Annotated in this window: 51 protein-coding genes and 3 pseudogenes (1 of these 54 only partly in view); 23 read left to right on the top strand and 31 right to left on the bottom strand. The window is 62.4% G+C overall.

Features of this window, described 5'->3' with window-relative positions; all coding sequences use genetic code 11:
* Positions 1-147 precede the first annotated feature (147 nt).
* Positions 148-258 (top strand): annotated as a pseudogene (locus tag AC1DGP_RS11345) (integrase core domain-containing protein); the annotation flags it as partial.
* A gap of 255 nt (positions 259-513) precedes the next feature.
* Here AC1DGP_RS11345 and AC1DGP_RS11340 read toward each other — a convergent pair.
* Positions 514-795 (bottom strand): hypothetical protein, encoded by a 282-nt coding sequence (locus tag AC1DGP_RS11340; RefSeq protein WP_476832143.1) that lies wholly within the window; start codon positions 793-795, stop codon positions 514-516.
* Positions 796-860: 65 nt separating this feature from the next.
* Between AC1DGP_RS11340 and AC1DGP_RS11335 the strand changes: the two are divergent.
* A pseudogene (locus AC1DGP_RS11335) lies at positions 861-1,133 on the top strand (integrase core domain-containing protein); the annotation flags it as partial.
* Positions 1,134-1,425: 292 nt separating this feature from the next.
* Here AC1DGP_RS11335 and AC1DGP_RS11330 read toward each other — a convergent pair.
* The 8 genes from AC1DGP_RS11330 to AC1DGP_RS11295 all read right to left on the bottom strand — a co-directional run bounded on the left by AC1DGP_RS11330 (position 1,426) and on the right by AC1DGP_RS11295 (position 11,475).
* Positions 1,426-2,763 (bottom strand): glycosyltransferase family 4 protein, encoded by a 1,338-nt coding sequence (locus tag AC1DGP_RS11330; protein ID WP_476832142.1) that lies wholly within the window; start codon positions 2,761-2,763, stop codon positions 1,426-1,428.
* Positions 2,756-3,388 carry a hypothetical protein gene (locus AC1DGP_RS11325; protein WP_476832141.1) on the bottom strand — a complete coding sequence of 211 codons (633 nt, stop codon included), beginning with the start codon at positions 3,386-3,388 and terminating at the stop codon, positions 2,756-2,758. The genes AC1DGP_RS11330 and AC1DGP_RS11325 overlap by 8 nt, the downstream gene beginning before the upstream one ends.
* 3 nt (positions 3,389-3,391) lie before the next feature.
* Positions 3,392-4,402: a class I SAM-dependent methyltransferase gene (locus tag AC1DGP_RS11320; RefSeq protein ID WP_476832140.1), complete on the bottom strand. Its 1,011-nt coding sequence runs from the start codon at positions 4,400-4,402 to the stop codon at positions 3,392-3,394.
* Positions 4,399-5,445: a class I SAM-dependent methyltransferase gene (locus tag AC1DGP_RS11315; protein WP_476832139.1), complete on the bottom strand. Its 1,047-nt coding sequence runs from the start codon at positions 5,443-5,445 to the stop codon at positions 4,399-4,401. Before AC1DGP_RS11315 ends, AC1DGP_RS11320 begins: the two co-directional genes overlap by 4 nt.
* Before the next feature lie 102 nt (positions 5,446-5,547).
* Positions 5,548-6,753: a glycosyltransferase gene (locus tag AC1DGP_RS11310; RefSeq protein WP_476832138.1), complete on the bottom strand. Its 1,206-nt coding sequence runs from the start codon at positions 6,751-6,753 to the stop codon at positions 5,548-5,550.
* Positions 6,713-7,675 (bottom strand): glycosyltransferase, encoded by a 963-nt coding sequence (locus AC1DGP_RS11305; RefSeq protein ID WP_476832137.1) that lies wholly within the window; start codon positions 7,673-7,675, stop codon positions 6,713-6,715. Before AC1DGP_RS11305 ends, AC1DGP_RS11310 begins: the two co-directional genes overlap by 41 nt.
* A complete protein-coding gene (locus tag AC1DGP_RS11300; protein WP_476832136.1) occupies positions 7,672-10,704 on the bottom strand; it encodes a glycosyltransferase in 3,033 nt (1,010 codons plus the stop codon). Before AC1DGP_RS11300 ends, AC1DGP_RS11305 begins: the two co-directional genes overlap by 4 nt.
* 18 nt (positions 10,705-10,722) lie before the next feature.
* Positions 10,723-11,475 (bottom strand): TylF/MycF/NovP-related O-methyltransferase, encoded by a 753-nt coding sequence (locus AC1DGP_RS11295; protein WP_476832135.1) that lies wholly within the window; start codon positions 11,473-11,475, stop codon positions 10,723-10,725.
* A gap of 391 nt (positions 11,476-11,866) precedes the next feature.
* On the opposite strand from AC1DGP_RS11295, the pseudogene AC1DGP_RS11290 reads away from it, so the two are divergent.
* Positions 11,867-12,184: pseudogene (locus AC1DGP_RS11290) on the top strand (transposase); the annotation flags it as partial.
* Between the two features lie 84 nt (positions 12,185-12,268).
* Here AC1DGP_RS11290 and AC1DGP_RS11285 read toward each other — a convergent pair.
* Both AC1DGP_RS11285 and AC1DGP_RS11280 read right to left on the bottom strand, forming a co-directional pair.
* On the bottom strand, positions 12,269-12,703 hold the full coding sequence (locus AC1DGP_RS11285; RefSeq protein ID WP_476832134.1) for a hypothetical protein: 435 nt from the start codon (positions 12,701-12,703) through the stop codon (positions 12,269-12,271).
* Positions 12,704-13,070: 367 nt separating this feature from the next.
* Positions 13,071-13,661 (bottom strand): HAD family hydrolase, encoded by a 591-nt coding sequence (locus AC1DGP_RS11280; RefSeq protein WP_476832133.1) that lies wholly within the window; start codon positions 13,659-13,661, stop codon positions 13,071-13,073.
* A 116-nt stretch (positions 13,662-13,777) separates the two neighbouring features.
* On the opposite strand from AC1DGP_RS11280, the gene AC1DGP_RS11275 reads away from it, so the two are divergent.
* Together AC1DGP_RS11275 and AC1DGP_RS11270 are read left to right on the top strand one after the other, a co-directional pair.
* Positions 13,778-15,022 carry an NAD-dependent epimerase gene (locus tag AC1DGP_RS11275; RefSeq protein WP_476832132.1) on the top strand — a complete coding sequence of 415 codons (1,245 nt, stop codon included), beginning with the start codon at positions 13,778-13,780 and terminating at the stop codon, positions 15,020-15,022.
* A gap of 364 nt (positions 15,023-15,386) precedes the next feature.
* Positions 15,387-15,551 (top strand): hypothetical protein, encoded by a 165-nt coding sequence (locus tag AC1DGP_RS11270; RefSeq protein WP_476832131.1) that lies wholly within the window; start codon positions 15,387-15,389, stop codon positions 15,549-15,551.
* 76 nt (positions 15,552-15,627) lie between these two features.
* Here the strand turns inward: AC1DGP_RS11270 and AC1DGP_RS11265 are convergent, their stop codons facing one another.
* The gene (locus AC1DGP_RS11265; RefSeq protein ID WP_476832130.1) at positions 15,628-15,867 is read right to left on the bottom strand and encodes a helix-turn-helix domain-containing protein; all 240 of its coding nucleotides are present in this window, start codon (positions 15,865-15,867) and stop codon (positions 15,628-15,630) included.
* Between the two features lie 118 nt (positions 15,868-15,985).
* Here AC1DGP_RS11265 and AC1DGP_RS11260 point away from each other — a divergent pair, with 118 nt between their 5' ends.
* The 5 genes from AC1DGP_RS11260 (at position 15,986) to AC1DGP_RS11240 (ending at position 18,971) form a co-directional block, all read left to right on the top strand.
* The gene (locus AC1DGP_RS11260) at positions 15,986-16,381 is read left to right on the top strand and encodes a hypothetical protein (protein WP_476832129.1); all 396 of its coding nucleotides are present in this window, start codon (positions 15,986-15,988) and stop codon (positions 16,379-16,381) included.
* Between the two features lie 228 nt (positions 16,382-16,609).
* Positions 16,610-17,410, top strand: a complete 801-nt coding sequence (locus AC1DGP_RS11255) for an ERF family protein (protein ID WP_476832128.1) — start codon at positions 16,610-16,612, stop codon at positions 17,408-17,410.
* On the top strand, positions 17,407-18,036 hold the full coding sequence (locus AC1DGP_RS11250; protein WP_476832127.1) for a lambda exonuclease family protein: 630 nt from the start codon (positions 17,407-17,409) through the stop codon (positions 18,034-18,036). Before AC1DGP_RS11255 ends, AC1DGP_RS11250 begins: the two co-directional genes overlap by 4 nt.
* A gap of 98 nt (positions 18,037-18,134) precedes the next feature.
* Complete coding sequence (locus AC1DGP_RS11245) at positions 18,135-18,497, top strand: hypothetical protein (RefSeq protein ID WP_476832126.1); 363 nt, start codon at positions 18,135-18,137, stop codon at positions 18,495-18,497.
* Between the two features lie 24 nt (positions 18,498-18,521).
* Positions 18,522-18,971, top strand: a complete 450-nt coding sequence (locus tag AC1DGP_RS11240; RefSeq protein WP_476832125.1) for a hypothetical protein — start codon at positions 18,522-18,524, stop codon at positions 18,969-18,971.
* 66 nt (positions 18,972-19,037) lie between these two features.
* Here the strand turns inward: AC1DGP_RS11240 and terL are convergent, their stop codons facing one another.
* From terL to AC1DGP_RS11215, 5 genes are all read right to left on the bottom strand, one after another.
* Positions 19,038-20,477 (bottom strand): phage terminase large subunit, encoded by a 1,440-nt coding sequence (gene terL / locus AC1DGP_RS11235; protein WP_476832124.1) that lies wholly within the window; start codon positions 20,475-20,477, stop codon positions 19,038-19,040.
* Positions 20,470-20,868: a DUF5681 domain-containing protein gene (locus AC1DGP_RS11230; RefSeq protein WP_476832123.1), complete on the bottom strand. Its 399-nt coding sequence runs from the start codon at positions 20,866-20,868 to the stop codon at positions 20,470-20,472. The genes terL and AC1DGP_RS11230 overlap by 8 nt, the downstream gene beginning before the upstream one ends.
* A complete protein-coding gene (locus AC1DGP_RS11225; RefSeq protein WP_476832122.1) occupies positions 20,858-22,303 on the bottom strand; it encodes a site-specific DNA-methyltransferase in 1,446 nt (481 codons plus the stop codon). Before AC1DGP_RS11225 ends, AC1DGP_RS11230 begins: the two co-directional genes overlap by 11 nt.
* Positions 22,304-22,902: 599 nt before the next feature.
* Positions 22,903-23,619 carry a ribonuclease activity regulator RraA gene (locus AC1DGP_RS11220; RefSeq protein ID WP_476770690.1) on the bottom strand — a complete coding sequence of 239 codons (717 nt, stop codon included), beginning with the start codon at positions 23,617-23,619 and terminating at the stop codon, positions 22,903-22,905.
* A gap of 121 nt (positions 23,620-23,740) precedes the next feature.
* Entirely contained in the window at positions 23,741-24,709 is a 969-nt protein-coding gene (locus AC1DGP_RS11215; RefSeq protein ID WP_476832121.1) for a Bug family tripartite tricarboxylate transporter substrate binding protein, read from the bottom strand.
* Between the two features lie 219 nt (positions 24,710-24,928).
* Here AC1DGP_RS11215 and AC1DGP_RS11210 point away from each other — a divergent pair, with 219 nt between their 5' ends.
* The 5 genes from AC1DGP_RS11210 to AC1DGP_RS11190 all read left to right on the top strand — a co-directional run bounded on the left by AC1DGP_RS11210 (position 24,929) and on the right by AC1DGP_RS11190 (position 30,736).
* Complete coding sequence (locus AC1DGP_RS11210; protein WP_441477023.1) at positions 24,929-25,633, top strand: GntR family transcriptional regulator; 705 nt, start codon at positions 24,929-24,931, stop codon at positions 25,631-25,633.
* Positions 25,623-26,540, top strand: coding sequence for a dihydrodipicolinate synthase family protein (locus AC1DGP_RS11205; protein ID WP_441488314.1), 918 nt, complete (start codon positions 25,623-25,625; stop codon positions 26,538-26,540). The genes AC1DGP_RS11210 and AC1DGP_RS11205 overlap by 11 nt, the downstream gene beginning before the upstream one ends.
* Before the next feature lie 112 nt (positions 26,541-26,652).
* A complete protein-coding gene (gene araD / locus AC1DGP_RS11200; protein WP_441488313.1) occupies positions 26,653-28,383 on the top strand; it encodes an L-arabinonate dehydratase in 1,731 nt (576 codons plus the stop codon).
* Positions 28,384-28,493: 110 nt separating this feature from the next.
* Positions 28,494-29,267: an FkbM family methyltransferase gene (locus AC1DGP_RS11195; RefSeq protein WP_476832120.1), complete on the top strand. Its 774-nt coding sequence runs from the start codon at positions 28,494-28,496 to the stop codon at positions 29,265-29,267.
* A 125-nt stretch (positions 29,268-29,392) separates the two neighbouring features.
* Positions 29,393-30,736 (top strand): nucleotide sugar dehydrogenase, encoded by a 1,344-nt coding sequence (locus AC1DGP_RS11190; RefSeq protein ID WP_476832119.1) that lies wholly within the window; start codon positions 29,393-29,395, stop codon positions 30,734-30,736.
* A gap of 209 nt (positions 30,737-30,945) precedes the next feature.
* Here AC1DGP_RS11190 and AC1DGP_RS11185 read toward each other — a convergent pair whose 3' ends face one another.
* The 4 genes from AC1DGP_RS11185 to AC1DGP_RS11170 all read right to left on the bottom strand — a co-directional run bounded on the left by AC1DGP_RS11185 (position 30,946) and on the right by AC1DGP_RS11170 (position 36,641).
* A complete protein-coding gene (locus AC1DGP_RS11185) occupies positions 30,946-32,796 on the bottom strand; it encodes an ABC transporter ATP-binding protein (protein ID WP_441488310.1) in 1,851 nt (616 codons plus the stop codon).
* A gap of 21 nt (positions 32,797-32,817) precedes the next feature.
* Positions 32,818-33,759, bottom strand: coding sequence for an ABC transporter permease (locus AC1DGP_RS11180; RefSeq protein WP_113510930.1), 942 nt, complete (start codon positions 33,757-33,759; stop codon positions 32,818-32,820).
* Entirely contained in the window at positions 33,725-34,684 is a 960-nt protein-coding gene (locus tag AC1DGP_RS11175) for an ABC transporter permease (RefSeq protein ID WP_113510931.1), read from the bottom strand. Before AC1DGP_RS11175 ends, AC1DGP_RS11180 begins: the two co-directional genes overlap by 35 nt.
* 169 nt (positions 34,685-34,853) lie before the next feature.
* Complete coding sequence (locus AC1DGP_RS11170; RefSeq protein ID WP_441488309.1) at positions 34,854-36,641, bottom strand: peptide ABC transporter substrate-binding protein; 1,788 nt, start codon at positions 36,639-36,641, stop codon at positions 34,854-34,856.
* Between the two features lie 201 nt (positions 36,642-36,842).
* On the opposite strand from AC1DGP_RS11170, the gene AC1DGP_RS11165 reads away from it, so the two are divergent.
* Entirely contained in the window at positions 36,843-38,261 is a 1,419-nt protein-coding gene (locus AC1DGP_RS11165; protein WP_476832118.1) for a M20 family metallopeptidase, read from the top strand.
* 90 nt (positions 38,262-38,351) lie between these two features.
* Here the strand turns inward: AC1DGP_RS11165 and AC1DGP_RS11160 are convergent, their stop codons facing one another.
* The 6 genes from AC1DGP_RS11160 to AC1DGP_RS11135 are packed head-to-tail and all read right to left on the bottom strand — an operon-like array spanning position 38,352 to position 44,742.
* On the bottom strand, positions 38,352-39,227 hold the full coding sequence (locus AC1DGP_RS11160) for an alpha/beta hydrolase family protein (protein WP_476832117.1): 876 nt from the start codon (positions 39,225-39,227) through the stop codon (positions 38,352-38,354).
* Complete coding sequence (locus tag AC1DGP_RS11155) at positions 39,224-40,231, bottom strand: ABC transporter ATP-binding protein (protein ID WP_441488306.1); 1,008 nt, start codon at positions 40,229-40,231, stop codon at positions 39,224-39,226. The genes AC1DGP_RS11160 and AC1DGP_RS11155 overlap by 4 nt, the downstream gene beginning before the upstream one ends.
* The gene (locus tag AC1DGP_RS11150) at positions 40,228-41,208 is read right to left on the bottom strand and encodes an ABC transporter ATP-binding protein (protein ID WP_476832116.1); all 981 of its coding nucleotides are present in this window, start codon (positions 41,206-41,208) and stop codon (positions 40,228-40,230) included. Before AC1DGP_RS11150 ends, AC1DGP_RS11155 begins: the two co-directional genes overlap by 4 nt.
* A complete protein-coding gene (locus tag AC1DGP_RS11145; RefSeq protein ID WP_069879499.1) occupies positions 41,205-42,113 on the bottom strand; it encodes an ABC transporter permease in 909 nt (302 codons plus the stop codon). The genes AC1DGP_RS11150 and AC1DGP_RS11145 overlap by 4 nt, the downstream gene beginning before the upstream one ends.
* Complete coding sequence (locus AC1DGP_RS11140) at positions 42,110-43,087, bottom strand: ABC transporter permease (protein ID WP_476768507.1); 978 nt, start codon at positions 43,085-43,087, stop codon at positions 42,110-42,112. The genes AC1DGP_RS11145 and AC1DGP_RS11140 overlap by 4 nt, the downstream gene beginning before the upstream one ends.
* Before the next feature lie 41 nt (positions 43,088-43,128).
* The gene (locus AC1DGP_RS11135; protein WP_476776037.1) at positions 43,129-44,742 is read right to left on the bottom strand and encodes an ABC transporter substrate-binding protein; all 1,614 of its coding nucleotides are present in this window, start codon (positions 44,740-44,742) and stop codon (positions 43,129-43,131) included.
* A gap of 95 nt (positions 44,743-44,837) precedes the next feature.
* Here AC1DGP_RS11135 and AC1DGP_RS11130 point away from each other — a divergent pair, with 95 nt between their 5' ends.
* From AC1DGP_RS11130 to AC1DGP_RS11120, 3 genes are all read left to right on the top strand, one after another.
* The gene (locus AC1DGP_RS11130) at positions 44,838-45,710 is read left to right on the top strand and encodes a MurR/RpiR family transcriptional regulator (RefSeq protein ID WP_441507704.1); all 873 of its coding nucleotides are present in this window, start codon (positions 44,838-44,840) and stop codon (positions 45,708-45,710) included.
* Positions 45,711-45,759: 49 nt separating this feature from the next.
* Positions 45,760-46,083, top strand: coding sequence for a hypothetical protein (locus tag AC1DGP_RS11125; protein WP_476776038.1), 324 nt, complete (start codon positions 45,760-45,762; stop codon positions 46,081-46,083).
* Positions 46,084-46,156: 73 nt separating this feature from the next.
* Positions 46,157-47,656, top strand: a complete 1,500-nt coding sequence (locus AC1DGP_RS11120) for a sensor histidine kinase (protein WP_441507702.1) — start codon at positions 46,157-46,159, stop codon at positions 47,654-47,656.
* A gap of 16 nt (positions 47,657-47,672) precedes the next feature.
* Here AC1DGP_RS11120 and AC1DGP_RS11115 read toward each other — a convergent pair whose 3' ends face one another.
* The gene (locus AC1DGP_RS11115; RefSeq protein ID WP_441488301.1) at positions 47,673-48,347 is read right to left on the bottom strand and encodes a response regulator; all 675 of its coding nucleotides are present in this window, start codon (positions 48,345-48,347) and stop codon (positions 47,673-47,675) included.
* A 321-nt stretch (positions 48,348-48,668) separates the two neighbouring features.
* Between AC1DGP_RS11115 and AC1DGP_RS11110 the strand changes: the two genes are divergently transcribed.
* Entirely contained in the window at positions 48,669-50,051 is a 1,383-nt protein-coding gene (locus AC1DGP_RS11110) for an aminotransferase-like domain-containing protein (RefSeq protein WP_476832115.1), read from the top strand.
* A gap of 53 nt (positions 50,052-50,104) precedes the next feature.
* Here AC1DGP_RS11110 and AC1DGP_RS11105 read toward each other — a convergent pair whose 3' ends face one another.
* The 3 genes from AC1DGP_RS11105 to AC1DGP_RS11095 all read right to left on the bottom strand — a co-directional run bounded on the left by AC1DGP_RS11105 (position 50,105) and on the right by AC1DGP_RS11095 (position 54,443).
* Positions 50,105-50,503 carry a DUF983 domain-containing protein gene (locus AC1DGP_RS11105; protein WP_043238048.1) on the bottom strand — a complete coding sequence of 133 codons (399 nt, stop codon included), beginning with the start codon at positions 50,501-50,503 and terminating at the stop codon, positions 50,105-50,107.
* Between the two features lie 317 nt (positions 50,504-50,820).
* A complete protein-coding gene (locus tag AC1DGP_RS11100) occupies positions 50,821-53,511 on the bottom strand; it encodes a bifunctional acetate--CoA ligase family protein/GNAT family N-acetyltransferase (RefSeq protein WP_476832114.1) in 2,691 nt (896 codons plus the stop codon).
* A gap of 89 nt (positions 53,512-53,600) precedes the next feature.
* Positions 53,601-54,443, bottom strand: coding sequence for a universal stress protein (locus AC1DGP_RS11095; protein ID WP_441507699.1), 843 nt, complete (start codon positions 54,441-54,443; stop codon positions 53,601-53,603).
* A 138-nt stretch (positions 54,444-54,581) separates the two neighbouring features.
* On the opposite strand from AC1DGP_RS11095, the gene AC1DGP_RS11090 reads away from it, so the two are divergent.
* From AC1DGP_RS11090 to AC1DGP_RS11080, 3 genes are all read left to right on the top strand, one after another.
* Positions 54,582-54,983, top strand: a complete 402-nt coding sequence (locus AC1DGP_RS11090; RefSeq protein ID WP_441488297.1) for a hypothetical protein — start codon at positions 54,582-54,584, stop codon at positions 54,981-54,983.
* A gap of 124 nt (positions 54,984-55,107) precedes the next feature.
* Complete coding sequence (locus tag AC1DGP_RS11085) at positions 55,108-55,950, top strand: universal stress protein (protein WP_441507697.1); 843 nt, start codon at positions 55,108-55,110, stop codon at positions 55,948-55,950.
* 77 nt (positions 55,951-56,027) lie between these two features.
* A protein-coding gene (locus tag AC1DGP_RS11080) for a heavy metal translocating P-type ATPase (protein WP_441488295.1) crosses the window boundary here: on the top strand, positions 56,028-56,294 show its 5' end (the start). It continues 1,626 nt past the right edge of the window; 267 of the gene's 1,893 nt are visible here — the first part of the coding sequence; the start codon lies at positions 56,028-56,030; its stop codon lies beyond the right edge, outside the window.

Here is a 56,294-nt window from a genome sequence, read left to right as displayed (position 1 = left end):
TCATGGTTGGCCTCGCTCCAAAGTGTTGTCTCGACAACCTCACTTTAGAGACCTGCTGGCCGGCCATGACCGCCGTGACGGCGCGCTGCGCTACGCAAGGCTTCGCGCGCCGTCAGGCAACGGTCGAGCCTCTTCCCAATGTGCTACGGCACCGAGCTCACTTCGATGGCGATCCTGCGATGGTCCCAGCAGACCGGCGTCGCATGGCACTACATCGCGCCCGGCAAGCCGGCGCAGAACGCCTTCGTCGAAAGCTTCATGTATGGACGGCCCCTGCGTTGCAAGGTTCGAGATGAGGGTCGGGCAGCGTGCGGGTCGGGTGCGTTCATGTATGCGGCCTGTTCGTGCGGCCCATCTTCATGACCGCTGGCCCTGATGGAGTTCGCGGATCGAGGCCTCATCAACGGGTCGCGCTCTTGGCGCCCAAAGCTTTGCGGGCTGTGTCGATCCACGGTCCGACCGGTCGTGCCATTACCTCACTTTCGCCCTCGCAACATGTGTGCCCGCCTGCAGCTATGCCACTACGACTGCCGGCGAACGAAAGCATTGCCCACGGATCATCAACGCCCAGGCAATGCGTGCCATCTTATTGGCGAGCGCGATGATGACGACCTTGGGCGGTCGACGCTCCTGAAGCCCCTGGATCCACGCCTCGCCTGTTGCGGCGCGAGCCTTGGCAAAGCGGATTGCGTTGCCCGCTCCAACGTAGAGCAGATGCCGGATACAGCGGTCGCCGCGCTTCGAGACCTGGAAGACTTGCTTGGCGATATCGAGACCGACGACACTGATCTGCATGGGACGGCTCCTGTTTAGACTGCTGCGACAGCCATCATGCCACGCCGATGCCGGGTGCAGGGGCCGTCCACCCCATCAACGGGCGCTTCCGGGACGAGTGCCTTAACGACATGCTGTTTTCGACGCTCGCCGAGGCCCGTAGTGCCATCACCTCATGGAAAGAGGATTACAATCGACATCGCCCCCACTCGGCCCTCGGCAACACGACGCCCGCCGAGTTCGCCCTCAAATCCACGCTGGAAAACCGGCCGCCTAAGGCCAGAAATGAAACCCAGGACTCTCCCTCAGGTCGGAGGAGAAAAGGGTCTCAGGTCAGGGCGGATCGTCCGTCTCCATGATCGACGGACTCTACCCAAATCTGGAGGAAGATCAGGGCCTCAGGTCAAAGGCTACAGACCGATCACGATGCCGGCTGATCCCCGAAATCAAAACCTTCCAGGTAGGGAATTTTGGAAGCTCACATCTACGGAAACTTCAGTGCCCGTTGACAGACCCGCCCCAACCAAGTCTGGGCGATGGAGATCACCTACGTCCCAATGGCGCGGCAGGCCGTGGTTCATGCTCTGGTCGTTATGGCGGACCAAAGCGAACTCCAAATCGCATCCAGTCCATGGGCAATGCGGTTCCCTATCACGCCTTCCGTTGCTCTAGGGATCGGTTCGCGATGATCGAGTAGTAGTCGAGCGCCTTCGCACGAACCCTGCTTCTGTCGGACAGCTCCCGGATACGAATGAGATTGTTCCGGGCAATCTGGTCGACGAGATCATCGTCTCGCATCGCACGCACAATCGCATCCGCGATCTGGTCGGGGTAGAGGTTATGAGCAAAGAGAACGTTAACCCCGTCCTGGACGACAGGGCTGATTGTATCGAGCGGCGAGACGATCGGCGCCGCTCCTAACGCCATCGCCTCCATCATCGTGTTCGGGATACCATCAGCGATCGATGGTGCGAGCATGACGCGCGCCTGGGCGATATGGCTCAGTGTCTCCTCTCGGCTGAGGCGCATACTCGCTTGGCACTTGGCCTTGATATGGTCGGGAAAGAATTTCTCGTACCAGATCTGCACCTCAGGTTGGGTCATCCATAGCATCTCGATGCGGCAAGGCTGAATGACGTCCCAAACCTTGGCAATGGCCTCGAAAACCGGCATCGCCTTCGCTGTGTAGGTCTCGTAGGCTTTCGGCCAGACGATCACCCGCTCGCGCTGCGACGGCAAGAGGGTCCACTTCTGCACCATCTGGTCGATATCCATGCCGCCGGCGCCGGAGACGACACCCATGCCGGGATCTGTCGCTTTGACTGGGTCTAGACCGAGTTTCACCGCGATATCGTAGTTTTGTGCGTTGTCGCAGATGAAGTGATCACAGTGTTGGAGGCATTCCTCAATCAACACTTTTGTCCCGGGCGCAAAGGGCAGCAAGGTGAGATCGGGCCCTCCGCGAGCCTGGACGATCCAGCGTCCGATTGCGCCCAGGTTAAACTGCTTTCGGGTGCGCATATAAAAGAAGGATGCCGGATCGAGGCCGAGTGTCTGGATCACGTCAGGTTGCCACATCCTGATCACCTCCGCCAGCGCCGCCTCCAAGTTCACGGGATGCCGTCTCGCAGGAAGCCGGTTCAGCACTCGGAGAGCACGTGTGACCAGCGCTTCGGATCGGCCTTTCAGCACTCCCTTTCCCTTCGCCTCGGCGGCGAGATAGTCTAGGTGACTTATAGTGCCGGATGGCGGCGGAAAGATCGTCTTGCGCGTACCGGTTGAACGCCACACCAGGCCGGGCGCCGTGATGTAGCTTTTGACGGGCCATGCCGGTGGTGGCTCCGCTGAGGGCAGGCAGAACAGGCGGCAATTGAACCCGTCGCCCTCCAGAAGATCGATCCAGGAGTGGGTATGGGAGCTCTCCGGCCAGCCAATAAATAGAACGCGAGGTTTGCCAGGATCCTCATTACGCTCGAACGCGTCAGGCATAATCGTCCTTCGATGTCTCGGTATGAGAAGTCTGTTTCATTCGTCCCTGCTCGATCGCCATATCCTTGGAGATCTTCAGCAGGGCCTTTTGGTCTGCGATGAGAAGGCCGATCGCTGAGAGAGTATGCACGTAATCCGTGGAGTGCTTCTCGATAGCGCTCTGCAGCTCATTAAGGTGGGCTTCAAGTGTGATCAGGGGGTCGCGTTGAGGTTCCCTCTCCTTCAGGAACTGAAGCATGGCTTTTTGGTCAGCAATGAGAAGACCGAACGCGGAGAGAGTTTGCACGTGGTCAGCCGATTGCGCTGCAATATCCCGCCTGATTTCCTGAAGATTGAACTCCAAAACGCTCCTCAGTTCACTAATGTGGACTCCCAGCGCACCCGGGGGGGCGAGCTGGGGGTCCCTCTCTCTCATGAACTGCAGCATGCCTTTTTGGTCCGCAATGAGAAGACCCAGCGCAGAGAGAGTTTGCACATGATCAGCTGATTGCGCGGCAATAACCCGCCTGATTTCCTGAAGATTTAGTTCCAAAACGGTCTTCAGTTCCTGAGCGCGCAACTCCAAATCACGCTGCACAAGGTCATAGCCCAGCCACTGCCGCACTTTTTGTACAATCCACCTCAACGGTCAGATCCTTTGAGCAAGGACGTAGATGGTATGGCCTGGAACGTCGGGGAGCCGCTTGAGGCCTGCCGCCTTGAGACAGTTGATGCCAAACCTGACGCGATCATTCAATTCGGTAAGGTTGCGCGAGCGGGCTACCGGGTCGTAGATCAGGCTTGGCCAAATGCCCTTGTCCCATAGCGGCGGCAGGTAGGAGTCCCAAAGGTAGTCAGCGAGCGGCTCGTGTCGCACCCGCTCTACCCTGAAACCGCGCTCGTCCAACAGCTTTCGGAACGCCGCCTCGGTCCATTTCGAAACATGGTGAGGTGGAAGCTCCGTCAGCGAGTTCCAGAACTGCCTGATAGGCCCTCCTTCATCGGGAGTGGATACGATGAGCCAGCCGCCACGACGCACAAGGGGGGCGAATGTATCGAAGAATTCGAGAGGGTCGGGTGCGTGCTCCAGAACCTGGAACATGCAGATCGCGTCGAATGGCGGGACCGAACCGCTCATCATCGAGACCTCTTCCAGCGTTCCGGTCAGCATGTTGACGCCCTGGGCGCGGAGACTTGTGACCAAGCTCGGCGCGATCTCGTATCCTTCGACCTCGAGGGCCGGCCGCAGCTGACGCAGCTGGCGAATGAAGGCGCCTGATCCGCAACCGACGTCAATGATCCGGCGCGCTCCGATCCGATCGAGGTCCTCGACCGCCTGTTCGAACTCCCACTTTTCTTGGTTGTAATAGTCCTGAGCGCTAATCGCCTCATAGAAGCCCGCATCACCAGCACAAGGCGGATCGAAACGGCCAAACCCGCAGGCTTGACAAGACCACAGAGTGATCTCGGGGAAACGCTCGCGACTATAGGTGGCACGAACATCGTCCGGGAAGCTCACCGACGTTGTGGCTTCCCAACGATCGAGCACCTCAGCAATATTGACCTTCTTGTCCGTGGGCGCGAAARCTCTTGCATGACAAACCGGGCAGAACTCCGGATCCGCTACGTGCTGCTGATCGCCGAGTTGTGTTGGCGTCATGGTTTGGTCTTCACTCTCATCCAGAAAGCTGATGGCTCAGCCAAAGGATAGGTCTCCCGCATCGTCGAGATTTCGGGGAATGCCGCCATCACTCGCTCGGGATATTTAAGCAACAAGTAATTTCCTGCCCAAATTACGTCAAACCGCGAATTGTAGGTAAGGAAGGCTTGGAGGAGATACTGCTCATTCCAGTAGAGGTGGCTGTCATAGTATGTTTTCGGATAGGGCTTTGGCAGACTTATGTCGTGCACGTGCACCAGTACGCCCGGCTTCAAGCGCGGGAGAATTTCCATGAACTCATAATGCACATCGTTCCCTGAGCGGATGACGTGGCTCGAGTCGATGAAGAGGATGTCGCCGTCCCCTAGTTCCTCAAAAAATGACGTGGGCACGTCCTGGATGCGCTTCGGCAGCATCTCGGTGAGATAGGGATAAGGCTTCTTGAAGAGATCCCATGGATAAGGATCGATCGAGGTGAAGTGGGTATTTGCCCCACCCTCCCGCAGATTTTGCTCAATGGCAGCCGTCGTCAACAACGTCGAGTTTCCGACGCCGATCTCGATGATGCGTTTCGGCTTGTAGTGACGGACCAACCCATACAGAACATGGGCGTCAACCGCCATGTATCCGCCGTTAATCAGCCAGAATCCGGAGAATGTGGCCGGCTGGCGGGCGGGAAAACGATTGCGAAACTCTTGGAGATACGGCGGCAGGATGCGCTCCATGAGATTGAGCGCGTTCTCGTCGCCCATATCAATGCCCACGAGCGCAGACTGTTGCTGCCAGAAGTCATCGAGCTGATCCGTATCGTCCGGTATCGGAAGGTAGAAATGCTTGCGCAGGAGGTGGAAGCCATGCGCGTAGAAAATGTCGTGGATAGGGTTATCCTGCAGAGTGGCGATACGCCGGGCGACCTCTTCAGCGAGAGCCTCAGTCGAATGCGCTGCGAGATCAGGATTATTGACGCTCAGCGCGCCCCTGATTTTTTTAGCCTGACCCTTGAGCCAGCGCTTGGCCTCTGTGGGAATAAACCCGAGTGTCATCGTTTTTCGCTCTGTTTAAGGAAGTAATGCCACAGCAGCCGGGCTTTGCTGTGCCGACTCAAGCGATTTCCCGGGTCGCCTCATTAGACACGCTCGCTGCCCTTATGTGCGGCCTTTCTGTGCTTGATCGGTGCCATAGCGCGCCTCCCAGCCATGAGCAACCATCTCGATAAAGGTTCCTGCTCGCTCGGCAATGTCGAAGCGTGCAGCGCAGGCTGCTAGTGGCGCTGAACCCAGCGGCTCTGCCAGTTTATCCAAAATCGCTACCGCAAGGGCTTGCGGATCGCAAACTGGCGGCATCGGTCCGGCATAGGGATCAGTGAGGATCATCTTCGGCCCTGCCCCGCAGGCTGTCGCCACGACGTCGGTGCCGCAGGCCATTGCTTCGACGAGCACAAGCCCGAAACCCTCCGCGAGTGAATGCAGCACCAGCAAATCCGACCGTGCCATAATCCGCCAGGGATTGTCGGTGAAGCCGAGGAAGTCCACATCGTTCGAAACGCCGAGTGCTGCGGCTGACTCTGTGAGCCTCGTGCGCAATGGGCCGTCCCCTATAACCAGAAGCCGCAAAGGACGCGACTGCCTGGCAATGACGAATGCGCGAAGGAGGGTCTCGTGATCCTTCTCAGGCGCAAGTCGTGCGACGCTCACGAGGGTTGGTATTCCAGCCTCTCCAAGGAATGGATGATCGAAGGGCGCCAAAGCGGCCCGCTGGATCGCGGACACATCGACTGCATTCATCATTACCACGACCCGCGACGGGGGCAGATGAGTAAGTCGCACGACGTCGTCGGCCACATCAGGCGACACGGTCGCGACGATATCGGCACGACGGTACAGCGCCCGAATTGCGACTTCCACGGCACGACGCCGAAACGGCGTCTGAATATCGCGCCCGGTCAGAAGCCGGGACACCTCGTGGACTGCGATTGGGCTGGGGTGACGCATCAGCACGCGGCCTGCCATGAGCACCGCGGCATTCATGTGAGAGATAAACGACCAGCAGGGCCTCTCTGGATTGCTGCGGAGATAGGCCGCGATACGCGATGTGCTCGCGAAGACGCGTGTTGCCCCCAAGTTGACGAGCCGGACGCCCTTGGGAACCTGGTCCTTTAGCGGCCCGGCGGCGCTGGCACAGACAAGATCGACCTGGCGGCCCTCTCGTGTCCAATGACCCGCCAGGTCGAGAACCATACGTTCAGCGCCACCGGCATGAAGCTCGGGCAAGAACAGCGTCAGTCGATCGACCGCTGAGGGCACCACGGTTTCAGCCCCGCGGCAGCGGCAGGCCGAGAGCGAGGCCCGCATCGTAAATCCATCGGCTTGCCGGCTCGGTTAGCAGGAAAGCCACACGAGACCAGGCGCGGCGCGCTTCCGGGTGGAAATCACTCGGCCACCGCGGCGCAAGCGTCAGAGAATGAAACATGTACCTCCGACCATTGACCTCGGGCGCATGTAGACCCTGTAGACCGGCCCAGTAGTGGGCGACGCTGAATGCAAGGTCCTTCCTCTGCAGGATATCAGGCGGCAGGCCGGGACGCTCATAGGCTCGACGGATGACCTCGATATGCTCTTCGGCCATCATTCGTCCCCGCTTGGCGCTCGTCGCTCCGGCCGGATGACGCCGCCACGCGGCATGAATGCCCGGGAGACGGCACATGGGAGCACGAGCTCCGAGGCGCAGCCACAGATCGAAGTCGTTCTTGAACCGAAGTGTCGGGTCGCGGAAGATCGTGTCCGCCAGAGCCGCTCTCCGGATCACTGTTCCGGGGCCTGGGAGGCAGATGTGCTGGATGACCATTGCCGCCAAGCTGAACTCTTGGACACGAACTGATGAAACCACCCGCGATTTCTCGTCGATGATGTCCCAGTCGGGATAAACGGCCACCAGCGAGGAGTCCGTTTCAAGTAACGATACTGCGGCTTCCAGCAGGCTTGGGCGGATCGGATCATCGGCGCTGACCGCAACTATGTAGTCACCGCTTGCGGCTTCCAGCGCCCGATTGAGCGCGACCGCCTCACCCTGATTATGTTGCCGGATAAGCCTAAAGCCGGGCACTCCTTCGTACTCGGCAGCGATTGTCGCGGTTTCATCGGATGAGCCATCGTCGACTACGATGTGTTCTACAGATCGATAAGTCTGTGCGGCGACGCTCTCGATGGTCTCCCGGATGAACGTCGCTGTATTGTAGGCTGCGGTTAAGACCGAGACCTTCGGAATTCTGATCATTTCTGCTCGTCCAGCAACTTTGCCGGCCCTCGCGAACCGAACACACGCTCGATCAGATCCTCCCAGCGACGAGTTACCACAGTGACATCGAAATCGAGGGCGCGCTCATAACCACGCTCAATGAGCTCGCATCTGAGCGTCTCGTCCGTTGCTATCCGGGTCATCGCAGCGGCGAGCCTGTCGATGTCGTTGAGCGGTACGAGCATTCCGCAGTGTCCGGCCTTTAGGACTTCACCGGGCCCGAAGGGGCAATCAAACGACAATACGGGCACACCACAAATCATGGCCTCGACGAGGACCAGCGCAAAGGCTTCAAACTGCGAGGCGAGGACGAGGGCATCCGCCTGCCGGACAACGGGGAACGGATTCGCCATGTCGCCGACGAAATCTACGTGCCYGTCGAGGCCCAGCTGCGCCCTCAGGTGCAGGAGCGATTGCCGCTCGGGTCCGTCACCCACCACGACCAAGCGTGCGTTTGGGTTCTCATGGCGATAATGAGCAAAGGCCCGGAGCACGGCGTGTTGACCCTTTTGGACATCGAGCCTCCCGAGGGTCACGAAAAGAACCTCGCCGGGGTCACGGCGAAATGTCTGGCCTGCAGCAAAGGAGTCTCGCCGCACGCGCGCGCAGTCGACGGGGTTTCCAATGACCTGGAGCGCTCTTTCGTTAACCCCCGCATAGGACTGAATGTCCTTTGCGCAGCCGTGCGTTGGAAACACTACAGCTTGAGCGCTGCGGCATGCGTTGACGAAGCCCCAACTCTCGAGCTCGAAACGGGCTGGATCCGGGTACATCAGCGGTAGATAGACTGATTCCACAGTGTGCAGTGACGCGATGTAAGGGACATTGTCGGCTCGCTGTGCGAGCCAGGCTGCAACGGTCGCCTCCTCCATAACCGTGATCAGTCCAGCATCGGGACCCAATTGCGACATGAGCAGTCTTAGGCCTTCTCCGGCCGGCCAATGATTATCGAGCATTTGGTGGAGGGCGGAATGGCGGAGTTCGAATGGCAGCTTGTTAGTTGCTGAGCCAGTGTGGTGATTGAGTACCGCCGTGCCCGTGATCGGGGCCGGATGGAGCGGGCCCAGAAGACGGCGCGACACCTTGCGGGCAACAGTCAGGCTGCCGGCGACGCCATTCAGAGCGAGCGACTTCAAGTCGCGCCTTATCCGATGAACCACATTGCGGGCGCGCAACGCAGCGCGAGTGGCCGCAGGGCTCCGTTTGATCTGCTTGATGAGCCAGGCGCGAACGCGTTCTTTTCGGGGTAATGTTTGGGGCGCCGAAGAGGTGGGCGCAGCTTCCAACGCGATTGGAGCACAAGGTGCGTTGACATAGTCAAACAGCAACCGCCTTACGTTGATCACCTCGATTCCCGCAGGATAATTCGGATCGAAGCCCTCCTCAAAGAGCGTCGCTACGATTGGACGATATCGCGTCCGATCGAGGTGGCTGGCAATCTCTCGGACCACCCGCTCTGCTCCCCCGCCACGCAGAACCCTCTGCAGCATGACAATGGGGCGTACAGGCTCGCTCGCGCTGGCGCCGATGCGACGGAGGGCGCCAACAACTTCTTCTTCGAGCTGACCTGCCGTCGAGGCGGCAAGATCGTGTCTGTTGCTAGTACTAAGCCACGCGGATATAGGGCGCCCCACTCCCACACCGACGGTCGCCCCGACAAGCCAGGGAAGGGTATCGACATCGTGGTCGCCGGCCCTGATGTGCGCCACTCCCTCGATCCAGCGGTAGCTTTCCGCTTGAGGTCCGATTAGCGCTGGTCGATGGCCCTGTGCGGCGAGTGCCTCAGCACCGGAGCGCACGGATTCAAGCGTCTCGAACTGCAGGTCAATGGCTGCGTTGATAACAATCCTTGCCGGGGCAACCAAAGCACCACCGATTGTGCCGACTTCCACTTTGTCGAACCGACGCAGGTAGGTGGCCAACGCCTCCGCTCGCGGGCGAGATGTTCTCAGAAGCGCGACATAGAGTGGTTGGGCAAGTTGGAGATGATTTGAAGGGTCGTAAACGAAGCGTGGGTTCTTCTGCGACACTGCCGCAGCGAGCGTGCGCCACATCCAGCGAAACGCGTCGTCGCCGGGTTTCAGCGCTTCCGCGATGATCCGGTCGCGCACGATATCGCGGGTGCAGGGATGGCCGTGCTCTCCGTAGGCCCATTCGAGGACGCGCAGAACGAGCGCGGGGCTCGGTCCAAGGGCATACAGGAAAGAACTGTCGTCGGCGGCAAAGTGCAGAGCAGCTGATACCGCGGCAATTGCACGCTTCGGGTCGCGAAGGTCGGTGTGAGGGACGAGCTCTGGGAAAGTGTGTTGATTGAGAAACGCGATGGCGGCCTTTGCCGTATCGAAGTAGCAGGCGTCCGGGAAGGTCTCAGATCCCTGCTCGGCGTGGTTGCGGCTGATAACCGTCCATTCGGGGATAAAAACCCCCTGATAACGTTGAAGAAGCCGAAGCCATTGGTGGTAGTCCTGAGCGTAGTAGAAGCGCTCGTCGAAACACCCAGTCTCTAGCCATGCCTCGCGATCCACGCAGATCGCGATGCCTGAGATGGGATTTCGGTAGAACAGTGTGAGGATCTGGTGCTCGGGGTCCGGCACCGGGCCCCAGAGCTCCCGCTTCTCACGTTCACCGGTCGTCTGACGCAGCAGCGTGAAATATGAGAAGAAGAACTTCGCCGTGGGATGACGCTCTATCCAACGCCGGTTGATCTTCAGCTTCGCCGGCTCGAACATGTCGTCCGAGCTGAGCCAATGGACCCACCGCCCTCTGGCGCAGCTCAACCCCTCGTTAAGCGCTGAAGCGACGCCGCCATTTGCCTTATGGACAACCCGGAAGCGCGGATCGCGCGCCGCATAGACATCGGCAATAGCTGCCGTTCCATCCGTAGAGCCGTCGTTTACGACGATAGCTTCCCAATCAGGATCGGTTTGGGCGAGGATACTGTCAAGAGCCTGGCGGAGGTAGGCTTCTTGATTGTAGGTCGGCACAATGATCGATGCAAAGGGAGCCATTATTGTCAATCCATCGCGTCAGCACGCCGCCACGGTGAACGAGACACCATGAAAGCCGAAGTCAATAAATGGATTGAGACGGATTTGCGGGTTCCGATCCAGCCACTCCCTGCATGCGCGCTGCTGTCCCCAATCGGACTGATTGCGGAAGCAGCGCCAGTCATCAAAAAGAAGGACAGTGCCAACCAATAGTCGGGCCGTCAGAAATTCAAGAACAGGAACCGTCGAGCTGTAAAGATCGCAATCGATCCAAGCGGCGGCGATTTTGGCAACCTGTTGCGAGGCCTCACCGCCCGGGCAAAGTGACGTGTCGAACCAACCGGGGACGAGCAGGACCCTGTCCATCGGAATGCCGGACTTATGTCCATTTAAGCGAAACTGGTCGATTCCGCACGCAAATTGTCCTGGGTAGAAGCCGCTGGAATAGCCGCTGCTCAGATCCTTGGCTTCCAGCCCTGGCAGACCCTCGAAGGAATCGAGAGCTACGAACCGCATATGCGGGAACAGGCCTGCAAATCGCTTCACGACATAGTTGAAGGTCTTGCCTTCGAAAACACCAAACTCGCAGTACTCCCCATCGAGTTCTGCGCCAACCAAATAATCTGCCAGCTTGTCGACGGCGTCCCAACGGTTATTGTAATAGCTTAGCAGCCGCTCCTCCAGGTAGTCGACCCTGGATTCGAGTTTTTTTACGTGCTCCTGCACTGAATCAAGGAGCTGCAGGTCGACTTGTTCTCCTTGAGGGCGCTTCAAGAAATCAAAAATGCTCATTGTCTCTATGCCTGTCGACAGCATACATTTTCATGATGAGGGATAGGCGGATGGGACATTTACGATTGACTGTCAACCCTGCAAACGAGAGTTGGCTCGGTTTATCTGAGCAGTTTCGGGACTTTCGCTAAGTGGGTTTCGGCCCTGGTTATGCCGCAACCAGGATTGTCTGCAACGTGTTGAAGTAAGCCTGATTGTGCGTCTGCCTGCCAGGCTTGGGCTTGGCCGCCGACTGTTAGGCGAGATAGCGGCCGACCGAAGCGCGGGCCTTCGATACGCTGGCATAAGCGCGCTGTAAGTCGCTTCGCCCTTCACTGCTGCAAGCGCCACCTCCGCCTTGAAGGTGCTCGCCACCGCAGCCCTCCGCGTCATCGACACACGAAATGTCTGCCAACGCGGTGATTGTCCGCAGGCTCACGCTCTGATCGAAGGATTGCCCGCAAAGCTCGTCATGGCCGACGCGGCCTATGACGCCGATCCTTTCAGGCGAAAGATTGCCGAGAAGGGCGCCATCTCCGTCATTCCCAACAACCCGTCACGGGCGCGCAAATATCCCCTCGACAAGCACCTCTACGCCCAGCGCCACCTGATCGAATGCTGCTTCTCGAGGCTCAAGCAGTTTCGCCGGGTCGCGACGCGTTTCGAAAAGACGGCCAAACACTACCTCGCCGTCGTCACAATCGCCGCCATGATCCTATGGATCAGATAAGTGTCCACAGAAACTATCACTCGTTCGGCTTGGCTCGACCTAAAGAAGCGTGCAGCCCAACTTCACACCCTTGAGCGCTCGCCATCATTCGACTGGGTAGCACTCCATGCGCACGCGTTGACCGGGTTCGTTTTGCGTACGGCAAGAGACCAGGGCTGGCAGGGACTTGATCGGCTCCTCCCGCATCGAAATGGGCGCGCTGCGCGGCGCGGGCGGAGCGACACGTTTCGGTACCGTTACAACGACGGGAGCGGGCTTGGGGGCTGGGCTCGTGACCTTCACCTGCTCGCGCTCGACCAACACTGGCCTACTCGGCTCCAGCGCTAAATCAGCAGAGGTCGCTACGGGCGCCGCCTGCTGTTTCTCGGCTTGAGCAGATTGCCAGGGTCGCCACCCCCCCAACCGGGCAAAGGTTTCGATCGTCGGCTTCGTAATCGCTTCGACCGTCGGCACCGATTGCGGCGAGCAGCCAGACACCAGCAGGCCGGCGATGCCTGCGCGAAGAAGAATGATAGCCATAATGGCTCCTCGTCATACTCGTGGCGATGTCGGAGCATCAAGCCGACGGCATATAGCAACTTTGTGCGCGGCCAGGGAGAAATCCCCGCCGGGGCCGAAGCCAGGGCCGGAGAAGTGTGGGCCACTTTGATGCCCGTTGCAATGGCCGTTGCAACTGGATCGCCGTGGCGGGGGTGCCGGGCCACCACCTTCGGACACTCGCGTAACAGCGCGAGCTAGGCGCGCGCCGCCCGGCATCTCGCGTTTCGCCCTTCCCCCGAGATCGGTCCCTTTCACATACGCACGATAGACACGATCGAACCGGCATTCAGTGGCAGCAGCCTTCTCTCGATTCGCGCACGACGGTTGGACGATGCCCCAACTTAACCTAAGCTCGGTGCGGCCTTGCATCGATACAGCGCATGCCAGCGCGGTCAGCGGCTTCCATCCCTTCGGGAGAATCCTCGAAGACCAGGCAATCTGCCGCGGCAACGCCGAGACGCCGTGCTGCCTCCAGGAACAAATCGGGTTCGGGCTTGGGACGCGCGACATCGTTGATCGTCACGATCGTATCGAACAGGGGCGTCAGGCCGGTCGCCTCAAGCGTGGCGGTGACGATCTGCCTCGATCCACCTGATGCAACAGCCATCGGGAGGCGGCCCTGGTTATGGCGTGCGACAGCGGTAATCGCCTCAACTTCGCCGACGGACGCGACATTCTGCAGAAAATATTCCCGCATGGCTTTGATCACGGCGTCGCGGTCGAGCGTCACGTCCTGGTCGGCCTCGAAGAGGTCCATGAGCGCATGTTCGGAGTGACCGGCGCGGCCGAGATACCAGTCGCGCATCATGTCCCTGCCCGAGGTGCGAAACCCCCGCGTCCAGGCATCGGCATAAACCGACAATGTATTCACGAGCGTGCCGTCGCAATCGAAAATGATCGCATGGATATCGGCGGGAAGATTCTGTAGATCGAGCATGACGCCCCTTTAGCAGAGGGCTGCGGTTCGTCCAATCGCAGCCGCGTTCCGTAGGACGAGAACCGAATGCGTGATCCGGTGCGGCATCCGGCGGAATATCGCGTGGCGAACCTGACATGGCGAACCTTTTGCCAAGCCATCGAGAATGGTTGGTGCTTGCAGTACCTTCCGAGGCGAAATGGCTGCTTCCCGCGTTGCGTTGGTTGAAGCTCCCTCTCCTTGTAGCCGTGCGCCCGTCGTGCCAAACACCCAAAGCAGAATTTGATTGGTTCCGCCGGGGGAGCGAAATGAGTCGCTCTGCTGCTAACAGCTATAACGAATCGGTGGCCCATCCTGTGACGATCAAGGCCTCACCACAGCGGATTCTGCTGACGGGCGCAGCGGGCTTCGTTGGCTTTCATGTCACGGAGGCTTTTCTGGCGCAGGGCGTTCAGGTCCTCGGCATCGACAATCTCACTCCGTATTACGATCCTGCACTCAAGCAGGCGCGGCTCGACCGTTTGGCTCCGCGCAACGGCTTTTCATTCGAGCAGCTGGACATTGCCGACTATGACGGGCTTCAAAGCGCCTTTGTTCGCTTTCGCCCCGACGCCGTGATTCATCTCGCGGCGCAAGCCGGCGTGCGCTATTCACTTGAGAACCCGCGCGCCTATGCCAGCGCCAATCTCGACGGCTTCCTCTCAGTACTGGAGGCCTGCCGGCACCATTCGGTCCAGCACCTGATCTATGCCTCATCGAGCTCAGTCTATGGCGCCAACGCCAACGTGCCGTTCAGTGAACATGACGGCGCCGACCATCCAGTCTCGCTCTATGCGGCAACCAAGCGCGCCAATGAACTGATGGCGCATTCCTATGCTCATCTCTACGGCATACCGGTCACGGGCCTACGCTTCTTCACGGTCTATGGTCCTTGGGGCCGGCCGGACATGGCCTATTTCAAGTTCACCAAGGCGATTCTCGAAGGCCGACCGATCGATGTCTACGCCGAGAGCGAGATGAGCCGGGACTTCACCTATATCGACGACGTCAGCGAGGCGATCGTCCGGCTGGTGGGCTCTCCGCCCGCGCCCTCGCCCGACTTCAATCCAGCGTCGCCTGACCCCGCAACCGCCGCGGCGCCCTATCGCGTCTACAATATCGGAAACCACACACCGGTTCGGCTCGACCGCTTCATCTCCGTCATTGAGGCCGCTTGCGGCAAGAGTGCCATCAAGCGCCATCTACCGATGCAGCCAGGCGATGTGCCAGCAACCTATGCCGATGTCAGCGCGCTCGCGGCATGTGTTGGCTTTAGCCCCTCCACCTCGATCGTGGATGGCCTCCAGCGCTTTGTCGATTGGTACCGCAACTATTACGGCTGACTTGGCCGGCCTGGCCGCCCACTATTCTCCCCATCACGTCGCCGGCTGGTGCCCATCATGGCCCAGTCGCGTCTTCCCTTGAGCGACGATCTGGCAAGCTCGGCATGGCAGATCGGCCTATTGGCCTTCGTATGAGGCTGGTCGGCCTGGATTTTCATCGCTTGGCGTATGTTGGCGATCAGGGTCGCACGCCGAACGTCAGTCCACCTCGCTCGTAATGTAACGCCAACATAGAACTATCAGGCGCKCAACCGCGACGGGCGCGACCTGATGCGCTCACCCCGCCCGGATTCTGACGGAACGGCTGATTGAGTCCAAAGTAGCTGACCGACTTCTGCGATTCAGTGCCCCGGAGATGTCGCAAATGGCTGCCATGAGTCTGGTCGCGACCGTCAAGTTGACGCTCGTGATCGTCATCAGCGGCACGGCTGCGGGATATTTCTTCGTGGCGATCTCGTCGTCCAGATCGAGATCGTCCTCCCTGCCCGTCCAGTTCACACAGATGACGCGCGAAGAGAGTCGCGAGTAAGTAGTTCGAGGCCGCCCAATATCTCCGATCTGAACTCAGCCGACTCATAAGGTCCCAACCGTCAGCGCTCTCAATACTATCCATCCGAGCGTTTTGCGAACCTGACGCCAGCCCCCCCTCCGTTCTCCGGGATGAATTGGACACCTGCCGCTTCGAGCGCAGCCCGTATTCCCAGCAGATTATTGTGAGACGGCGTCCTTCGACCTTTTTCAAAATCTCGAATCGTTGAAAGGCCCAAGTGAGCAGCACTCGCCAGCTCTTCTTGTGACCATTCGAGTAGCGCCCGCGCTGCACGGGATTGGGGCGGTGTGATCATTCCAGCTGTATAGCACCCTGCGATGAAATTTGTCGAGCATCGACGATTTTAGTTGGCGGTTGCCACCAATCGATGCTAATCGTCGTTTGCCGATGAAATTCGTTGATTGATCATACCGATGTCCCTCACCACCTTTACTTCCGACCGTATCTCGTTCGACAGATCCGCAATCATGCGCCGGGCCTCACAATTAGGCCGCCATGCGTTACCGCTCTGCCGCACCGGGTCTGAGCGGAATCATCAGCGCTCCCGCTGGCTCATAAGGGCTTGGGCAGAGGCGAAGAGCGAGGCTCGCGAGATTGCACGCCGTATAGAACGTGTCGCCGAGATGCGCCTCCGCACAGCTGAGCGTGCCAGAGAAAACGCTACTCTCGCCGCAAGCTTCGGCAATGACCCGATTGCCATCGAGAGCGCCATACTCAGTGAGACCATGCGCGACCGGATGAATTTCTCCGCCATCGCCCGCCTCGAAGCCGCCCTAGGCTCCATCCTCGCGGCCGAGCGACTGCATTGATCCATCGAACCCTCAGCAGGAGAAGACTTCATGGTCGGGCCCGCCGAACACAACTCACGCCGCCATCGCCGATGACCTTCCCGATAGAGATGGCTGTGACGAATGGAGCTCTACCCACGCCAGACCCCAAATTGGGCTGGGATACAGCTCAATCGACCTGTCTCCCATCAATCTCACACCTGCAGAACTCGCTGCCGAGTACCGGCTCTGGATCCCCAGGCGAACCCGATGATCGCATTGACAACGTCCGCATCTGATCTGCCCCGTCACCCCCAAACCCCGAGCTACACGATGATCACCTCAACAGTAGCAATCCCGCCCGCATACCCGCCATCAGCGGTCTACGCCATCACACCGTTGGCAATGCTGAGCCAGGCCGTCGAGCGCGGCGCAAACGTCGAAACGCTTGAGAAGTTGATGGGCCTGCATGAGCGCTGGGAAGCGAACCAGGCGCGCAAGGCCTTCGACAATGCCATGGCGGAGGCTAAGGCCGAGATCCCCGTAATCCTAAAAAACCGTGAGGTCGACTTCACCGCACAGAGGAGCAGGACACACTATCGGTATGAGGATCTCGCCGAGATCGCTCGGACGGTGAATCCGATACTTGCCAGGCACGGGCTGTCGTATCGATTTCGCTCTTCGGCTGAGGGGGCGATGGTCACGGTAATCTGTGTGGTATCGCACCGAGGCGGCTACTTCGAAGAAAACAAAATTGCTGCGGCAAAGGATGAGTCCGGCAACAAGAATAGCATCCAGGCCATTGGCTCAACTCTCACCTACCTCCAGCGAATGACCCTCAAGGCGTCCTTGGGGCTCGCTGCTTCTGACGATGATGATGGCAAGGGGGCCGGTCAACCGCTGCCGATCAACGGAGACCAGATCAGAGAGCTGCTGGCGTTGCTCAAGAGCGCCGGCACCGAGAAGGCCGCATTAATGCGCTTTTTCAAGATTGACGCCCTGCCCGACCTGCCTGCGGCTCAGTTTCGTCAGGCCATCGATATGCTCAATTCGAAGCGGAGGCACGCATGAGCCACCGCGAGATTATTTCGTGTGAACAAGGCACAGACGACTGGTTTCGCGCCCGCATGGGCATCCCCACCGCGTCCGAGTTTGCCACCGTAATGGCCAAGGGCCGCGGCGGAGGGGATAGCAAGACACGCCAGACCTACCTCTACAAACTGGCGGGCGAGACCATCACAGGCCAGCCCATGGAGAGCTTCAACAACGCTCACATGGAACGCGGCAAACTCATGGAGGACGAGGCCCGGGCCTTCTACGAATTCATGACCGATACGCAGTGCGAACGCATTGGCTTCATTCGCAGCGGCCGCAAAGGCGCCTCGCCGGACTCACTCATCGGAGCGAGCGGTCTGGTCGAAATCAAGACGAAACTGCCGCATCTCATGATCGAGGCCATTCTTCGCGGAGAATTCCCGCCTGAGCATAAGGCCCAATGCCAGGGCCAGCTCTGGATTGCCGAACGCGAATGGATTGACATCGCCGTTTACTGGCCGGGCATGCCAATATTCGTCACCCGCGCCACACGTGATGAAGGCTATATCCGCGAATTATCGGATGCGGTCGAGGCCTTTAATGCTGAGCTCGATCTCATCGTCGATCGGGTTAGATCCTACGGTCAGGCCAAGGCAGCGTGATGCCGAGCCGCTCTGGACCCTCCGATGAACGAGCAGCGGTTTCTAGTCGACATAACCGCGCCACACGCCGCGAGTTCTCGCGCGCTCAGAAGGTCGAGATGATCAAGCGTGCCATGGATGGCGCTGGTCGGATCCTCTGTGAGGGCTGCGGGCTCAATATCACGGGCAAGGCGATCGAGTTCGACCACACGATCCCTGAAGCCCTCATCATCGATAAGAGCGTCGGTTTGAAGATCACGGATGGTCGCTTGCTCGGCCGTGATTGCTGTCACCGCCGATCAGGCGGCAAGACCGCGACCGACCTTGCCGACATTGCTGAAGCCAAGCGCCGAGAGGCAAAACACTTCGGCCTCCGCACCTCCCAGCGACCGGAGCGGCCAGGATTCGCCAGATCTGAGCCGCAGCGAACCGCATCCCGCCCCTTGGCCAAACCGGCAGCCTGGCGCCGCGACGGCCCGTAAACTCAACCCACGAGGAGCCTCACCGTGACGACCGCCTATGCCCACCCATCTCGAAGAGCTGAGACCCACAATCTGACTGCGAAGATCAGCGCAAAGGCCGATTGTGCTGCAATTGCGGTACCCTGCGATCATCGCTGGCCCCTTGCGAAGCCTTGGCCGCGAATTATCGGTACTGCATTCCTGGCGCTGATGGTTGCAGCCTGCACGACCCGAACGGTAATGAACTTCAATCGCTTCGATGGCCGAACCGATCAGGCTGCCGCAGCGCAATTCCAACAGGATGATGCCATCTGCAAGGGAGAAGCCGCCAAAGCTCAAGCCATTGCCGCGCCGATCTACATGGGACGCAGTCTCGCTGACGCGATGGAGGCCGGCATGCTTGAAGGCCAACGCAACAATGCGCTGCGACAGATCATGGTCGGCTGCATGGCTCAGCGTGGTTACGGGATGACGATGGTGACTATGCCGAATTGAATAGAAGAGCGGGGACTCGTCATGCGGCTTCAGACATTTCCTCCATCTGGAAACAGGGCCGGCTTATCAGCTGGCCCGCTGGAACCGCGCCTTCGGTCGGTCGATCTTCCGAGGCCGCTCACGAAGCACCGGCGTCCGCGCAGTCAGGTACTTGAGCGCCTGGCTGGTGGAGTCAACCTGATCGTCGTGGCGCCCCGTCGGGAACGCCAGGAGCTCGGCGAGATAGCCCGCCAGCCATTCGGCCGCCCTGGGCAAAAAGACCTGCCCCGCCTCAAACCGGGCAGCTTGAGCCAGGAGCCGCGCCGTCTTGTCAAAGCGCGCCCGCTGCAGGAGCGGGTAGAGATCGCCGGTGCGACGCAGATCCTGCGACAGCGCTCGACCGAGCTCGGTGTCCTCAATCAGCGTTGCATTGACCTCATAATCCCTGGCGACGGCGATCATCCGCTGCCGCAGCTCCGGGCTCTCCCAGCGCCCCCGCACCACGTCGATCAGGAAGTAGTGCTGGCCGACCGCCCCCCAGACAGTACCTACCGACCAGTCGGAGCTTTCGGTCATCGTCGAAGCGGTATCCCAGGACGCGATCACCTGCTCAAACGCTTCGGGCCTTTGCTCATAGTGCCTGATCCAATCGCGTTTGATGGCGTTGCCTTCCGCCGGCAGCGGGTTCTGCTGGTACTGAGCCGAAAAGTTGAGCGTCCCGAGATTGCGCTTGGCGACCTCCAACCACTCCCGCGGTTCACGTCCGGGGTGCAGGACCTCCCCGGCTTGGCGATTATAAATGGCGTCCCGCCCATCGCCCAGGCGGTACGTGCAATCCTCGACGGCGATGGCCGGGATTGAGAGCACCTCCCACTCCTCTTTATCGAGCACGTGACCGACGAGGTCGTCCTGATGCAGCCGCTGCATGACGATGACAATTGCGCCATTCAGCCGATCGTTCAGTCGCGAGTAGAGGGTCGCGTCGTAGAACTCGGTCACACGGCGCCGCTCGGCGGCTGAGAGAACCGCATCCAAGCCATTGATCGGATCGTCGATGACGATTAGGTCGGCGCCGCGTCCGAGGATGGAACCGCCAACCGAGCCCGCAAAACGAGAGCCGCGCTGGCTCGTCACAAGCTCGTTATCCCGGCAAGCCTTGATCGCGAAGGCAGGAAAGAGCCCACGGAACCATCCGCTGGTGACCACGCTGCGAAAATCCGCAGCGTGTTTCAGGGAAAGGCCATTGGCATAGCTGATCGCCATGATCCGCTTCCGCGGATCATGGCCCATCACCCATGCAGTGAATGCGATCGTGACGCAGATCGACTTCGCCGAACGCGGCGGCACATTGATGATGAGCCGCTTACATTCGCCCCGCCAAACGCGCATCAGCTGATAGGCAATGGCGTGGACATGCCAGTTGTCGAGATAGGACGTGCCCGGCTCGAGCGTGCCAAAGCACTGCGCTATGAAGCTCGCCAGGTCTCGACGCAGGATCGCCTGCAGCAGAGCGATGCGGTCACACATCGCCGGCCCCATCGCGCTTGCCCTCCCGTGCAAGGAAGCGCGCGAGCAGCGCCTCCTCCTCATCGGTCGTCAACCCTGCACCTGACGTCTTGGCACCGCCATTGTCGTTGAGGCCGTCGGACTTCAACAGCAGGCCCACCGCACGCAGATTGCCTTCAAAGCTCATCGCGAGCAGCTTCTGGTACAGCGCCCGGCGAGCGGTGATCTTGACCCTCTTGCCGCCGATGGTCGTCGTCACCCGTTGCGACAGGACGACCTCACGATCGTCATGCTCGGCCTCTTTCGCGGCCCGCTTGGGCCTGCCAGAGGGATTGCCGCTCTGGCCCTTTTTGAAGCGGCTATGCGCGGGCGGGCGCTTATACCCGACTGATCCTTCAGGTTCACGCGACATCACCACCTCCCACAGCCGTGGACTCGCCGCACGCGGCATCCTGCCGACGCAGCGCCTCCATTTCAGCGAAGGTCAGTCCGGTCTCTGCGTGGCGCGCCTGACGCTGGAACAGGCTCTGCCAGCGGCGCACTGCGACATCGACATACAAGGCGTCGAGCTCCATCAGGTAGCCGCGCCGCTTCGTCTTGGCGGCGGCGATCAAGGTCGTGCCGCTGCCGCCGAAGGGGTCGAGAATGACGCCCTTCGGCTTGGAGCAATCCTTGATCGCATCCATCACCATCGCGCAGGGTTTGACCGTGGGGTGCGATGCGAGGTCGTCCATCCGCCCACGGCGGAAGGTGTTGGCCCCGGCATAGTTCCACAAGGTCGTACGGTAACGGCCGTGGCGGCCGAGTTCGATATTGTTGATGTGCGGTGCCTTGCCGCTCTTCCAGAGCGGAATCAGCTCGGTCTGAACACGGTAGAGCGAGCCCATGCCGGCATTGGTCTTGCCCCAGCAGATCACCGTCTTGAGCTCGTCGAAGGCCTCATAGCCGGCGTTCAGGAGTTCATGCAGATGAGGCCCATCGATGCAGGTGTAGATCAGTGCGCCGTCCTGTGAAGCCGCCGCAATCTGCTTGAACACATCGCGGAGAAAGCCGGTGAATTCGGCCTTGGTCATCTCCCCCGACGCCATCGGGAACGGACGATGCTTGATCTTGCCCAGCCCGCCAACATGACCATCGATGGCGACGTTATAGGGCGGATCGGTGAAGATCATCTGGGCCAGTACACCGCCCGAAAGCTGATGATAGCAGGCCTGCTCTCGGGCATCCCCGCACAAGATGCGGTGGTCGTCCAGCAGCCACAGATCGCCACGACGCGTCACCGCCTGCTCCGCGATCGCCGGCACCGCGTCGTCGGGATCAATCTTCGACGCCGTGGCCTCATTGCTGCTCAGGATCACATCGATCTGCGCCGTCTCGAAGCCGGTCAGCTCAACCTCGAAGTCGAAATCGACGAGGTGGCTGAGTTCAAGCTTCAGCAGATCCTCGTCCCAGCCGGCGAGCTCGGCCAGGCGATTGTCGGCGAGGCGATAGGCCCGAATCTCAATGTGGCTGAGATGGTCGAGGCGGATCGTCGGAACATTGGTGAGACCCAGCAGTTTGGCCGCAGCATAGCGGCCATGGCCGGCAATGATCTCGTCATTGGCGTCGACCAGAATCGGATTGACGAAGCCGAACTGGTTCAAGCTCGCCGCGATCTGGTGGATCTGCTTCTTGGAATGTGCACGCGCGTTGCGTGACGAGCTCTTCAGCTCGGCGACAGCGCGGTCGACGACCTTGAGAGCGAGCGAATTCTCGATCGAACGCAGCGCAGCCGCGTCAACGGAGGGGCTGGCGGTACGTTGGCGAACGCGGATGGACGGGGTGGTGAGAGAGGGCAGGTCGGTCATAGTCGACTCCATTGAAGGAGATCGACCTAGTCAAGCGAGCACCCACGTCACGGCTTTCCCAGAACGCAAGCGCTTGGGCTAGCAGATGACGAGGACTGCTCACTTAACGTGAAATGCCTCGGATGCCGTGACTGGATCGGTCTCGGCTGGCGCCACGAGAGTTCGCAGCAGGGCGAAGGTAACCCCACCGAGCGCTCAATTCAAGGATAATTTTCTTGACGCTAGGAATATACACTCTCTTTGTCAATTTGGCGACGGCACGTCTATGGAAGCTTGCAGCGCGAGTTACCCAAGTACCTGTTCGGATACTCGCAAATCGCTGCTCATTCTGACAAAATTCCCTGCTCTCCCAAGACCAATGCGGACTCATATCGCCTTGTTTTGGAACAGTTTTTTCCTATGGGAGAGTCGCTAGACGCCTCGATTGAGCCAGGAGAATCACTGCGAAATCCCTGAAAGCAGGGAATTGCTTTGTCCCGCACGAAGTGAAGCAGCGCTCTGGATTAACAGCGGCACGATTAGGCCATCTCGCCCCGACTTCGCCTCTGCCTGTTCGACCCGCTTCTGGCACGCCCTGCCTTGGGCCGCGCGCCCCTGCCTCAGGCCCACCCCGTCCGCCAGACAGCGAACTTCGCCTTGGTCTCCGCATTGGCCGGATAAAGTCCGAAAATGGTCTCGCCAGCGCGGACACGCTCTTCGACGAAATCCTCATAGGCCGTCTGCTCATAGGCCTCCTCAGCGATCTCATTGGCGAGATGCGCCGGGATCACGCAGACTCCCTCACCGTCCCCGACCACAATGTCACCGGGGAATACCGGTACATCGCCACAGCCGATCGGGACATTGATATCGGCCGCGTGGTGGCGGATCAGATTGGTCGGAGCGCTCGGCCGGCTGTGAAAGGCCGGAAACGGCATCTGGGCGATGTCGGGCGAATCGCGGAAGCCGCCATCGGTGACGACGCCGGCAACGCCCCGCTGCATCAACCGCGAGACCAGGATGCCGCCTGCCGATGCCGCGCGCGCGTCCTTGCGGCTGTCGATCACCATGACATGGCCTGGCGGGCAGGCCTCGACCGCCTTGCGCTGCGGATGCTCGATATCGGCGAAGACGCCGAGATGGTCGAGATCCTCACGCGCCGGGATGTAGCGCAGCGTATAGGCCTCGCCGACCATCCGCGGCGCCGCGGTTCCCAGCGGCCGCACGTCCTGAATGAAGACATTGCGGAAGCCGCACTTAAACAGCGCGGTCGTCAATGTGGCGCTGGAGACGCGCTTCAGCTTTTCGCGATTTTCGGGGGTCAGCAAGGACGTCATCGGAAGGTGATCCTCATTCGCTCAAAGGAGGCGGCATACGACGCTGATAGTCGCCGCCCCGGGGCTGCACCGCCGCGCAGCCTCGGAGTGACGCTTTTGCTCAGGACACGGCCATCGCGTTTCACTCGATCTTTACATTCGCCTTCTGCGCCACCTCGGCCCAACGCTTGGTTTCGGCGGCGATATGGGCGGTGAAATCGGCCCGGTTCGAGCCAACCGGGTCGACCCCAAGCTTCCTGAGCTGCTCGACGGTTGCCGGCTCGCGCATGATCGCCTGCACCTCGGCAGAAAGCTTGTCGACGATCGGTTTCGGCGTCGCGGCAGGCGCAAAGAAGCCGTGCCAGGAGGTCGCGGCATAGCCCGGAATGAACTCGGCCAGCGCCGGAAGGTCCTTGGCCACGGCGAGCCGTTCCGGCGTTGCGGTCGCGAGTGCCCTGATTTTGCCGGCTTCCACATGCGGCCAGGCAATGGTGATGTTGTCGAAGGAAAGCTGGATCTGCCCGGAAAGCAGATCCTGGGTCACCTGCCCGCTCGATCGGTAGGGAACATGGGCCATATCCGTGCCGGTCGCGACCTTGAACAACTCGGCAGCCATATGCGTCGAGGTGCCGGCGCCGGACGAGCCGAACGAGTATTTGCCCGGGTTCTTCTTCAGCAGTTCGATGAGTTCCGGTACCGACTTCGCCGGCAGGTCGAGATTGACCATCAGGATATTCGGCACGCTCGCCACCTGCGAGATCGGCGCAAAATCCTTGATGTGGTCAAAGGGCATCTTGCTGTAGACGGCCGGGTTGATCGCATGGGTCGAAACCGTGCCCATGGTCAGCGTGTAGCCGTCGGCCGGCGCCCTCGCGACGGCAGCGACACCGGTGTTGCCGCCCGCGCCCGCCCGATTCTCGACGATGAACTTGCCATTGAGCCGCACGGCCAGCCGCTCGGCCAGAATTCTGCCGAGAAGGTCGGTCGTGCCGCCGGCCGCGAAGGGCACCACGATGGTCACGACCTTCGAGGGATAATCCGACTGCGCCAGGGCAGCCGGGGCGATCATCAGGCAGGCGGCAGCCATCGCCGCGCGTCGCGTCAAACTCATCAGGTCTTCCTCCCTTGTTGCAGCGCCCGCGCAATTCGCGCCGGCTCGACCCTTCCCGGGCTCCTTGCCGCAGGGCATAGCACAGCATTTCAGATTTGAAATCTGAAATTTCAGACTTGTTCGGACTTGATGTTTGTGATGTTTGATGCCGCGATGCAGGGCGGAACGCCGGAGCCCGATCGGGATTTCGGTGCCTCCCCCGCACATGCTGGGACTATGATGACCGAGACCACCACAATCGAACCCGTCGCCCCTCACCTGCTGCGCTCCTTGCGCGAGCATGTGCATGAGCGTCTGCGTCGGGCGATCGTGGCCGGCAGCTTCCAGAACGGGGAGAGGCTGAACGAGCGTCAGCTCGCCGAAATGCTCGGCGTCAGTACAACCCCGGTGAAGGATGCGATCCGTAAGCTCGAAAGCGAAGGGCTTGTCCGCACAGAGGCACGACGCGGCGTCTTCGTGCTCTTCTCCGCGCGCCAGGCTCTGGAGATGGCGCTTGGCCGCGCCGCAATCGAAAGCGTGATGGCCCATATCGCCGCCAATCGCATCAGCGACGCCGAGATCCGCGACATGTCGCGGCTGATCGACGACATGGCGCACGCGACCGAGCACAGCGCACTCGAGGACCTCGTCAATCTGAACGAGGCCTACCACGGCGCGATCCACCGGATCTCGGGCTGCGCCTATCTGGAGCGCCGGCTGGACGGACAGCGCATGTATGATCACGCCCAGCGCATCGCACTGCTCGGCGAGCAGGACGAACGCCGCCAGGGTTTTGTCGAACACCAGGGAATCTTCGAGGCGCTGGCTGGGCGCAAGCCGCAGCTCGCCGAGCAGCGAATGAGGAGCCACATCGTGCGCTCGGCCAAGAGCCATGTGCGCCAGGTGTTCGGCTCGGATGCGGAGGGATTGGCCTATGACGAATGACCGCTTGCGGACCGCATTACGCGGGATTTCCGGTGTGCATGTCACAGCCTGGAAGGGCGACGGCGAGGCCGACTGGGCCCTGACCGGCCAGATCGTCCGGCGCATTGCCGAGGCCGGCATCCACAATATCGTCTCGGCCGGAAATACCGGCGAATTCTACCCGATGACCACCGACGAGGTCGTCCGCAGCCATGCTGTCGCCGCCGAAGCTGCGGCCGGCAAGTCGCTGGTCACGGCCGGCATCGGCCGCTCCCTTCGCGAAGCGATTGCGACCGGCAAACTCGCAGTTGCGGCCGGTTGCGATGCGGTGATGGTGCATCACCCGCTCGATCCCTTTGCCGCGCCGCAATCGCAAGCCGATTACATTCTCGCCATTGCCGAGGCCCTGCCGATTCCAGTCGTCGCCTATATCCGCTCCGACGCGATCGGTGTGAAGGACCTCGCCCGCGTCGCGACCCACGCCAATGTCGCCGGCGTGAAGTTCGCGTCAAACAACATGATGCTGCTGGCCGAATGCGTGCGCGCGACCCAGGGCACCAGTGCGAACTGGATCTGTGGACTGGCCGAAGGCTGGGCCGCACCGTTCCACGCGCTCGGCGCCCGCGGCTTCACCTCCGGACTGGTCAACGTCGTGCCCGAACGCTCGCTGGCGATCTGGCGGGCGCTGGAAGGCAACGATTATGAGCTCGCCCGACACCTCGTCGACGAGATCGCCGGTTTCGAGACGCTGCGTACCAAGTATGGCAACGGCGCCAATGTGACCGTGGTCAAGGAGGCGCTCGGCCTGCTGGGCACGCCGGTCGGCCCCGTCCGCCTGCCCGGCCTTCCCGAACTGAACGACAGCGAACGCGCCGAGCTGCGCCGTGTCGTCAGTGGCTGGGGCGCACGGCAAGCAGCCGCGGAATAGCCGCAAGCGTCATCGCAGAGCACCGCGACAAGGCATGCAGCACGCATCCCCGCCGGCGCACCGCGCGCAGCGGCGGTCAGGACCACAAGCAAGAAACATCCGAGGAAACACCATGCCCCACCCCCGCAAGACGCCCGAGACGCTGCGCAGCAGGCGCTGGTTCGGCGCCAGCGACCTGCGTTCCTTCGGTCATCGCTCGCGGGCGCTGCAGATGGGCCTCAATCACGAGGAGTTCATGGGCAAGCCGGTTATCGGCATCCTCAACACCTGGTCCGAGATCAACCCCTGTCACACCCATCTGCGCGACCGGGCCGAGGCGGTGAAGCGCGCGGTCTGGGCCGCGGGCGGTTTCCCAGTCGAAATCCCGGTGATGTCGGCCTCCGAGCAGTATCAGAAGCCGACGACGATGCTCTACCGCAACTTCCTGGCGATGGAGGCGGAGGAATCGATCCGTTCCCATCCACTCGACGGCGCGGTGCTGCTCGGCGGCTGCGACAAGTCCACGCCCGCCCTCGTGATGGGCGCATGCAGCGCGGGCCTGCCCTTCATCTTCGTGCCGGCCGGCCCGATGCTGCGCGGCAACTGGGCCGGCAAGGTGCTGGGTTCCGGGGCCGATGTCTGGAAATACTGGGCCGAGAAGGAAGCCGGTAACATCACCGACGGCCAATGGCGCGAGATGGAAAGCGGTATCGCCCGCTCGCACGGCACCTGCATGGTGATGGGTACCGCGGCGACCATGATGAGCCATGCCGAGGTGCTCGGCCTCACCTTGCCCGGCGCCTCCGCGATCCCCGCCGCCGATGCCGCCCACCCCCGCATGGCCGCGGCCGCGGGAAAGCGCATCGTCGAAATGGTCTGGGAGGACCTGACCCCCGACCGCATCCTGACCCGCAAGAGCTTTGAGAACGCGCTCACCGTCCATATGGCGGTGGCGGGCTCGACCAATGCGATCATCCACCTGATCGCGATGGCGGGTCGAGCCGGTGTGCCGCTGACGCCGGAGGATTTCGACACCTTTTCGCGCACGGTGCCGGTGATCGCCAATCTGCGGCCGTCCGGCGACTTTCTGATGGAGGATTTCTTCTATGCCGGCGGTCTCCCCGCTCTGTTGAAACAGCTTGAGAGCAAGCTGCATACCGACGCCATGACAGTGACAGGAAAACCCCTTGCCGAGACGATCGCGCTCGCACAGGTCTATGATGACAACGTCATTCGTCCACTCGACAGGGCCGTCTCGACCGCCAACGGGCTTGCCGTCCTGAAGGGCAACCTTGCGCCCGATGGCTGTGTCATTAAGCCTTCCGCGGCCGAGCCTCGGCTGCTCCAACATCGCGGCCCGGCTCTGGTTTTCGAGGATTACGACGCGATGATGCGCGCTGTGAACGACGAGGACCTCGATGTCACCGCCGATCACGTCATGGTCCTGAAGAACTGCGGCCCGGTCGGCGGCCCGGGCATGCCGGAATGGGGCATGCTGCCCATTCCCAAAAAACTGCTGAAGCAGGGCGTGCGCGACATGCTGCGCATCTCGGACGCACGCATGTCCGGCACCAGCTACGGCGCCTGCGTGCTCCATGTCGCGCCGGAGGCTTATATCAAGGGGCCTCTCGCCGCGGTTCAGACCGGCGACATCATCGTTGTCGATGTCGAGGCTCGCAGTATCTCCGTCGAGCTTAGCGACGACGAAATCACCGGTCGCCTCGCCACTTGGTCACCACCCGACCGCAATTATGCTCGCGGCTATGGCCGCATGTCCGCCGCTCATATCCGCCAGGCCGACAAGGGCTGCGATTTCGACTACCTGGAGGGCACGGCCAAGGTGGCGGAACCGGAGATTCACTGAGCGACCTCAGAATGACCACGGCCGTGGAAGCAGCGAGCCTCACGACAGACCAAACCTGCCTTGGACTGGCCGAGAGCCCAGGGCATTATCGATGCGAGCGCCGAATTGGCGTGGCTAAGGCCATGGGGCAGTTGATGACGATGGGGTATAACGACACGCTCTCCTTCGACCCACGCCTTGCCTACGAGATGCCGACCAATTCACAGATCGAGCAGGAGCGCTGGGTCTTCGCCATGTGCAATGGCAGGCGTGGCGGCCGCTTCGCCGAGATCGGCGCCTTCGATGGCGTCCTCCACAGCAACAGCTACTTCCTCGAAACCGAACATGGCTGGACGGGTGTGGCGGTCGAGCCCAACCCCGAACTTTTTGCGAAGCTCCGGCAGAACCGCACGGCGATCTGCCTGGAAAAGGCTGTCTATCGCGAGTCCGGCAGGGTCCTTGACTTCGTTGCCTCCCAGGAGATCGGCACCCTCGAGGAGTTCGCCGACAGTGACGGTTATGCCAGGCATCGTCGCCAGGTCGTCGCGGAGAAGGGCCTGATCCAGGTCGAGACCATCACCTTCAACGAGATCGCTGCGATGGGTGATTTCGCGCTAAACGGCTTCGACTATGTCTCGCTCGATACGGAAGGTTCCGAACTCGACATTCTGCGCAGCATCGACTTGGCTCGCCACCGGATCCCGCTCTTCACCATCGAGCACAATTTCGTCGAGCCGCGCCGGGAGGAGATCAGGCTCCTTCTAGCCGAKGCCGGCTATGATCGGCTCAATGTCGGCTTCGACGACTGGTATTTTCACCAGCAGCTCCTCTGCGAACGAAATCACGGCGCCGCGGTCGATCTCGATGGCATCAACCGGTATTTCAAGAGCCTCTACAAGGATTAGCTGGCGTTCCGACAGGCCCATGGCGTGCCTCCTCCCAGCTTATGTTGACGCGTTTTCGCAAGTCTGGAACAAGCTCACGCACGAAACAGCCGCCCCACGGGTTCGGCGTAAAGCGCGAGTGCAATGTGAATTCGGAAGCCGCGCAGCGCTTCATCGAGCGCACCCATGATCGCTCCTTGACCATCGGCATCATTGGCCTGGGCTATGTGGGCCTTCCACTCGTATTGGCGGCGCTACGCAAGGGCTTCAGCGTCATCGGCTTCGACATCGATCGCGACCGCGTCGCGCTGATCAATTCCGGCCAGAGTGACATCAAGCACATCCCGTCCGAACCGATCGCAGAGGGCATCAGCAGCGGCCGGTTCGCCGCCACGACCGACTTCGATCGGCTGTCCGAGCCGAACGCCCTGCTCATCGCCGTGCCGACGCCGCTGACGCGGCACCGCGAGCCGGACATGTCCTATGTGGTCAAGACTGCAGAGGCGATCGCGCCCCGGTTGCAGCGCGGCCAACTGATCGTGCTGGAATCGACGACCTATCCCGGAACCACAGACCAGGTGATGCGTCCGATCCTGGAAGGCGTATCCGGGCTGGCAAGCGGCCAGGATTTCTTCCTGGCTTACTCGCCTGAACGCGAGGATCCGGGCAACCCCAGCTTCGGCACATCGGATATCCCCAAAGTGGTCGGGGGCGACGGGCCAGATGCCTTGGCAATGGCCGACGCGCTCTACAGCGCACTTGTGGTCAGAACGGTGCCTGTTTCATCAACCGCAACCGCGGAAGCCGTCAAGCTGACCGAAAATATCTTCCGAGCAGTCAATATCGCGCTCGTCAATGAGCTGAAGCAGGTCTACAGCGCGATGGACATCGACATCTGGGAGGTCATCGAGGCGGCGAAGACCAAGCCCTTCGGCTTCATGCCCTTCTATCCGGGCCCCGGCCTCGGTGGCCACTGCATCCCGATCGACCCCTTCTACCTGACGTGGAAGGCGCGCGAATACGACATCACGACGCGCTTCATCGAGCTCGCAGGCCAAGTCAACACCCATATGCCCTATCTGGTGGTCAACCGCCTGGCGGAGCTGGTCGATACGCAGCTCCGCAAGAATTTCAGCGATGCCCGTATCCTCGTCCTCGGCATCGCCTACAAGAAGAATATCGACGACATGCGGGAAAGCCCCGCGCTCAAACTGATCGAGCTGATCGAAAAGCGGGGCGCCCATGTCGCGTTCCACGACCCCCATGTGCCAGTGATCCGGCCGACGCGCGAATACCCGGAGCTGACCGGAAAGAAAGGGATCCCGGCGCTCGATGTGGAAGCTCTGGCTAGCTTCGATGCCGTTCTGATCGCGACGGATCACGACATCGTCGACTACCGGCTTGTGGTCGAGCACGCCCATCTGATCGTGGACACGCGCAACGCCTGTGCGCGACACGGAGTAAGTGGCGCAAACGTATTCAAGGCGTAACAAGCCAGGCGGATCGGCGGCCGGTCGATCCGGCTCAACGACCCCGAGCAGTTCACAACTGCTTCCGCCAAATCGTGTGAGCGAAGGCCGGCTTCATATCAGCAGGGGGCCGGCACCCGGGACATAAAAAACCGCCGGGCCAGCGTCTGGCCCGGCGGTTATAAGCTATGTCTGGGAAGCAAAGGGCAAGGCCCTTCGCTTCGACGGCCTCACGCCACCTTCGCCACGACCGCTGGCTTCTCCCACTCCTCGCCCCAGATCATCACGGCATGGCCGGGTGAGACCTCGCGGAACTGGCGGACCGGCGGGACGTAGTCGGGCGCACGCACCGGGCTCTTGATCTCGTCGTTCGAGACCGGGCGCTTCTCGAGGCGCCGTGCCGGATCCGGCACCGGCACCGCCGCAAGCAGCCGCTTCGTATAGGGGTGCTGCGGATTGCCGAAGATCGCCTCGCGCGGGCCGATCTCGACGATTTCGCCGAGATACATCACCGCCACCCGGTGGCTGACGCGCTCGACCACCGCCATGTCATGCGAGATGAAGAGATAGCCGAGCTTCATCCGCTCCTGCAGCTCGAGCATCAGGTTGATCACCTGCGCCTTGACCGAGACGTCGAGCGCCGAAACCGATTCATCCGCCACGATCAGCCGCGGCTCGACCGCGAGTGCGCGTGCAATGCAGATGCGCTGGCGCTGGCCGCCTGAGAACTCATGCGGGAAGCGGCTCGCCATATCGGGCTGAAGCCCGACGCGGCGCAGCAGCTCGGCGACCTTGTCGCGGGCCTCCGAGCGGGTCGCGAGCTTGTTGATCAGCAGCGGCTCGGCAATCGCCGCGCCGACATTCATGCGCGGATCGAGGCTGGCGAAGGGGTCTTGGAAGATCATCTGCATGCGCTTGCGCCGGTCGCGCAGGGTCCGCTGGTCGAGCTTCAGAACATCCTCGCCGTCAAGCAGCACCGAGCCGGAGAGCGGCTCGATCAGCCGCATCACCGAACGCCCCGTCGTCGACTTGCCGCAACCGGATTCGCCGACCAGCGCCAGCGTCTCGCCCGCCTGCAGGCTGAAGGAGACGTTCTCGACCGCATGGACCCGGCCCTTGACGCCGCCGAGCAGCCCCGCGCGGATCTCGAAACGGGTGGTGAGCCCGCTGACCTCGAGCACCGGACGCTCGGCATGCGCCACAGTATCGGATGTCTCGGTCGGGACGTCCGACAGCCCCGTTGCGCGGTCGACCACCGGGAAGCGCATCGGCCGCTTGTGGCCAATCATCGAGCCCAGCTTCGGCACCGCTGAAAGCAACGACCGGGTATAGGGGTGCGTGGCGCGGGCGAAGATATCCTCGGTGGCGCCAGTCTCCACCGCCTGGCCGTTATACATCACCACCGTGCGGTCGGCGATCTCGGCGACCACGCCCATGTCGTGGGTGATGAAGAGGACGGACATGCCCTCCTCGTCCTGCAGGCTCTTGATGAGCTCGAGGATCTGCGCCTGGATCGTCACGTCGAGCGCTGTCGTCGGCTCGTCCGCGATCAGGAGCTTCGGCTTGCAGGCCAAGGCCATCGCGATCATCACGCGCTGGCGCATGCCGCCGGAGAAGCGGTGCGGATACTCGTTGAATCGCGACTTCGCGGCCGGGATACGGACCTTCTCCAAGAGCCGGATCGTCTCGGCCTCGGCCGCACTGCGCGACAACCCGCGGTGCAGGATCAGCGCCTCGGCGATCTGGAAGCCGATGGTCAGCACCGGATTCAGGCTCGTCATCGGCTCCTGGAAGATCATCGCGACTTCGTTGCCGCGGATATGGCGCATATCGGCATCGGGCAAGGTCAGCAGTTCCTTGCCGCCGAGCTTGATCGAGCCTTCGATCTTGCTCGAGCCGGGCGGTGTCAGCCGCATGATCGAGAGCGCCGTCACGCTCTTGCCGGAGCCTGATTCACCAACGACGGCCACCGTTTCCTTCGGTCCGATATCGAAGGAAACGTCGCGGACCACGGAGCGCCACTGCCCCTCGACACGGAACGAGGTGGTCAGATGCGAAACGGAGAGAATGGGAGAGGTCATGCTGAAGCTTTCCAGTCTTTCCTAGATCACGCGGCGCGGGTCGAGCGCGTCGCGCAAGCCATCGCCAATGAAGTTGATCGAGAGAACGGTGAGGAAGATCGCGGCACCAGGGAACAAGGCCCAGTGCGGAGCGACATCGAGATGATCCTTGGCGTCGAACAGGATCCGCCCCCAGGTCGGGATGTCCGGCGGGAAGCCGAGACCAAGGAAGGACAGGGTCGATTCGGCGATGATCGCGGACGACACCTCAATGGTGCCGGCAACGATGACCGGTCCCATCGCGTTGGGCAGGATGTGGCTGACGACCTGCCGCCATTTCGTCGCGCCCGACGCACGCGCCGCCTCCACGAACTCCTTCTCGCGCAGCGAGAAGAACTGGGCCCGGACCAGGCGGGCAACAGGCATCCAGCGCAACCCGCCGATGACGACGACGATCAGGACGAAGACGCCGCCCTCAAGCCCGAAAACGGCCTTGAGCTGTTCGCGGAACAGATAGATCACCAGCAGCAGCAGCGGCAGCTGCGGCAGCGACAGGAAGAGGTCGGTGACCCACATCAGGAAGGAGTCGACATAGCCGCGCGACATGCCGGCGATCGCCCCGACGACGACGCCGACGAACGTGGCGACCACCATGGCGGCAAGACCGACTGCGAGCGAGATGCGCCCGCCATAGATCATCCGCGCCAGAATATCCTGGCCGAGATCGTCGGTGCCGAACGGATGGCTCCAGGACGGCGTCTGCAGCTGTGCCGCGAAGTCGATATCGTTGATCGCCACAGGCCAGAGCCATGGGCCAATGACGACGCCGAGCACAAGCAGGCCGAGCACGATCGTGCTGATCATTGCCAGGCGGTGTCGGCGGAAGCGGCGCCAGGTCTCGCGCGCAGGCGAGACCGACACGCTCCGCGCCGGCGAGCCGGAAGTCGGCTCAGCGGAAGGAGATACGAGGGTCGAGCCAGCCATAAAGGAGATCCGCAATGAGGTTGAAGAAAACGACGAGGCAGGCGAAGACGAAGGTCACCGCCATGACGACAGGGGTGTCGTTGGCGAGAATCGCCGTGATCAGCAGCGAGCCGATGCCGGGCACACGGAAAATCTGTTCCGTGACGATAGCACCGCCGAAGACCGCCGGCATCTGCAGCGCGACCAGCGTGACGACGGGGATCAGCGCGTTGCGCGCCACATGCCGGATCGTCACCTTCGTCTCGCTGAGGCCCTTTGCCCGGGCGGTGGTGACGTAGTCGAGCCTGACGACGTCGAGCACGGCGGAGCGCACATAGCGCGTATAGGAGGCTGCCTGAAAGAGACCGAGCACCAGGATCGGCATCAGCGCCTGCCGCATCATCTCCCAGTACCAGCGCCAGCCTGTCGCCGCGATATCGGAGCGATAGACGAAGGGCAGCCAGTCCAGCTTGATCGAGAACAGCAGGATGAAGAGCAGGCCGGTGAAGAAGGTCGGCAGCGAGAAACCGACGAAGGCGAGCGTGTTGGCGATCTGGTCGAAGACCGAATAAGGCCGCGTCGCAGCATAGATGCCGACCGGCAGCGCGATCGCAAGCGCCAGCAGCTGCGAGCTGCCAACGACGAAGAGCGTCGTCGGGACCCGCTGCAGGATGAGATCGTCGACATTGATTCGGCTGGCGAAGGAAAAGCCCCAGTCGCCCTGCACCATGGCCGTCAGCCAGCGCACATACCGCACCATGACCGGATCATCGATCCCGAACTTCGCGCGCAACGCCATTCGGACTTCGGGAGGCACATTGGGATTGGTCGCGAGCTCCTCGAACGGGTCGCCAGGCGCCAGCGCAAGAACCGTAAACAGGATCAGGCTGATGCCTAGAAGGCTCGGAATGGCGATGAGCAATCGCCTTATGAGGTAACTCGCCATGTACAGGTCTCTGTCAGCGTGCGGATCGGGACCGTAAACCGGAACCGAAGGATGCAGGGAGCGACGAAGACGCCCCTGCGATGATCCGGCTCCGGCCGGTCAATGAACGGTCGGTACTCACCCTTAGCGAGAGCGCATTGCGCTTTCGCTAAGGGATTGGCCGCTTCTACTAGCTGCGATACCAGCTCGCCAGTCGCCAGACGTCACTGTCCCAGCCACTATATTTCGGCACCAGGTTGTTGGCCGCCGCGGCGACGCGCGTACGCGACAGAAGCGGCAGGATGACGTTGGCCTCGCAGAAGGCCTCATCGACCTTGATCAGCAGCGCGGCGCGCTTGGCTGGGTCGAGCTCTTTCTGCGCAGCCTTGTAGGCGTCGTCCGCTTCCTTGCTGGCGTAGCGCGAGACGTTGCGACCGAGCCACTTGTTCTCCTTGTTGGCGATCTCCCAGGAGGTGAACTGGTTGAGGAAGCGCTCAGGATCAGGCTGCGGCTGCGTCGTGGTGTACATCTCCATGTCGCAGTAGAGCTTGGTGTAGGTGTCGGGGTTGGCGACGTCCGAGGAGAAGAACACGGACGCGGTCACCGACTTCAGCTCGAGATCGATGCCGGCGCGTTGGCAGGCCTGCTTGATGATCGCCTGGGTCTTCTGGCGCGGCGCGTTGATCGAGGTCTGGAAGACGTATTTCAGCTTCTTGCCATCCTTCTCGCGGATGCCGTCGGCGCCCTTCTTCCAGCCGGCGTCGTCGAGGATCTTGTTCGCCTTCTCGACGCTGAACTCATATTTCAGCTTCTTCGACTTGAACATCTTCGGCTCGTTGACGAAGCTCGCCGTCGCCGTGCCGCCGCGGCCATAGATGAATTTCTGGATCGAATCGCGGTCGATCAGGAGGTTGATCGCCTGGCGCACGGCCGGATCGCTGAGCGTCGGATGCTTGGTCTTGACGCTCGAACGCTCGCCATCGACCTCTGTCCACGGATCCGTCGTGTTGAGGATGATGAACTCGATATTGCCGCTAGGAACCGCCAGCACGCGCCCGCGCCCGCCGGTCTCCATGCGCTTGAGGATCTCGTCCTCGACCAGCATGTTCCAGGCATAGTCGAACTCGCCGGTCTGCAGCACGGCGCGCGCCGCCGAGACTGCGTCGCCGCCGCCCTTGACCTCGATCGTGTCGAAATGCGGCTGGTTCTTGACGTGATAATCGGGGTTGCGCTCGCCGGTGACGATGTCACCCGGCTTGAAGTCGACGAACTTGTAGGGACCGGTGCCAACGGGCTTCAGATTGGCCGGAGCCTCGCGCGACTTGGCCCCCTTGTACTCGCCGAAATGGTGCTTCGGGATGATCATGCCGGCGACGCCCACGAAGGCATCGGCCCAGAACGGCGTTGCCTCGGCGAAGATGACCTTGACGGTGTGGGAGTCGACCTTCTCGACCTTGATGTCCTTGTAGGAGCCGGTGGTGTAGGCGGCGGTGGCCGGATCGGCAGCATATTCCCAGTTGAAGACGACGTCATCGGCCGTGAACGGCTTGCCGTCATGCCATTTGACGCCCTGCTTCAGTTTCCACGTCACCGACTTGCCGTCGGCCGAGAGACCGCCATTCTCCTTGGAAGGGACTTCGGCAGCGAGGCACGGAATGAGATTGCCTTCGGCATCCCAGCCGGCGAGCGGTTCATAGAAGACGCGCGAGGCCTCCTGGTCCTTGGTGCCAGAGGCGAAATGCGGGTTCAGCAGGGTCGGCGCCTGCCAGAGCAGGATCTTCAGCGGCCCGCCACCGCCGGCCTTGGTCGGCTTGTAATCGTCGACCGGCTGCGCCATCGCGACGCCGTTCCAGGCCAGCATCTGGGTTGCGATCGGTGCGCTCAGTCCCAGCGCCACCATCTTCTGCACGAAGGAGCGCCGCGACAGGCCACCTTCCTTCACATCCGCGATCAAACCTCGCAGGCCGTGTTCGTTCATACATACCCTCCGCCAATCGGCAACCGACAAAACTCCGGAGGTCTTGCGCCCCCTGCTTTTCCCTCAAGCTGCTCCCAGCAAGGCATGTGCCAAAGAGCGCGTCAACCATGCAGCGCAGCGCCTTGCAGTCCCGCTTGGAACTGACTGGACGAGACTCTCCTGGCTTGCTCAAATGCGGAAACACTTAGAAGCGAGATAAAAATGGACAATCGAAACGACCTCTGGCGCCAGGTTGACGCAAGCAAGGAGCGCTTCATCGCGCTGAGCGAACGGGTCTGGGGCATGCCCGAGGTCTGCTATACCGAACAGCGCTCCGTGGCCGAACATGTCGCCGAGCTCCGCCACCAGGGCTTTCGAATCACCGAGAACGTCGCCGACATCCCGACGGCCGTCATCGGCGAGGCCGGAGAAGGCGGCCCGGTCATCGCCTTCCTCGGCGAATATGACGCACTCCCCGGCCTCAGCCAGGAGGCGGGTGTTGCCACGCACCAGCCGCTCGAGGATGGCGGCCATGGTCATGGCTGTGGGCATAACCTGCTCGGCTCCGCCGCACTGCTCGCCGCCACCGCGATGAAGAACTGGCTGGCCGAGAACAAGATCCCGGGGCGCGTACGCTACTATGGCTGCCCTGCTGAGGAAGGCGGCGCAGCCAAGGCCTTCATGGTCCGCTCGGGTGCCTTCGACGACGCCGATGTTGCGATTTCCTGGCACCCGTCGAGCTTCTGGGAGGTCACCCCTCCCCTCTCGCTCGCCAATACGCGTGCCGATTTCATCTTCACCGGCCGCGCCGCCCATGCTGCGGCCTCGCCGCATCTCGGCCGCAGCGCGCTCGACGCCGTCGAGTTGATGAGTGTCGGCGTCAACTATATGCGCGAGCACATGCCAAGCGACGCGCGCGTGCACTACGCGCTGCTGGATACGGGCGGCATCGCCCCCAACGTCGTGCAGGCGCATGCGCGCGTCCGCTACTCGATTCGCGCGCGCGATTTGCCCGGCATGCTCGAGCTCGTCGAACGCGTCCGCAAGATCGCCGCGGGCGCGGCATTGATGACCGAAACCAAGATGGAGATGCGCATCATCAGCGCCGTCTCGAACGTCGTCGGCAACACCCCGCTCGAGAAGGCGATGCACGACATTCTCGAGGAGCTCGGCGCTCCGCATTTCGACGAGACCGACCGCGCCTTCGCCCGCGATATCCGCTCGACGCTCTCGCCTCAGGAGATCGCTTCCTCCTGGCGCTCGATCGGCCTGCCTGAAACCGAGGCTCCGCTTGCCGATTTCGTTGTCCCGCTCGACGCGCCGCGCAATCCGATGATCGGCTCGACGGATGTCGGCGACGTCAGCTGGGTCGTGCCGACGGTTCAGGCTCACGCGCCAACCGTCGCGATCGGCACGCCTTTCCACACCTGGCAGGTGGTGGCGCAGGGCAAAAGCCCGGCCGCGCACAAGGCCATGGTCCAGGTTGCCAAGGCGATGGCAGCGACCGGAGCCGCCGTGCTCTCGGACCCTGCCCTGATGGCTGCGGCAAAGGCCGACCTGAAGACCCGCGTCGGCAAGGATGGCTATGTCTCGCCACTGCCGGGGGAAGTGCAGCCGCCGCTGAACATGTCGCGCGGCTGAGACATAAAACAATCCCCAGCCGCCACTGGCGGCTGGGGACAGCTTTCGGTTTCAAGTCGCCGCGGCAGCACGCCGCGACGAACGATGACCTCAGAGGACCGGAGCGGCCTGCTGGCCCAGTTCCTCGGCTGAGGGAATACGGCCGCCCTCGAACCAGTAGGCCGCTGCGGCACGCGACATCGCCGCGCCGTCATGGCCGATTCCGTTCACCGTGATCAGCTGCCAGTTGCAGGACAGCCCGAGCCGGGCCGCCTCGCGCTTGGCGAAGTCGAGCATGAAGTGGGCCCGGCCGTAGCGATGCGGCCCCTGAGCCAGCGCCTCGGCCTGCGATGGCAGGTTCGGATCGGCGGTGGCGATGTCCTGGTCACCGGCGAAAATGATCATCGGATAGGCAAGCCAACGCGCCAGCGCCGCTTGATCCAGCCCGAGCTCACCGAGGCCTTCCGGGAAACTCCTGTCAAGGCAAGGCAATGTGTACCAGCCCGGATTGGAGGCCATCGCCGCCTCGAAGGGTTCCGAGCCTTGCGTCGCCAGCATCCGATGGACGAACTGACCGCCGGCCGAATGGCCGAAGATGCGGATCACCGGACGGTCGATGACGCCACCGGCACGCAGCGCCTCGAGCACACGCTGCGGCACGGAATAGAGCCAGGTGTCGCGTGCAGCGATCGCGCCGCCGGCCCCGAGAACGAGCCCGTTATTATAGCCTTCGGCCTGCGGATAATGCTCGTTGGAGAAGGTCGGGGCGACGATCAGGAGGCCGTGCTTCTCCGCAGCATCGATCCAGAAATCGCGGTACTCGTCGCCATTGCGCAGCATGCCGTGCTGCACGACCACTACCGGGTCGTTCGGCTTGTGGCCGGCGGGACGATAGATATTGACCTCGAGCGGCCTGTCGGGATGAAAGCGATCGACGAAAGGCAGAGTGCTGCGGCCGATGGCGGGCGTAAGCGAAGCGGTGGTCATGCGGTCTCCGGGGCCTTGTGCAAATGGCAGGCGGCGCTGCGGCCGGGCGCGATCTCGGTCAGCTTTGGCCGGACCTCACGGCAAACGGGCATCGCGAGCTCGCAGCGCGGGTGGAACGGGCAGCCTGGCGGCGGTGCGAGTGGCGACGGCAACTCGCCCTTCAATGGCTGGAAATCACGCTTGCGCCCGGCCGCCGACGGGATCGCCTTGATCAGGGCCGCGCTATAGGGATGCGCCGGCTCGGCGAAGATGGCAGTGGCAGATCCGATCTCGACGATCCGGCCGAGATACATGATCGCGACCCGGTCGCTGATATGGCGCACCAGCCCAAGATCATGGCTGACGAAGAGATAAGTCAGCCCGTGCCGCTCCCGCACATCCATGAACAGGTTGATGACCTGGGCCTGGATGGACACGTCGAGCGCCGACACCGGTTCGTCGCAGACCAGGAAATCAGGCTTCACCGCGAGCGCGCGGGCAATGCCGATACGCTGGCGCTGGCCGCCCGAGAACTGGTGCGGATAACGCTCCCGATAGGCGAGATCGAGCCCAACCTCGGTTAGCGCCTGATCGACAGCGGCCTCGATCTCAGCCTTCGGCAGCAGCTTATGGACGCTCAGCGCCTCGCCGACGATCCGGCTGACCTTCATGCGTGGATCGAGCGAGGCGTAGGGGTCCTGGAAGATCATCTGGACCTTGAGCAGGAACTCGAGCCGGTCCTTGCCCTTGAGCCCGGCCACCGGCTTCTGTTCGTAGATGACCTCGCCCGTGCTCGGCTTGAGGATGCCGGTGGCGACACGCGCCAGGGTCGACTTGCCGCAGCCGGACTCACCGACGAGCCCGAGGACTTCACCGCGCTTGACGCTGAGATCCACGCCGTCGACGGCTCGCAGCGCCGGCGGCGCCTTGCCGCGACCGGTCGCCATCAGGATGCGTTCCGCCAGGGTGGGGCTGCGGCGGAAGTGCTTGGTCACACCCTTCAGTTCGAAGACGGGCGCACTCATGCTGCCTCTCCCTGCGGAACCGGGTTATGGCAACGGAAGCTGCGTTCGGCGGTCCCGGTCGGCGTCGGATCCTGCTCCGCGCAGATCGGCTGGACCCGGTTGCAGCGGGGGCGGAATGGGCAGCCGCTCGGGCGCCCATCGATCCGCGGCGCGACGCCGTCGATCTGGTTCAAGCGCTCACCCGGCTCGACCATCGCGGCCGAGGAATTCAGCAGACCAAGCGTATAGGGATGCCGCGGCTGGTCGAGCACGGAGTCGACCGGACCGATCTCGACGACCCGGCCGGCATACATCACGGCGACCCGGTCCGCGAGCTCGGCGACGACCGCGAGATCATGGGTGATCCACAGCACCGCCGTACCGGTTTCACGGCTGAGCTTCTGGACCTCGAACAGGATCTGGCTCTGGATCGTGACGTCGAGCGCGGTGGTCGGCTCGTCGGCGATGATCAGGTCGGGTGCATTCAGCAGCGCGGTCGCGATCGCGACACGCTGGCGCATGCCGCCCGAGAACTCATGCGGGAACTGCTTGAGGCGTGCCTCCGGCGAGGAGATGCCGACACGTGCCAGTGCCTTGGCCGCCTCGCTCAGCGCTTCCGCGCGGCTGCACTGGCGATGCTCCAGGATCGCCTCGCTCATCTGCTCGCCGATGCTGAGCACCGGGTTCAGCGTCATCAGCGGATCCTGGAAGATCATGGCGATGCGATCGCCGCGCAGCTTGCGCAGCCGCTCTTCGGACGCCTCGCGAAGGTTCTCTCCGGCGAAGGTGATCTCGCCCGCAACGATCTCGCCCGGCGGATCGATGAGCTGGACCAGCGAGAAACCGGTCACCGACTTGCCGGAACCGGATTCTCCGACCAGCCCGAGCACCTCGCCGCGCGCGACGCTGAGATCGACGTCATCGACGGCCGGCCAGGCGCCATCGAGCGCGTGGAAGACGGTCCTGAGTCCCCGGACCTCGAGAAGCGGAGCACTCATGAGCGCACGTTGAAGCTGCGGCGCAGGCGGTCGCCGACAAGATTGAGCGACATGATGAGCAGCACCAGCGCGATGCCGGGGAATACCGCGATCCAGTATTCGCCGGAGAGGAGGAATTCGAAGCCGTTGGCGATCAGCAGTCCGAGCGAAGGCTGCGTCACGGGCACGCCGACGCCGAGGAAGGACAGGGTCGCCTCCAGCGTAATTGCGCTCGCAATGCTGATCGAGGCCACCACGAGCACCGAGCCGACCGAGTTCGGCAGGAGATGGGCCAGCATGATATGTCGGGTCGGCAGACCGAAATTCAGCGCCGCCTCGATATATTCCTTGCGACGCTCGACCAGGGCGGCGGCACGCATCAATCGTGCATATTGCGCCCATTGCACCAGCACGATCGCAAAGATCACCTTGTCGACGCCACGGCCGATCGAGGCGAGCAGCACGAGCGCGATCAGGATCGAGGGAAAGCCGAGCATGAAGTCGACGACGCGCATGATCACGGCATCGACCGCGCCGCCGAACTGAGCTGCGAGCAGGCCGGCGGTAATCCCGATGACGAGCGCGCCCGCGGTCGCCGTGAGACCAACCATCAGGCTGGTCCGAAGCCCGTAGAGGATCGCGCTCAGCATGTCGCGACCCTGGGCATCGCTACCAAGCCAGTAGGTGATGCCGGTCATGCCGCTGTCTCCCGGAGCCAGCCGGTTGTCCATCACGCTCAACGAGGCGAGGTCGTGCGGGTTCTGCGGCGCGATGACGGGAGCAAGTACGGCGAGCAGGACAAGGATACCGAGCAGGATCGCGGCGCCGCGCGTCGTCGGCCGGTTCCGGATCCGGCGCAACACCTTCTCGCGCAGGGGCGTATCGGCATAGGCCGGCACGACTGGAGCTTTCGCCGGCGCGCTCATGCCATGTCTCCGGTCAGCTTCACGCGCGGATCGAGCGCGGCATAGAGAATATCGACGAGGAAGTTCACCGTGACGAAGAGCAGCGTCGCCAGCAGCACATAGGCGACGACCACCGGCCGATCGAGCTGGTAGATCGAATCGATCAGGAGCTTGCCCATGCCGGGCCAGGCGAAGACCGTCTCAGTGATGGTGGAGAAGGCGACGAGGCTGCCGAACTCGATGCCGACCACCGTCACGACCGGGATCAGGATGTTGCGCAGCACGTGCCGACCGACGATCCGCTTGCGGCGCACGCCCTTGGCACGGGCATATTTCACATAGTCCTGCGTCATCGTCTCGGTCGTGCCGGCCGCGACGAGGCGGATCATCAGTGCCGTATTAGGGATGGCGAGGTTGAGCGCCGGCAGGATCAGATGCTGCAGCCCGTCCAGCGTGAGCAGGCTGGTCTGTACGCCAAGCACGGAGACGGTCTCGCCGCGGCCGGCCGTCGGCAGCCAGCCAAGCACGACCGCAAAGAGCAGGATCAGCATCATCCCCTTCCAGAAATTCGGAAGGGAATAGCCGAGCACGGTACTCGCCATGATGATCCGTGACGGCCGGCTGTCAGGATCGAGTCCCGCGAACAGCCCGAGTGGCACACCGACCGTGACGGCCAGCATCATCGCCAGCAGCACCAGTTCGAAGGTCGCGGGCAGACGGGCGAGGATCAGTTCGATCGCGGGCACGCCATGCACGAAGGAGCGCCCGAGATCGCCCTTCAGGGCATTGCCCATGAAGGTGAAATATTGCTGCCAGACTGGCAGGTCGAGGCCGAGCCGCTTGATCAGGGCCGCGCGCTCGGCGGCACTGACCTGTGGCGAGACCAGGAGCTCGATCGGGTCTCCGATGCCATAGACGGCGAAGAAAACCACGACCGAGACCGCGAGCAGAACGATGACGCTCTGGATCAGCCGCTGCAAAACATAGGCGGTCATTGCGTTTGATCGACTCTGCTACGCTTACTGGATGACTGGACTTACTTGGCGACCGGCTTCACCGACATCGCCAGCATGAACTGGTCGGCGCGGCCGGTGACGCTCAGGTCGGACTTGAACGCCCAGATGCCGCTTTCGAAGTGCAGCGGGATGAACGCACCGTCTGCGAGCACCAGCTTGCCGGCTTCCTGCAGCAATTCGGCCCGCTTGGCATCGTCGAGCGTCGTCACGGCAGTGCGGATCACCTTGTCGAACGCGTCGTTCTTGTAGCCGCCATAGTTCGAGCCGCCGAGGGTCTTCTCGTCGTTCGGGGTCGGCGGCCACTGACGCAGGAAGGACGCAGCCTCACCGGTGCCGGAACCCCAGCCGCCGAGCGCAACGCTGAATTCCTTCTTGGCGCGGCGCGGGAAATAGATCGCGCGCGTCATCGCATCGACCTCGGTCTTGATGCCGATCTGGGTCAGGTACTGCGCGACAGCCTGGGTGATCTGGCTGTCATTGATATAGCGGTCATTGGTCGAGGACAGCGTCAGCTGGAAGCCCTTGGCATAGCCTGCCTCGGCCATCAGCTTCTTGGCGGCAGCCGGGTCATAGGCCAGCTTCGGCGGGTTCGGCAGCGTGCCGAACATACCGGTCGGCAGGAACTGGTAGGCCGGCTCTGCCGCACCGTCCATGATCCGCTTGACGATCGCGTCACGATCGATGGCGAGCGACATCGCCTTCCGGACGCGGGGGTCCTTGAGCGGGTTCTTGCCGTCTTCGGACTTGACGAAGGGGCTCTGGTCGCGGGCCACGTCGAGCTGGAAATACATCACGCGGGTCGAGGGCGTGACGACATGGCCAAAGCGCTTGTCACCCTTGATGCGGCCAAGGTCGCGCGCCGCGGGATTCTCGATGACGTCGTAGTCACCGGCAAGCAGCCCGGCCAGGCGCGGACCGGCATTGGTCACCGGCAGCAGGCGCACGGTCGCCCAAGGCTCCGCCTTGCCCCAGTAGCTCGGGTTGCGCTCGAGCTCGATCGACGAACCGCGAACATAGGACTTCAGCTTGTAGGGGCCCGTGCCGATGGCGAGGCTGCCGTCATTGAAACCGCTCACGGCCGGCCAGGCGCCGGTCACGCCGCAGTTCTTGGGAACGTCATAGCTGATGGGGCCATGCTCGACGATCGAAGCCGAGAGAATGCTGAGGCTCGAAAGCAGGTTCGGCATCAGCGGTTCGGGGTTGATCGTGTTGATGATCAGCGTGTGGGCGTCGGGCGCCTCGACCGAGGCGAAGTTCCCGGTGATATCGGCGAAGGAATCGGAGACCTTGGTCTCGTTCTTCAGCGTGCGGCAGAACGTGAAGACCACGTCTTCCGCAGTGAAGGGCTTGCCGTTCGAGAAGGTGACGCCCTGGCGCAGTTTGAAGGTCCAGCGGTTCTTGCCGTCATTCTCCCAGGAATTGGCGAGGCTGGGATGGAGCTTCTGCTTCTCGTCCTGACGCACGAGCGAGTCGAAGATGTGCTGGGCCAGCGCATTGTTCGGCGTGAGATCATGGTAATGCGGATCGACAGCTGTCGGTTCCGAAGCCAGCGCGATGCGCAGGGTCTGGGCCCAGGCCGGCGCGGCGGCAAGGCAGGTTCCGGCCAAAGCCGCAACCATTAAGGATTTACGCATGGTCATCTCCGCTCCCAATGTGAACCATTTTGACAGCTTCATTTTCGTTGGGTAGCAAACATGAAAATATTCGAACGTCAATCGGGTGGAGACGCATGTCCCAAGGCTTGAAGCCGACGACCGATCTCTCGAACCGGATCGCCCGGGTCTACCCGTCCTTGAGCAACGGGCATCGGCGTGCAGCCGATTTCGTGCTGCAGCACCCACTCGACGTCGTCACCATGACGATCGAAGGACTGGCTGAAGGCAGCGGGACCTCCAACGCGACCGTCACGCGCTTCGTCCGCGCTCTTGGCTATGGAAACTATGCCGAATTCCGTGCAGCCCTCTCCTCGGCCCTGAAATTCGCGCTCGATCCGGTCGACAGTTTTGCAGGCGCACGCTCGGCCGCGGGCTCGACCTTCGCCACCTTTGTTGACGCCCTTTCCGACCAGTCGGCCAATCTGCAGGCCGCGCGGGACGCCCTCGACGAGGCGACCACGACACGGGCGATCGAGGCGCTGCTCAAGGCGCGCCGCGTCTTCATCGCCGCGTCGGGGGCGAGCCATCATGTCGCATCTTTCCTTGAAGACGGGCTCGCGCTCTATCTCGACGCCGACGTGACCTTCGCGTCCTCACGCGCTGGCCCTGAACGAGCCATTCGCCACATGCTCTCGGCCAGGCCCGACGACCTCGTCGTCGCGATCTCGGTGCCGCGCTATTCGCGCACCACGCTCGACCTCGCCTCCTTCGCGAAGAAGCGGGGGTCGACTTTGCTTGCGCTGACGGACGGCCCCACCTCCCCACTCGCCAACATCGCCGACATCACGCTCTTCGCCCCGGCCCGGAATCGGCTTCTGCCGAATTCGCCGACTGCCATCTTCGCGCTGGCGGACGCCCTGATTACGGCGATCGCCCGCGAGCGACCTGACGCAGTCGAAGCACTGAAGGGCTTGAGCGAAAGCCTGCTCTGGACATTTCACCACTGAGGTGAGCTTGCCATGCCCCCGTCAACAGACGGGGTGTAGCAACAAACCCGTGTACCGGCGCCGATCATGGCGCTTCGCGCAACTGAAGGAGCATCGCAAGACGAATTCAACTGAAGCGAAAGCGATTCAGGCTCTTGCACAGCAGCGCGATGACAGTGCCCCCGCTCTATCGGGTTACGTCACGGCGTATCCGCCGACTTATCGACAGGTAACCAAGGCAAGAGTCGAACCCGAAGAGGTCGTTCATGGCGCAGGATTTCTGCGCTATTTTGAAAACTATCTGATTCAAAAATCTGAAATTGCATATCGAATTCTCGTCTATCGTCAGAACATTGGTCTTGGCGCGAGAGTGCACAAATTGCTATTCTTCTAATCTGGAATACGCGGAAGACACGGCCTAGCACCGAGACGATCGCGCACTGGATCGATGCCACGATGGATTGTGGATGAACGACCGGGTGAATGACAAGTACGCAGGCGCTTCCCAGGCGCAGGGCGGAGGACCTGACACGACGGTTGGGGACGGAAAGAAGTGGCGCTGGCCCACCGCAGTCCGCCACGCAATCCTGCGACGCTGGAACGCCCTCTCCCTCGAACGCCAGTTCCTCCTTACCGCCGCCTTGGCCGTCGGCCTCTCCATGGCCGCGCTCGGCTATTGGGTCGAGAGCCGAATTCGCTCCGGCTGGATTCAAGGCATGGCGGAAACGGGAGCGCTCTATCTCGAGGGATTTCTGGCACCCCATGTGCAGGGGCTGGATGCCTCGAACACATTACCGGAGGAAAGCCGTGAGAAGATCGAGGACCTGCTGGTTAATACCAGCCTCGGCCGCCACGTCGCGATCATCAAGTTATGGGACCTCAACGGGAACCTGATCTTCAGCACGAGCAAGGTCGAGTCTCACGGGAAGCTGCCGGCAGGCGACATCAAGCGGATCATGGCCGGCAACGTCGTCGTCGACACTGATCTCGACGATGACGGCGATGAGCTCAGGGCACTGAAGTTAAAGCCAAAGCTGATCGAGATCTATGCGCCGATCTACAGGGAGAAGACCAGGGACATCATCGCGATCGGAGAATTCTACGAGTTCAGCCAGTTCATGAACCGAGAGATCTCCAGCGTCCGATACGCGACATGGTTCCTCATCGCGAATGTCGCCATCGTCATCGTCATCCTGCTACATGTCATCGTCAAACGCGCGAGCCGAATCATCAGTAGCCAGCAGGCTCTTCTCGAGCAGAACCTGGCGCGGGCTGAAGCCCTGGCGAAGCGGAACAATGCGCTCAGGCGGGCAGCGGACCGGGCCAGGCTCAACGCCACCGTTCTCAACGAGACCTATCTTGCCAGCATTGGCGCCGACATCCACGACGGGCCCATCCAACTCCTCAGCCTGATGATGCTGAAGCTGCCCTCTGCAGCAGATCGGGCGAGCGGGACCGTGGCGCCCGCAGCCCATGCTCACGGCGAGCTCGAACCCCTGATCCAGCAGGTCCTCTCGGATCTGCGCAACCTGTCGTCAGGGCTGGCACTGCCCGAGGCGGAGAATCTCTCTCTCGCTGAGACCATCCATCTGGCCATTACCCGCCATGAGCAGCAGACAGGCACACATGTGCTTCGCAACATCGCCGAACTGCCCGCGCAGGTTCCCGTCGCCATCCGCTTCTGTTCTTACCGGGTCGTGCAGGAGGCGTTGACCAACGCCTATAAACACGCCGGGGGGCGGGGGCAGAAGGTCGAAGCCCGCATTGGCGACGATAGGCTCGAGATCTGCGTGTCGGACAGTGGCAGCACCTTGCCCGTCCAGCACCGTGACACGACACTCGGTGGTGGCGGCCTCGGGGTGCGGGGCATGGACAGCCGCATCAAGGCATTGCGAGGCCAACTCACAGTGAGTCGGCTGCCTACCGGTGGAACCGAAGTGCGCGCCACGCTGCCCATGCGATCCTGACGGCGCGATCCCGCCCCTATCGAGGCCTCGCCGGATCACGCGTATCAGATGCCGGAGGAACGAGCCTTTGCGCCGCGATCACAACCTCGAGACGATTCCTGGCATTCAGCTTGTGCATGAGATTGGTCATATAGCCCTTGATCGTCTTCTCGCTCAGCGAGAGGGCCCGGGCGATCTCTCGATTCTGCTTCCCGCACAGGAGAAGCCTCACGATCTGGTCCTCCCGCACACTCAGCCTGGTGCTTTGCGCCGCCCTCTTCTCCAGCGCTTTGCTTTGCAGCGCACCAATCACCTTGGTGGCGAAAGCAGGCGTGATATAGATCTCGCCTCGCCGCGCCGCCTCAATCGCGTCGAAAAGATCATCGGCGGGACTGCCCTTGAGGACGTACCCGCTGGCGCCGGCGTCGAGCGCCTGAATGGCATGGTCGGTACTGGTCGATGCGGTGAACACCACCATTTTCATGTGAGGCGCAGCCTTGGATGCGTCCGAAATCGCCTGGAAGGCATCGCCCGCCATGTTCAGATCGACAATCATCGCGTCAGGCTGGTGAGTTTCCGTGATCGTGGTGATGTGATCAGCAGCGGAACCGGTCGCAACGAGCGAGAATCCACCTTTGCGTTGCAGCAGTGCAACGATCCCTTCGGTCAGAAGCGGGTGGTCGTCTACAACCGCAATCGATATGCCATCCATCGCTGACCTCCCCCAATTCTATGCCGCGACGCTGAGAGCATGCTGGCTCATTTACAGCCTCGTGTAAATGACTTGGTGAACGAAGGGTTAACTTATGTTGTCTTCGCGCCAAACGCTCGCCCAGGAACCGCCGTATGGCTAGATCTTGCACGAATACCTGGTGATTAATGTGACATAGGTCACAGATCGCACCGGGATTGCGTTGATCGTTCAGTCAAATGGATCAACCCCGCGCCTCGGCATTCCCATTGGCTTGCCGCGATCGTCTCGTGTATCGTATGCAGACATTATCATACAATGCATGGAATCCGGAGAGCCGGCATGGCGCGGAGCGACGAGACAATGCAGTGGATCCGCCAGCTCGATCCATCTGCAGGCCCGCGTTACCTCCAGATCGTCGAACTGATTGCCGAGGCCGTCGCGAACGGCACCCTGCGACCTGGCGACAGACTCCCACCTCAGCGGCAACTCGCCAAACTTGTTGACGTCGATCTGACGACGGTTACTCGCGCCTATGCAGAGGCAAGACATCGCAATCTGCTCGATGCGGTAACCGGGCGCGGCTCCTTCATCTCGACGCGGAAGGAACAATCGGGTCCGCTCATCGACCTGAGCATGAACATTCCCCCGCCCCCGAAAGGCATACGCCTTGCTGAATTGATGCAGCGCGGTCTCACAGAGGTCCTGTCGCGATCCAGTGCCGATTTGCTGATGACCTATCATGTCGGAGCGGGTTCGCTGGCGGACCGGGCGGCCGGCTGTGCCTGGCTTGAGCCCGTTCTCGGACGGATCGAACCCGCCAGATTGCTCGTCGCCCCCGGCGCGCAGCCGGCGCTCGTGGCACTGGCCAGCCTGCTCGCAAAACCGGGCGAGGCCATCCTGGTCGAGGCCCTCGCCTATCCCGGCCTGCTTGCAGCGGTGAGGCTGGCGGGGCTACGGCCTGTCCCCGTCGCGACGGACGAAGAGGGTCTTCTGCCGGGCGCCCTGGAGCGGGCCATTGATGAATCCGGCGCAAAACTGCTCTGCGTGACGCCGACGATCCAGAATCCGACCACGGCGACGATGCAGCCTGCACGACGCGATGAGATCGTGCGGATCGCGCGGGCAAAACACCTGAGGATCATCGAAGACGACCCTTACAGCCTGCTCGCCGGCGATGCTCCGCCACCGCTGGTCGCCCTCGCTCCGGAGCGGACCTATCATGTCGCGACCCTGTCGAAGGTCCTGACCCCGGGGCTGCGTACCGCCTTCGTCGTCCTGCCACCGGACGAGAACCGTGACGCGCTCGTCGCGATCCTGCGAAGCATTGCACTCATGCCACCCCCGCTGATGACGGCGCTTGCAACCCATTGGATCCGGATCGGCGCCGCTGGCGACCTGCTCGACGGGGTGCGCCGCGAGGCTGCGGCCCGCCAGGAACTGGCCCGCTCCATCCTGCCGGCTTCGGCCCGGCATCATCCGAACGGCCTGCATATCTGGCAGCCGCTGCCAGCGCATTGGGATCGTTACCGCCTGGTCGAGGCAGTCCGTCAGGAAGGCCTCGGGGTCACGCCATCGGATGCATTCAGCGTCGAAGGCGAGGCCCCGGACGCGGTCAGGATTTCTCTGGGCGGCGTGCCGGAACGCGGCCGCCTCGCCCATGCCCTGAAGGCGCTGGCCGCAATCATGGGCAATGAGCGCTCGCAGCATCAGGGGATCGTCTGACGAGACCAGGAGCGCGCAGGCACGGCCTCCTCAACGCGCTCCGTTCCTCCGGGTCAGGCCGGCGTCTTCTCACCCTTGGGGCGCGCCAGCCGACCTTCCTCAGCCTTGTGGAAGAACTGTGCTGCGACGAGCCAGCCCTTCAACGGCTGCAGCGGCGGGATGCAGGTCAGCAGGATCAACGGCAAGGTGGTGACGAGATGAACCCAGGCCGGCGGCTCATATGCCATTTCGAGCCAGAGCGGGAACACCACGGCCGGAATGCAGACAAACATCATCACGAAGAAGGCCGGCCCGTCGGCAGGGTCAGCAAAGGAATAGTCGAGACCACAGACCTCGCATTTCGGCCGCAGCTTCAGAAAGCCCTCGAACAGGTGCCCCTGTCCGCAACGCGGACACCGTCCGCGCAGGCCGGTCTGGGCAGGCGAGAGGGGTGGCCATTCTTGGTCGGACACGGGAACAACTCCTTGAAGCCAGCTCTGAGCGGCCAACGTCGCCCACTAAATGGCGACACAGACGTACAATGTCAAGATTGTACGCATACACAGATGAAAAGCGACGGGCCAATCCTCACGACAGACACATCGCGCCGGCAACAGGCTTCTGCCGCGCGATGGAGCAAGTCTAGGGGCGTTGAAGTCGCGGGTACGGCGCGAGATCGGGACTGACACCACAGCGTCCCTGCGCGACGAGACGGGTGAGAAGCGAGCGCCGAACGGTCAGCCGCGCCGCGATGCCCCAGCCGGCTTGGCGGTCGAAGCGGAATGCAGGTTCACGACTTCGGCTCCGGCGCATCGAGCTTCAGCTCGACATGAACCGTATCGCCATCGGCATGCGTGACGCGGAAGCCCAGATCGCTCGCCATCTGCAGCATCGGAACATTATGCGCCAACACTTCGCCGAAGAGCCGCTGGTAGCCCTGCTCCCGCGCATGCGTGATGATTTCGGTCATGAGGCGATAGCCGAGGCCCCGCCCCTTCATGTCGGAGCGAACGAGGATCGCATATTCCGCCGTCTTGCGCTCCGGGTCGCCCGAGATCCTGACGACGCCGAAGATCGGCCCCACCCCATAGGGCGCACCGGGCTCCCCCGCGACCAGGGCCATTTCCCTGTCATAGTCGATCTGCGACAGCCGGGCCGCCGTTGCATGCGGAAAGATCTTCACCGGTCCCAGGAAGCGCATCCGCAGATCGTCCGGCGTACACAACGCGACCATCTCGGCGAGAGCGCTCTCGTCCTCGGGCCGGATCGGGCGCAGATGGAGCTGCGTGCCGTCGCCAAGCGCGATCTCGCGCTCGAGCTGGTGCGGATAGGGGCTGATCGCCAGTCCAAGACGGCGCCCTTTCTTGCCGGCGATGACGATCCGGGCATCGAGCGCAATGCAGCCTTCGTAGTTGGCGAGAAGCGGATTGATGTCGAGCTCGATGATCTCGGGCAGCTGCACGACCAGCTCCGACAGGCGAACGAGAATATCGACGACGGGTTCGAGCGGCACGGCGGGAACGTCGCGAAACCCCGCCAGCAACCGCGCAACCCGCGTGCGCGAGATCATGTCGCGCGCCAGGACCGAATTCAGCGGCGGCAACCCGATGGCGCGGTCCCCGATCACCTCCGTCGCGGTGCCGCCGCGTCCGAACAGGATCACGGGACCGAAGGTTTCATCCTGAGCAATGCCGAGGATCAGTTCGTGTGCCTTCGGTCGGGAGATCATGGGCTGGATCGCAAAGCCATCGATCCGCGCCGCGGGTCGAAACCGGCCCACGCGCTCCAGCATCTCGCGCGCCGCAGCCTCGACCTCCGCCCTGCTCTTCAGGCCCAGGACGACGCCGCCGACATCGGATTTGTGGATGATGTCATGCGAGAGAATCTTCAGCGCCACCGGAACCGCGATCCCCTCGAAACATGCTCCGGCCTCCTCCGGGGTCGCCGCCAGCTTCGTCTCGACGGTGGGTATCCCGAACAGCCCAAGCAGTTGCTTGGATTCCGGTTCCGTCAGCGACGTGCGTTTCTCGCGCAGGGCTGCCCGGATGAGTTTGCGCGCCGCCTCGACCTGCCTGGGCGCAATCGCGACGCCAGCTGTCGGGGTTTCCAGCAGAAGCTCCTGGTTTCGCCGGAAGGCGGCGAGATGACTGAAGGCCCGGACCGCCTCTTCCGGTGTTGCAAAATTCGGAAGTCCGCCGTCACGCAGATGCGCCCTGGCGGCCTGCGCGAGCGTGCCGCCGAGCCAGCTCGTCATGACGGGAACATGCTTCTGCCGTGCGACAACCCGGGACACGGCACGTGCCGTCTCCGCGCCGTCGGCGACCGCGGACGGACAGTTGATGACCAGGACGGCATCGCTCTCGCGCTCTTCCAGCAGCGCTTCCAGCGCAGCCGCGTAACGATCTCCCGTTGCGTCACCCAGGACATCGACCGGGTTCCCGCGCGACCAGCCTTCAGGCAGCACGCTTTCTAGCTTGGCGATCACCGCCGGGCTGAGGGTCGCGACGCGGTTTCCCCGCTCTCCTACGGCATCGACGGCGAGGATGCCGGCGCCGCCGCCATTGGTCAGAATGGTCAGCCGGTCGCCAGTGACGCGGACACCTTTTGCCAGGATCTCGGCCGCGGCGAAGAGCTCATCGAGTTCGGCCACCCGCAACAGGCCGGCGCGCCGAAAGGCAGCGTCATAGACTGCGTCCGCGCCCGCAAGTGCGCCGGTATGCGACAGCGCCGCCCGCGCTCCGGCGGCACTGCGCCCGGCCTTCACCACGATGACAGGCTTCATGCGCGCCAGCGCCCGGGCTGCCGACATGAACTTGCGGGCATGGGAGATGTTCTCGACATAGAGCAGCACTGAGCGCGCCGTCGGATCCGTGCCGAGGTAATCGAGCATGTCGCCCGCGTCGACATCGCTGGTGTCGCCGAGCGCAATCGCGTGCGAAAGGCCGATATTGCGCCGGTCAGCCCAGTCGAGCAGCGCCGACATGATGCCGCCGGACTGGCTGACGATGGCGATATGGCCTGGCCGCGGCGTCAGATGCGCAAAGCTCGCATTGATCGCGCGGGCGGAGGAAATCAGGCCGAGGCAGTTCGGCCCGACGATGCGCATCAGATGCGTCTTGGCCGCATCGAGCATCCGTTGCCGCAGCCCATCCGTGGCCGCACTGTCGCCAAAGCCGTTGCTGATCACGATTGCGGCGCGGCAACCACGTTGTCCGAGCTCCGATATCAGCTCGGGAACCGCCGCTGCCGGCGTCGCCAGGACGGCAAGGTCGGGCGTGACAGGGAGTTCTGTGACGGAGCGATAGCTCAACGCCGCGCGGATCGCCGTTTCATGCGGGTTGACCGCCATGATCGGCCCCTTGAACCCCGCGCCATAGAGATTGGCGGCAAGCGTCGCCCCGACCGAACCGGGCTGATTGCTGGCCCCGATCAGGGCGATCGCGCGAGGATTGAAGAGCGCGTCGAAATTCCGAATGCTCATGAGCGGAAACCGGGCTGAACGCGCCCGGTCTCAAGCCGGGAGTGGCTCAACCGCGCGTTTGCAGAGTTGAGCCATTTTCCCCGCAACGATCAATGGCACATGAAGAGCGGCACCTTGCTGTTCTTGAGCAGGGATTGCGTCACCCCGCCGAGCAGCCATTCGCGCAGGCGGGAATGGCGATAGCCACCCAACACGATGAAGCCGGCACCGAACTCGGCCGCCTCGTCCTGGAGTGCGGTCGCGACGTCGCGCCCCTTGCCGAGCGCCACCGTCTTGACCGTGACATCGACGCCATGACGCGCGAGATGAGGTGCCAGCTCGACGCCGGGCACCGCGTTGGACAGGTCCTTCTCGCCGGTGACCGAGACGATCTCGACAGCCTTGGCGGCTCGCAGAAACGGCAAGGCATCGGCAACCGCACGCGCCGCGCTCGCCCCGCCGTCCCAGGCGATGACGATGGTCTCTCCGGAGAAGCCGGGATGGCCAGGCGGAACCACCAGGACCGGCCGGCCGCTCTCGAACAGCGCCGTCTCGATCAGGCCGCGGTCGATGGCGAGCGTCGCCGGCTCCGCATCCAGGATTGAGAGGTCGTTGACGCGGGCATGGTCGAGAAAGCGCTGCAGCAGGCTGCTGTAGATCAGTTGAGGGCTCTCCACCGTGCTGACCACGCCGGCAAGATTGGCCGCGAACCGGGCGTCGGAGGCAAGCTTCTGCGCGAGACCGGCGATGCGCCGATTCTCCGACGCAACGATCGCACCGCTGAAATCATCGATCATCGAATAGGGCACGGAAAACCGGCTTGCCGCCGCCTGAACCGTAAGATGCGCATTCGTCTGCCGCGCCAACGAAAGCCCGTAGCCGACAGCAAGGTTCTCCTCGGTCTGCCCCTCCTCCGTCACCGCCACCAATATGCTCTTGATGCCTTCGATCATGTCGTCCTCCAGTACGCGAAAGAACCTCCGCCAGTCCGGCCAAAACGTCCTTGCGCCAGATCAAACCGGACGCGCCCGAAATATGCGCGATTGATCGTGGCCTGCATATCCAAGCGGCAGAAAGGACGGACGACCATCATGCTTTATGTCATCACCCTTCATCTCGCCCGGACGAGCGGCTATCCCGAGGGAAGCCCACGACATGGCTACGAGATCACCGCGCCGCTCGACCCTGACGGACATATCGATGCGGCCGCCTGGCAGGACCAGCGCGATCTCTGCCGCGTCAGGCGCTTCTCGGTGGGGGAGCCGGATCGTCACGGCTGGCTCCTGCGCCGGGCCGGAGGCGCCGGCGGCGCGACCTGGTTCATCGACTATGACGATTCCGGCAGCGATGACGACGAGGCCGGCTACCGGCTCGACCGGCACCGCTTCGTCGTCGGCGACTATGTCTCTATCCGCGACGGTGACGGCCACCTGCAGCCCTTCCAGATCATTGCCGTGAAACCGAGGGCCCCGGTCAAACCAGTCATCGCCTGAAGGCATCTACGGCATCTGCGCGGTGCCGGTGTGCAGGGGGGCGCCTTGCTCCATATCAATGTGTCCCTGCACACTGGGCTCGATCATAGATGCCACGGATGCGTCGAGATTTGGGGGACATGTGATGACAGCAACGGTGAAAGCGCAGGCGGGTTACGCCAGCATCATGGTGCCGCTGAACCTCGGCAGCGGGGCCGCCGATCGGGTCAAGCTGGCCGCGTCCCTGGCGGATCGTTTCGGCAGCCGGCTGATCGGCATCGCCGCAGAGGACTTCGTTCTCCCCTATGTCGGCGACGGCCTGGCGAGCGTCGACGCGCTCCTGATTGAGGAGAGCAAGCGCGCAGTCTCAGCAGAGCTTGCCCGCGCCGAAGCGATATTCCGCAAGGCCGCCGGCGACATGAAGCACCTCGTCTGGCGCAGCGCCATCGAGACACCGCGAAACTTCGTTCTCGACCAGGCCCGCGCAGCAGATCTCGTGGTGCTGGCGCGCCAAGCCCCTCACGATCCCGTCCAGGGAGGGATGAGCCTCTCTCCGGGCGATCTGGTCATGTCGCTTGGCCGGCCGCTCCTCGTCGTACCGCCCGACGTCAGCTATCTCTCCGGCAAGCATATCCTGGTCGCCTGGAAGGATACGCGGGAAGCGCGGCGTGCCGTGCGGGATGCCCTGCCGCTTCTGATGCAGGCGGAATCCGTGACGGTCCTGTCGATCGGCCCGGATGCCGAAGATCAGGGCGCCGAAGACGTGCGCGACTATCTCACCTTGCACGGTGTGGCGGCAAAGGCAGTCCTGCAGACCGACAGTGCCAAGCATGCAGTCAACGAGTTGATCGACTTTGCGACCGAGCACGGCGCCGATCTCATCGTTTCCGGCGCCTATGGCCACAACCGCATGCGGGAATGGATGTTTGGCGGCATGACGCGCGATCTGCTGCAAGCTTCACCGGTCTGCTGCTTGATGTCACATTGAGGCTTTGCCGGCTTCGCAGGCGTCCACCGTCCGCATGACATCCCTGCTCCCATCCGGCTCGCATAGGAGGTTTCGGGGTGCCCCAGTCTCAGGCGGAGGCCCTGACACAGCCCGACAGTGAAAGCTGGGCGGCGCGGACCTCCCGGCTCTATCGCCAGCATCTTGACCTGATTCTGGTCGGCATTGCTTTGGCCGGGCTCATTGCCGGCGGCTGGTTCTGGTGGAGCGGCATGGCGAACTCAGCCAGTCGCGCCTGGACTGTTGCGACCATCCCGGTGCTGCTGGCGCTCATCATACAGATCGTCAGGTCGCTGCGGCGCGGCGATGTCGGTCTCGATATCGTC

Source organism: Allobosea sp. 05T433 (assembly GCF_056396065.1).
The sequence above is the reverse complement of the archived record's forward strand: the minus strand, read 5'-3'. Positions and strand labels throughout refer to the sequence as shown.

Excerpts from the sequence above, each read along its gene's own strand:
- AC1DGP_RS11115 (WP_441488301.1), bottom strand. The coding sequence starts at position 48,347 with ATGGATGGCATATCGATTGCGGTTGTAGACGACCACCCGCTTCTGACC.
- araD (WP_441488313.1), top strand. The coding sequence starts at position 26,653 with ATGCCCCACCCCCGCAAGACGCCCGAGACGCTGCGCAGCAGGCGCTGG.
- AC1DGP_RS11130 (WP_441507704.1), top strand. The coding sequence starts at position 44,838 with ATGTCCCAAGGCTTGAAGCCGACGACCGATCTCTCGAACCGGATCGCC.
- AC1DGP_RS11250 (WP_476832127.1), top strand. The coding sequence starts at position 17,407 with ATGAGCCACCGCGAGATTATTTCGTGTGAACAAGGCACAGACGACTGG.
- AC1DGP_RS11185 (WP_441488310.1), bottom strand. The coding sequence starts at position 32,796 with ATGACCTCTCCCATTCTCTCCGTTTCGCATCTGACCACCTCGTTCCGT.
- AC1DGP_RS11085 (WP_441507697.1), top strand. The coding sequence starts at position 55,108 with ATGACAGCAACGGTGAAAGCGCAGGCGGGTTACGCCAGCATCATGGTG.
- AC1DGP_RS11220 (WP_476770690.1), bottom strand. The coding sequence starts at position 23,619 with ATGACGTCCTTGCTGACCCCCGAAAATCGCGAAAAGCTGAAGCGCGTC.
- AC1DGP_RS11340 (WP_476832143.1), bottom strand. The coding sequence starts at position 795 with ATGCAGATCAGTGTCGTCGGTCTCGATATCGCCAAGCAAGTCTTCCAG.
- AC1DGP_RS11095 (WP_441507699.1), bottom strand. The coding sequence starts at position 54,443 with ATGATCGAAGGCATCAAGAGCATATTGGTGGCGGTGACGGAGGAGGGG.
- AC1DGP_RS11160 (WP_476832117.1), bottom strand. The coding sequence starts at position 39,227 with ATGACCACCGCTTCGCTTACGCCCGCCATCGGCCGCAGCACTCTGCCT.
- AC1DGP_RS11305 (WP_476832137.1), bottom strand. The coding sequence starts at position 7,675 with ATGATCAGAATTCCGAAGGTCTCGGTCTTAACCGCAGCCTACAATACA.
- AC1DGP_RS11135 (WP_476776037.1), bottom strand. The coding sequence starts at position 44,742 with ATGCGTAAATCCTTAATGGTTGCGGCTTTGGCCGGAACCTGCCTTGCC.
- AC1DGP_RS11285 (WP_476832134.1), bottom strand. The coding sequence starts at position 12,703 with ATGGCTATCATTCTTCTTCGCGCAGGCATCGCCGGCCTGCTGGTGTCT.
- AC1DGP_RS11155 (WP_441488306.1), bottom strand. The coding sequence starts at position 40,231 with ATGAGTGCGCCCGTCTTCGAACTGAAGGGTGTGACCAAGCACTTCCGC.
- AC1DGP_RS11270 (WP_476832131.1), top strand. The coding sequence starts at position 15,387 with ATGGCTGCCATGAGTCTGGTCGCGACCGTCAAGTTGACGCTCGTGATC.
- AC1DGP_RS11230 (WP_476832123.1), bottom strand. The coding sequence starts at position 20,868 with ATGTCGCGTGAACCTGAAGGATCAGTCGGGTATAAGCGCCCGCCCGCG.
- AC1DGP_RS11295 (WP_476832135.1), bottom strand. The coding sequence starts at position 11,475 with ATGAGCATTTTTGATTTCTTGAAGCGCCCTCAAGGAGAACAAGTCGAC.
- AC1DGP_RS11260 (WP_476832129.1), top strand. The coding sequence starts at position 15,986 with ATGTCCCTCACCACCTTTACTTCCGACCGTATCTCGTTCGACAGATCC.
- AC1DGP_RS11120 (WP_441507702.1), top strand. The coding sequence starts at position 46,157 with ATGAACGACCGGGTGAATGACAAGTACGCAGGCGCTTCCCAGGCGCAG.
- terL (WP_476832124.1), bottom strand. The coding sequence starts at position 20,477 with ATGTGTGACCGCATCGCTCTGCTGCAGGCGATCCTGCGTCGAGACCTG.
- AC1DGP_RS11100 (WP_476832114.1), bottom strand. The coding sequence starts at position 53,511 with ATGAGCATTCGGAATTTCGACGCGCTCTTCAATCCTCGCGCGATCGCC.
- AC1DGP_RS11110 (WP_476832115.1), top strand. The coding sequence starts at position 48,669 with ATGGCGCGGAGCGACGAGACAATGCAGTGGATCCGCCAGCTCGATCCA.
- AC1DGP_RS11205 (WP_441488314.1), top strand. The coding sequence starts at position 25,623 with ATGACGAATGACCGCTTGCGGACCGCATTACGCGGGATTTCCGGTGTG.
- AC1DGP_RS11180 (WP_113510930.1), bottom strand. The coding sequence starts at position 33,759 with ATGGCTGGCTCGACCCTCGTATCTCCTTCCGCTGAGCCGACTTCCGGC.
- AC1DGP_RS11265 (WP_476832130.1), bottom strand. The coding sequence starts at position 15,867 with ATGATCACACCGCCCCAATCCCGTGCAGCGCGGGCGCTACTCGAATGG.
- AC1DGP_RS11175 (WP_113510931.1), bottom strand. The coding sequence starts at position 34,684 with ATGGCGAGTTACCTCATAAGGCGATTGCTCATCGCCATTCCGAGCCTT.
- AC1DGP_RS11245 (WP_476832126.1), top strand. The coding sequence starts at position 18,135 with ATGATCAAGCGTGCCATGGATGGCGCTGGTCGGATCCTCTGTGAGGGC.
- AC1DGP_RS11225 (WP_476832122.1), bottom strand. The coding sequence starts at position 22,303 with ATGACCGACCTGCCCTCTCTCACCACCCCGTCCATCCGCGTTCGCCAA.
- AC1DGP_RS11150 (WP_476832116.1), bottom strand. The coding sequence starts at position 41,208 with ATGAGTGCTCCGCTTCTCGAGGTCCGGGGACTCAGGACCGTCTTCCAC.
- AC1DGP_RS11330 (WP_476832142.1), bottom strand. The coding sequence starts at position 2,763 with ATGCCTGACGCGTTCGAGCGTAATGAGGATCCTGGCAAACCTCGCGTT.
- AC1DGP_RS11170 (WP_441488309.1), bottom strand. The coding sequence starts at position 36,641 with ATGAACGAACACGGCCTGCGAGGTTTGATCGCGGATGTGAAGGAAGGT.
- AC1DGP_RS11140 (WP_476768507.1), bottom strand. The coding sequence starts at position 43,087 with ATGACCGCCTATGTTTTGCAGCGGCTGATCCAGAGCGTCATCGTTCTG.
- AC1DGP_RS11255 (WP_476832128.1), top strand. The coding sequence starts at position 16,610 with ATGATCGCATTGACAACGTCCGCATCTGATCTGCCCCGTCACCCCCAA.
- AC1DGP_RS11315 (WP_476832139.1), bottom strand. The coding sequence starts at position 5,445 with ATGACACTCGGGTTTATTCCCACAGAGGCCAAGCGCTGGCTCAAGGGT.
- AC1DGP_RS11145 (WP_069879499.1), bottom strand. The coding sequence starts at position 42,113 with ATGAGCGCGCCGGCGAAAGCTCCAGTCGTGCCGGCCTATGCCGATACG.
- AC1DGP_RS11215 (WP_476832121.1), bottom strand. The coding sequence starts at position 24,709 with ATGAGTTTGACGCGACGCGCGGCGATGGCTGCCGCCTGCCTGATGATC.
- AC1DGP_RS11165 (WP_476832118.1), top strand. The coding sequence starts at position 36,843 with ATGGACAATCGAAACGACCTCTGGCGCCAGGTTGACGCAAGCAAGGAG.
- AC1DGP_RS11210 (WP_441477023.1), top strand. The coding sequence starts at position 24,929 with ATGACCGAGACCACCACAATCGAACCCGTCGCCCCTCACCTGCTGCGC.
- AC1DGP_RS11090 (WP_441488297.1), top strand. The coding sequence starts at position 54,582 with ATGCTTTATGTCATCACCCTTCATCTCGCCCGGACGAGCGGCTATCCC.
- AC1DGP_RS11310 (WP_476832138.1), bottom strand. The coding sequence starts at position 6,753 with ATGCGGGCCTCGCTCTCGGCCTGCCGCTGCCGCGGGGCTGAAACCGTG.
- AC1DGP_RS11280 (WP_476832133.1), bottom strand. The coding sequence starts at position 13,661 with ATGCTCGATCTACAGAATCTTCCCGCCGATATCCATGCGATCATTTTC.
- AC1DGP_RS11275 (WP_476832132.1), top strand. The coding sequence starts at position 13,778 with ATGGCGAACCTTTTGCCAAGCCATCGAGAATGGTTGGTGCTTGCAGTA.